This window comes from Prevotella sp. P3-122 (assembly GCF_002251365.1).
Classification (GTDB): domain Bacteria; phylum Bacteroidota; class Bacteroidia; order Bacteroidales; family Bacteroidaceae; genus Prevotella.
Genome location: NZ_NPJH01000038.1, coordinates 1 through 57,671 on the forward strand (window position 1 = coordinate 1; position 57,671 = coordinate 57,671).

Below are 57,671 nucleotides of genomic sequence, written 5' to 3' on the forward strand. Positions count from 1 at the left end.
AAATGTAACAGGCAGCATCCTGTTCAACGGAAAAGGCAATAAATACAGATGTATGCCGCTTGACGAGAACATAATGATCCAGATATCATTGTTTATCAAACGTATTCATGGCACAAATCCTAATCCTGATTCTTTTCTGTTCTTTTCTCCTTCGAAGGGAAAAACAAGCAAACTTTCATCTCGTGCGATACAAAAACGATTGAAACAGCATGCATGTTCTGCTCATGAATCTTGTGACGAGGTACCTTTGGACATGCATTCACATCTGTTCAGACATACAAGAGCCACCAACTGGGTAAAGGAACGCCATCGATTACCAGTTGTATCAAAGTTATTAGGACATGAACATATAGAAACCACAATGCAATACCTTGATATAACTTTGGAAATGATGGACGAGGCTGCTGCTTCTGTGAGAAATCCTGCGACCAACTCGATTCAACAAAACTGGAGCGAAGAAGATATTGATGAACTTTTTGTTTTCTGACAATCATATTTTTTATGCGAACTTCTCATTGCAGATGTCTGCCTTTAACAGATATATTCAACAAGAAGTTCGCATAAAATGGAAGTTCGCATAACACACCTTATGCGAATGTTCTCATAAGGTGTGGGAGGTCGGTAAATGTGAAAGTAGGAGGCAAATGCCTTTCTGTGATTAGCATTTACCTCCTACCCGATTCCATGCTTTTATGGATAGGGAGTATATATGTTTGAGTTGTTATCATGCAGTCATGAAATGCGCGCCATAAAAAAAGTGGGTTACCACATCTGCCAATCCGCTACTTAGGCCCTGAGAAGCCTTCCCTTGAACTGACAGAGTGATACCCACATCGTATGTGTAGTGTACCTATAAAGTGTGCGTGAGGACATGGTGAGTCCTCGCAGCACACCCCGGGATACAGTTATAGCATACCCGTAAGCATTCACTATAGACCTTATCCGTGGGAATATTGAGTTTCTCAGGTTCAAGCAGCCCGGAACAGATCGTTTGTGACGCGTTTCTCAAAATTCATTGTCCGCCACCGATTGTAAGCACATGTCATAGCCTCATGGCAAGCGGATTGTGCAAAGGTAATTGTTTTATCCGAATTGACGAAAGAAAGGTAAGAAAAAAAGTAGGTATTATTCTTTTATCTGATTTTTTGTACTATCTTTGCATAGACATTCTGCAAATGTAGTGACCCTAAACAGATAGTTATGCGAGAAGCTATATATTCCGGAGACATCCGTGCCGTGGTGTTCGATGCCGACGATACATTGTGGGACTGCCAGTCTCACTTCGAGAGTGTGCAGGACCGTTACGGCCGTCTGCTGTCTTCCTACGGTCTTGCTCCTGAGTGTGTAGGCGAAAGCCTGTTTACCACCGAATGCCGCAACATGCCGTTGTTGGGCTTTGGTGTGAAGGCGTTTACTATTTCCCTCATTGAGAATGCGTGTGCAATGACGCATGGCACCATAAGCGGTTCCGACATCAAGGAGATAATAGATATGGGGCGTAGTCTGTTGACATTCGAGGTGCGTCCGTTTGCTGGTATCTGCGACACGTTGTCGTGGTTGTCCCGGATAGATGGTGTCAGGGTTGCGCTGTTCACAAAAGGAGAATTGCTTGACCAGCAGTCGAAACTTGCGCGCTCGGGCTTGAGTGGTTATTTTGATGTTGTCGATATCGTTAGTGACAAGACACCGCAAGCCGTGCTCTCCTTGTGTCAGCGAATGAATGTGGAGCCATGCCGGACGCTCGTTGTCGGCAACTCCTTCAAGAGTGATGTGCTCCCCGCAATTGAGGCTGGAGCAAAGGCGGCATACGTGCCGTCGCAATATCTGTGGCAGTATGAGTCGGCAGAAGAGTTTGAGCATCCTGAAGTGAGGACTTACCGAAGCGTGGCTGAGATATTCGGGATGACTTATTAGCGGGCTATTGGGTGATAGAGAACTCGGGTGCTCGAACATTATCGGAATAATAATAACTAAACAATATATATTATGAGAAAACTAATTACTACATGCTGCCTGTTTCTGTCGGTTATGGCGGCATTGGCACAGGACGAGATGAGCACGTTCCGCACCTGGGCGCTCACGCCGCCTATGGGTTGGAACTCTTGGGACTGTTACTATTCGTCAGTAACCGAGAAGGAAGTGATGCAGAATGCCCGGTATCTTGTCGACAACGGCTTGGCAGAGCGTGGCTGGCAGTATGTGGTCATAGACATCCGCTGGTATTGCAACCATCCCTCGCTTGGTGGCGGACAGTATAACGAAACAGGCACTCAGGGATATGTCCTCGATGATTATGGCCGTTACCTGCCCTCGCCCAGCCGGTTCCCCTCTGCCATGCAGGATGGTGTGAACTGTGGCTTCAAGGCCATCGGCGACAGCCTCCATGCCATGGGACTGAAGTTCGGCATACACATCATGCGAGGCTTGCCTAAGGCCGTTGTCGGCTCTGCGTACAAGCTGAAGGGTGCTGAGCAGACGGAATGGAGCAGTGTATACACCAGTACTGTTCCGGCCTGCACTTGGCTAAAGGATAACCTTACAATCCGTGACAACGAGTATGGACAGCTGTACTACAACAGTATCATGGACCTCTACGCCTCGTGGGGTGTCGACTTCATCAAGGTCGACGACCTCTCGCGTCCGTTCCATGCCGACGAGCTGCGTATGATCAGAAAGGCTATAGACCAGACAGGCCGTCCGATAGTATTGTCGATAAGCCCTGGCAAGACCATGTACCAGTATGCCACCGACTGCCTTGAGAATGCCAATATGTGGCGTATGATGGATGACCTGTGGGACAACTGGAGCCATGTGGATGCCGTCTTCAACGAGGCCAAGGCGTGGGCACCTTACTACCGTCCCGGAAACTATGCTGACTGCGACATGTTGCCGCTGGGACAGATTGCCATGACCATAGGCGACCCGGGATATACCTCAGCGCAGAGTGGCCGTTGGACAAACCTGACTCAGGACGAGCAATACACGCTGATGACGCTCTGGGGAATATGCCACTCGCCACTGTTCTTTGGCGGCGAGATGACGAAGAATGATGACTTCACGCTGTCGCTCCTCACCAATGATGAGTACCTATACATGCACGCTTATGGAGAAAATGCACATGAGGTGATGTGCGATGAGGACCTTGGACAGGTGGCATGGACATCGGAAGACCCTGCTACCAACAACAGGTATCTGGCACTTTTCCAGCGTGACAACAACAGATGGGTGGTTGGAGCCAAGGCACTATATAAATCGGAAACCGTAGCGTATACCACCGACGGTCATGCCGTCGATGTTGATATAGAGTGGCCTGAGGGCAGCAAGACCCTTGTGCTGGTAGTCGATGATGCAGGCGATAACTACAATTACGATCATGCCGACTGGATTAATCCCACGCTGGTGCTCAGAGACGGTACCGAGGTGGACCTCACGGGCACCTATCGCAGCCGTGTGTATACCAACTCCTACTTCAACAGAGTATACGAGAACAAGAATGTTGAAAGTGGAGGAAAGATGAAGGTATTGGGAACGACATATGACCGCGGCTTCTCTACCGATGCCAATGCTGCCATCTTCTTTACCATCCCCGAGGATATGGATGTTGTAAGATTTAAGGCTATGGCAGCCGCTGACGACTCCGGCATCAATCAGACTGGCTCCACAACGAGCATCCGCTTCATGGTCTTCGACAGCAACCCTCTCACTGCCGAGCAGGATGACTATGCCGCCCGGACGGGACTTATCTCAAGGTCTGGGACGAAGAGTGCCACGGTAGATGCCGACATAACAGGTGCCGACCAGCTCCGCATCGTTGTGAGCAACTGGGGAGACGGCTTTGCATACGATAGGGCCGATATCGTCAATCCGGTACTTGTGGATGCCGAAGGCAACGAGACCAAACTGACAACGCTGAAGCCAACGTCGTACACCTCAGAGTGGGGAACGCTGCACACCAATGCCAATGTTGAGGGTGGGCCGCTGAAGATTGAGGGTAAGACCTATTCAAACGGTTTGGGTGCCAACGCGCAATGTACCATCATCTACGACTTGCCTCAAGGGCACAATTTCGTTAGGTTCAAGGCCCTTTGTGGCTACGACTCCAGTTGTGACACCGATAATACATCGTCATCGGGCACGACAATGGAATTCATAATATATGCTGACAGGAGCAACGATGACTTTGCGTTCGACCTTACGCTGTTGGGATATGGCGCAGGAGAGTCTGTGCCTGTATATGATGTATGGGGTGGCGAGTCGCTTGGCACGTTCACTGGTACCATCAATACTACGGTCCGCAGTCATGGTGCCCGTCTGCTGAGGATTGGCAATGAGAAGCCGACTGGTATCCGTCTTCCGCAGACTTCCGCTTCTACGGCAGGAAAGACCACTGCTGACGATGGATGGTATAACTTGCAGGGAGTGAAAACCGACAGCCCTAAAAGTGGTATATATATAAGGAATGGTAAGAAGATTATTAAATAACAATGACACAGGAAAACCCGTATATAATACAGTTCCCCGACCTGATGAGGGGAAAGAAGATAATGTATATCCACGGCTTTGGCTCGTCAGCCCAGTCTGGAACGGTGAAGCGCATCAAGGATGCGCTTCCCAATGCCGTGGTGATAGCCTACGACATGCCGCTGCATCCGGCCGATGCCATGGCTCTGCTGCATGATGTGTGCGAAAGGGAAAAGCCCGACCTCATCATAGGAACCTCTATGGGTGGCATGTATGCCGAGATGCTCTATGGCATCGACCGCATATGCGTGAACCCGGCTTTCCAGATGTTCGAGACGATGAAGGAGCATGGCATGACAGGAAAGCAGCTGTGGCAGAACCCGCGTGCCGATGGTGAGACGGAGTTTATCGTGACAAAGGCTCTTGAGAAGGAATATCGTGACGTGTGCATGAAGTGTTTCGAGCATGCCGCCGAGGACAACGACCATGTATACGGACTGTTTGGCGACAACGACCCTGTAGTGCATACTTTCGGCCTGTTCTGTGAGCATTATACCCAGGCCATGCATTTCCATGGCGAGCACCGCATGGATGACAGCGCCTTCCTGCATGGTGTGGTGCCGGTGATAAGATGGATTAGCGACAAGCAGGAGGGTAGGGAACGCCCGTGCCTGTACATTGCCGCCGACACCCTGAAAGACAGCTTTGGACGTCCTAAGTCGAGCATGGTGAAAACATACGAGCAGCTCATAGAGACCTTTGATGTCAGAATAGTGGCTCCATGTCCTACCAACCGCCATCAGGACATAGAAGCAATGATGACGTGGGCGGAAGAATATCTCTCCACCCCTGCCCATGACCGGGTGATATTCACCAATCAGCCCCAGAATCTCATTGGCGACTACCTCATAAGCGCAGCTCCGTGCGACAACTTCATGGGAACGGTGATAGAGTTTGGCAGTGACACGTTCAAGACATGGGAGGACATAAAGGTGTTCTTCAGCCGGATAGTCAATACTCCGTCTTGACGGTAGACTCACGCCACATCCTGAATGCTTCCTGAGCCTCCTCGGGCAGCAGCGCCTCCATCTGCTTGGAGCGTTCGGCCGGATTTAGTGCCAGCTCCTGGTAGATGAAATCGTCATCAAACCCTATTGCCGCAGCATCCTTGCGGTTGTTGCCATAGAATATTCTGTCGAGGCGTGCCCAATATATGGCGCCAAGGCACATGGGACAGGGCTCGCACGAGGTGTAGATGTCGTAGCCAGAGAGATTGAATGACCCGAGCTTGGCGGCTGCTTTCCTAATGCAGTTCACCTCAGCGTGTGCCGTAGGGTCGTGGTCGATGGTTACGGAATTGGATGCCTCGGCAATGATTTCTCCATCCTTGGATGCTATGACGGCTCCGAAGGGGCCGCCCCCGGAGCGCACGCTGTCCTCGCTCAAGGCGATGGCTCTGCGCATGAGTTGTTCTTTGTCCATGATTTCTGTGTGTTATGTATCCTTTGTTATGGGGACAAAAATAACGAAAATGTGGCAAACAACTCTGAGTCCTTTATAATCTTTAACGTGATTTTTACCACTTAACATCAATGTCTCATAAAACACGACGATATACCACTTCTGACGAGCTATATGGAAGAGTAGTGACGATACTCGACACAGCGTCTTCCGACAAGTCCGCTGCATACCGTATGATGCATGAGGCCCTGCTGCTGGTGTGTCAGGAGGGCACGGTTGGTTGTGGGCAGTCGTTCGGCAACCTGTTCTCGCAGGTAGACTATCTGTGCCGTAAACTGTCTATCCAGCGTGCCGACGCTGTAGCCATGCAGCGTATGCGCCGCAATACCAACCATCCGCCTGAGGCTGCAAATGTTGGCGATGATTGCAGAGCCCTTTCGGTGCTTGTCTCTGCAGTCTTTGGCGATGCCATACCATCATATCTTACTCCGCGCCTGCCGAGAGTATATAGTAACGTGAAGTCTGTCGCGGCTATTGACTATCGCAAGCTCCGTTGTGTTGTTGCCGGAACCGAAGGCTATACCATGACTGCCAAGGCTGATACCGATGGGGAAGGCCTTGTGCTGAAGGTGGATTTCGGCAACGACCAGCAGCAGTATCTTGCCAAGATACTTACCAGCGGCACTCAGGTGAACCTCATCGGTGTGAGGAAGGGTGAGGGAGAGATGTTCACGGCCGACTACATCATTGTTGAGCCCGACTATCTGCTTGACATCAGTACCATAGCCCGTTGTTTTACGGATTATGGGCACAGTCCGCTTGCATATCTTGTCGGACGTATGATGCCCGTTGCCAACAGCCAGGCCATATTGCTGGGAAATTATGCCGGGGCATTGCTTGACGATGCCGTGTGCGGTAATGTTGAGTGTGACTGGAAGACAACGCTCTGGAACAACGTCAGGGAAAAGGCACTTGAGTATGCCTCATGCCGCGACCTCAATGTGAAGGAACAATTCGCTGTAGCGGCAGCACGCCAGGCGAGCAATATAGTGCAGGTGGCCGACCAACTGTTTGGAGACGAGAGCCCGTTTGACCGTGGCAAGGCCATGTTGGAGCCGTCGTTTGTGTGCGAGGCGTTGGGCATACAGGGTAGGGTAGACCTGATGACGAGCGATTTCCGGCTGCTTGTGGAGCAGAAGTCGGGAGCCAACTGGAACATACAAAGACAGACACCGAACAGCTATGGCAGTTTTCAGAAAGAAGACCACTACGTGCAGGTGCTCCTTTACTATGGGGTGCTCAGGCATAACTTCAACCTCCCATCCGACAAGACCGACATACGCCTGCTCTATTCCAAGTATCCGCTACCGGGTGGACTCGTTGTTGTGAGCTTTTACAAGCGGCTGCTCGCTGAGGCACTGAAGTTCCGCAACAGGGCCGTAGCACTCGACTATATGGTGGCAAGACAGGGCTTCCAGACAGTGATGCCACTGCTGAAGACGGCCAATCTCAATGAGAAGGGCATCACTGACAAGCTCTGGACAAACTATGTGAGGCCGCAATTGGAGGGCATCATCTCTCCTGTTACCACCCTGGAGGGGGCCGACAGAGAGTATTTCTGCCGTATGATGACCTTCGTCTTCCGGGAGCAGCTATACAACAAGACTGGAACCTTAGGACAGGGAAACAGCATCGCCGACCTGTGGAACATGCCTCTGGAGGAGAAGGTGGAGACAGGCAACATATTCTGCGGACTGACGCTTGATGGCATGGAACGCTCGGACGAGAGCAGGGGGTATGACAAACTTACACTTGCTGTCCCTGACAGGTTGGACACCTTTATTCCCAATTTCCGGCAGGGCGACATGGTTTATCTCTATGCCTACCGTGGCAAGCCCGATGTGAGGAAGGCCATATTGTTCAAGGGCACACTGGCGGAGATGCGCACGGGCACCATCGTGGTGTGTCTGAACAACGGTCAGCATAACGCCGACAATTTCTGTGTCTGCCCTCCGTCGCCCGACAACACTGGTACAGATAGCGGCACTCCAATAAGATATGCCATAGAGCATTGTGGCAGCGACAGCTCGGCAACGGCAGCCATACGCAGCCTACATAAGTTCGCTGCGACGGCACAGGCAGACCGCGATCTGTTCATGGGACGTCGGGAACCTCGCCGCAACGCCGAAAGATGCCTAACACAATCCTATAATCCGTCTTACGATGATATAGTGCTGAAGGCAAAGCAGGCCAATGACTACTTCCTGCTGGTGGGGCCGCCTGGAACGGGCAAGACGTCAATGGCGCTGAGATTTCTCGTTGCAGAGGAACTCACCTCGTCATGCGCATCCATACTGCTCACGGCATACACCAACAGGGCAGTCGATGAGATATGTGGTATGCTTGCTGACAATGGATACGAATTCCTGCGCATAGGCAATGAGTATACCTGTGACGCGCGCTTCCGCAACCGCCTGCTGTCCAAGAGATTTGCAGGCGGGGAAAATCTGAGCGATATCCGTCACGCCATCTGCGAGGAACGCATTATCGTCGGTACGACCAGCACCCTCGCATCCCGTTCCTACCTGTTTGACATAAAGACGTTCTCGCTCGTCATTGTCGATGAGGCAAGCCAGATATTGGAGCCTGACATTATCGGACTGCTATGCTCTGCACGCAGGCCATGTGATGACGGCAGGCAGCGTGAAATGTCAAGGTTTATACTCATTGGTGACTACAAGCAGTTGCCGGCAGTGGTAAGACAGGATGCCTCGGAGTCGGCTGTGGAGAGTGGGCTGCTCGCTGGAACCGGACTTAGAGATTGCCGGGAGTCGCTTTTCGAGAGGCTGATACGAAACGAACGCCTCCATAAGCGTAGCCACTTCACGGGCACGCTAAGCAAATACGGACGCATGCACCCGGACATTGCACAGTTTCCCAATAACTGTTTCTACCGCAACGAGCACCTGACGCCAGTGCCGCTGCCCCACCAGACTGAACCGTCGCCATCGCCAAGGGTTGTTTTTATTTCATCGGCTGAGGAGTCACCGCAAGGACATCCTGATGCTATGTCGTCGGAGAAAGTGAACGTTGCCGAGGCACGCATCGTTGCCCGTCTGTTGGCTGAGACATGCAAGGAGTATGGCAGTAGCTTCTGTGCGGAGACAACTATTGGAGTTATCGTTCCCTACCGTAACCAGATAGCTATGATACGCCGCGAGGCCGAGACCTATGGCATTCCGCAACTTGCCGATGTGTGCATAGACACCGTAGAGCGATACCAAGGTTCGCAGCGTGATGTAATCATCTATTCCACTACAGTGCGGCATCTCAGCCAGCTTGACTTCCTTACAGCCAACAGCTTCGAGGAGGATGGCAGGATTATAGACCGCAAGCTGAATGTGGCCATCACGCGGGCACGCAAGAAACTGTACATCATCGGTGATGAGCAGATACTGCGGCACGATGCCCTGTACGCCGCGCTTATCGATATGGGCAGTAAGGCCTAAATAAAAATAATCTATTATAAAATAGACAAATTCTGTTTGCATGCTGTCTGAATATGTGATACCTTTGCAATATCAAAAACAATTCATTAACTAAAAACAATAGGAGGTTTAATTATGAGAAGTATCACAACATTCGATTTGCAGTATGCACACAGGTTCTACGGCTTCCAGGGTGAGGCTCAGTATCTTCATGGCCACACAGGTACTCTGACCATTGAGGTTGAGGATAGTGTCAACGAGGGAGTGAACATGGTTTACCCATGTAACGAGATACAGAAGATAGCATGGGATGTTCTGAAGAATTTCGACCACGCACTTGTGCTCAGGGAGGACGACCCACTGTTGCCCGCCGTGCTGGACGTTTACGAGAAGCAGGGCATCAAGGACGGACATCCGCGCAACACCATGAAGGGCGAGGCTTTCAAGACTGAGTTGGCAACAGCCTATCCCGACTGCCGTCTTGTCGTCACCAAGGAGACCATGACCGTAGAGGGAATGATAAAGATTGTCTACGACCTGCTCAAGGACAAGCTTAACATTGCCAAGCTCACATTCACAAGTGGTGTCAATGCCGCATCGGCGGAGTTTGCCGACAGAAAGCAGATTGACAGGTGCCCGCTATGCGGTATCTCCCTTGATGAGAACGGTGTGTGCCCGAAGTGCGGCTACCGCAAGTAAATGCCCTCAGGCACAGCGTCATGGTAAGCCGTAAAAAATGTTCCGCGGCTTAATTATGCCGAAAAATTTGGCCGTTCCGAAAATAATGCCTATCTTTGCAGCAGAGATTGATAGGAGAAACAGGAAACAGAATTCCGACATTGTGAAGAAAATGTCGGAATTCTCGTTTTTGTTATCTCATTATATTAACAAGAAAACCTAAAAACACTTTTCGATTATGGCTTACATGTCACAAGAAGGCTACGACAAACTCGTGGCAGATCTCAAACAACTCGAATCTGTGGAGCGCCCAAAGGCTTCAGCAGCTATAGCGGAAGCGAGAGACAAGGGTGACCTGAGTGAAAATGCGGAATATGATGCAGCACGTGAGGCACAGGCACATCTCGAGGATAAGATTAACAAACTCAAGCTTGCCATAGCAGAGGCAAAAATCGTTGATGTCACAAGGCTTAGTGCAGACGCAGTACAGATTATGTCCAAGGTGGAGATGACTAATCTCGCAACCAAGGCAAAGATGACATATACCATTGTCAGCGAGAGCGAGGCAAACCTCAGAGAGGGAAAAATATCAATTCAGACTCCTATCGCCCAGGGACTGCTCAACAAGAAGGTTGGCGACGAGGTGGAGATAAAAATCCCTCGCGGCACCATCAAGTTGCGCATAGACAACATAACCATAGCTTAGGCTTCTGCAGGCTTAAGACTCTGTGAGGACTTTAGGAATACAGCAATACAACAACACACATATTTTTCTTATTATGACAATTTTCTCAAAGATAGTAGCAGGTGAGATTCCGAGCTACAAATGTGCCGAGAGCGATAAGTTCTATGCGTTCCTCGACATCAGTCCCCTTGCTAAGGGACATACATTGGTAATACCAAAAAGGGAGGTTGACTATATCTTCGACATGGAGGACGACGAGATTGCCGAGTTCCAGGTCTTTGCCAAGCGTGTTGCCGTGGCTCTGAAGAAGGCTTTCCCGTGCCGTAAGGTGGCGCAGGTAGTGTTGGGGCTGGAGGTTCCTCATGCACACATACACCTCATACCCATGCAGAGCGAGGCTGATGTAGACTTCCGCAAAGAGCATCTGAAATTGGAACCAGAGGAGATGAAGGCTATTGCCGAACGCATTCTTGCCGAATTCTAATGTAGCGAACATGGGGGCAAGAAGTCAGCAATGGGAAGATAATTATAATAAGGTGTGGGAGTTTGTGACGGCGAACCATAGGGGACCGTCACGTCACCACATCGAGGAGCACAGGATGCTCAATTGGATGAAGTTCAACAGGCGAAAGCTGAATGCCAATGTCATGGACGATGCCCAAAAGGAGCGTTTCCTGCGCTTGCAGGAGCTCATCCATTCTTTCCACCGTGTCAATCAGTATGAGTGAGCGTCTGCTGTGGCACCATTATGCGCCGTGCGAACTCCCATACTATGATGCCTGCCGTCACTGAGACGTTGAGTGAGTGCTTGGTGCCGAATTGTGGTATCTCTATGCAGCCGTCGCAACTGTCGACGACATTCTGCTGCACTCCCTTCACCTCATTACCGAACACCACGGCATAGCCTGCTGCTGACGGCTCCAGCTCAAGGTTCTGTAATTTTGTAGAACCTTCGGCCTGCTCAATGGCATATACCATCCGACCCTGTGCTTTCAGCTCTCTTACTGCTTCTGACGTATCAGCGAAATACCGCCACGTCACTGAATCCTCACCGCCCAATGCAGTCTTGTGAATTTCTGCGTTGGGCGGTGTTGCTGTAATGCCGCACAGGTATACGGCCTCTATGCGGAAGGCATCGCCCGAGCGGAATACCGAGCCGACATTGTAGAGCGACCTCACGTTGTCGAGCACTACGATGACGGGCAGCTTGTCGGCCTGCCGGAACTCGTCAAGGCTTAGACGCTCCATCTCTATGGTCTTGAGCTTCCTCATGTTTCTGTTTTCTATTGCTGATGGTTGTTGTTGTCGCCCTTGAGCGAGTATGCCAGGGCATACGACTTTATCTGCTTCACCATGGCGAGCAGGCCGTTGGAACGGGTGGGGGAGAGATGGTCTTTCAGCCCTATGGCCTCTATGAAGTAGAGGTCGGCATGCAGAATCTCGTCTGGCGTGTGCCCGCTCAGCACCCTTATGAGCAGCGCAATGATGCCCTTTACTATAAGGGCGTCGCTCTCTGCCGTGAATACGAGCTTGCCGTCGGTGCAGTCGCATTGCAGCCATACGCGGCTCTGGCATCCGTCTATGAGGTTCTGCTCGGTTTTGTATTTCTCGTCGAGAGCACCAAGCTCGTTGCCCAGGTCTATAAGCATCTGGTATTTGTCCATCCAGTCGTCGAAGTCAGCAAACTCGCTGATTACTTCGTCTTGTATCTCGTTTATTGTCATAGTCGTTATCAGTTGTTTTCAACTTTTTCTATTCGGAACAGCTTGTCGTTGGGGCGTACCTTTTCCGGCACGGGTATAGACACCCGCTGCCTTTGCAGCGCGCGTTCTACAGGCTTCAGGTCGTAGCGTATCTCATCGGCTGTCAGCCATAGGGCTCCTGTGGCATTGCCCGTGATGAGGAGCTTGTCGCCCAGCCCGAACTCTGATGCCTCTACGGCCACCTCGGCCACGCCGAGCTTGGAGAAATACTTTATCACCTTGCCGACGAGAACCTTGCGCTCGGTGGCGTTCGAGCCGTAGTGGCGGTTCCACTCGCCAAGCGTCTGCCCCTGGTAGTAACCGTCCCAGAAGCCGCGGTTGAACACTGTTGCGAGCCTCTGGTCCCACTCGTCCTTGCGCTCCTCGGTGAAGGTGCCGTTGATGACGCTGCTCACGGCCTCCTTGTAGCAGCTCACCACAGTATGTACGTATTCCGGTCCGCGTGCCCTGCCTTCTATCTTGAACACCCTCACTCCTGCCTTCATCATCCGGTCCATGAAGCGTATGGTCTTCAGGTCTTTCGGGCTCATTATATATTTGTTGTCTATTTCCAGCTGGTTGCCAGTCTCGTTATCCGTGACGGTATACGAGCGACGGCATATCTGCACGCATTGTCCGCGGTTGGCACTCCGGTTGGCGTCGTGCAGGCTCATGTAGCACTTGCCGCTCACGGCCATGCACAATGCCCCATGGCAGAACATCTCTATGCGCACCAGCTGCCCGCTCGGTCCGCATACGTGCTGCTGTTCTATTTGGCGGTATATCTCTGCCACCTGCTCCATGTTCAGCTCGCGTGCCAGCACTACCACATCGGCAAACTGGGCATAGAACTTCAGTGCCTCTATGTTCGAGATGTTCAGCTGAGTCGACAGGTGTACCTCCACGCCCCGCTGACGGCAGTAGGTCATCACGGCCACGTCTGAGGCTATAACGGCACTGATGCCGGCCTCTGCAGCGGCGTCCACAATCTGGTGCATGGTGTCGATGTCCTCACCATATATTATTGTGTTGACGGTGAGGTAGGTCTTTATGCCGTGCTCCGAGCAGATGGAGGCTATCTCCCTGAGGTCATCGATGGTGAAATGGTTGGCCGAATGGGAGCGCATGTTGAGCTGCCCAATGCCGAAGTATACTGAGTCGGCACCGGCGTTGATGGCGGCAGCCAGCGACTCACGGGAGCCTACTGGAGCCATTATCTCGAAATCGGATGGTTGTGCGTTCATGGGTGCAAAGTTAGACATATTTTTCGTAATATCATCCCTCTTTCCAAAGTTTTTGGACATTGCTGCTCCTGCATGACCGTACTTCATGCCTTGTACTTGTTTCATAACGTTTTTTTTCGTAACTTTGCGCTGTATGAAGAAGATGGCTTTCTTGCTCATGGCGGCTGTGCTGCTGATGGGCGGCTGCGGTGCCGGCGGCGATGATCGGCACGATATTGAGGACGACGGTTACCGGATGGTGTGCAAGGTGAGGACAACGACCGTGCGCGACCAGGGTGACAGCGAGCTGTGCTGGGTCTACGCCATGCTCTCCACCATAGAGAGCGAGCGGCTTGCCATGGGCGACTCCGTGAGCCTGTCGGCCGACTATCTGGCCCGTATGCTCATTGCAGACAAGGGACGCCGGTGCCAGCTAAGCGGCAAGATGCCGGGCATGAGGGGCATGGCGCAGACGGCTGTTACGATGATGATGAGATATGGCATGATGCCCCATGGCTCATATCACGCCCGCGAGGGCATGAGCTACAGGGCACTGAAACGGAAGGTGGCGGTAATGGCACGCCAGAGAACTACATTCCGCAAGTTCGACACCATGCTTGGGGACTTGCTCGACCGTGAGATTGGGTATTTACCAAGGGCTGTCTATATGCTTGGTGCGGAATATACTCCTGTGGAGTTTGCACACAGTGTTTGCCTGCCTGATGACTGGATGGCGGTGACCAGCTTCACTCATCATCCCTACGGTGAGCGTTTCGTTCTGGAGACTCCCGACAACGTGCTGGCCGACAGCTTTCTGAATGTAAGGCTCGACACTATGATGGCCTGGATAGAGCGGAGCCTCATGCAGGGGCACCCTGTGTGTTGGGAGGGTGACATCAGCGAACCGGGATTCAGTATGGACAAGGGTACGGCTGTACTGGAGGGAATGACGCCACGCATAGATAGCAGGATGCGGCAGCTGGCATTCGAGAGAAGGGAGACTACCGACGACCACTGCATGGAGTTGATAGGCATAGCCACCGATGCCAGGGGTAGGAAATTCTTTGTTGCCCAAAACTCATGGGGCATCGCTGGCCGCTATGGTGGTTATATACTGATGAGCGACAGCTATATGCGCTTGAAAACCATTGCCGTGATGATTAAGGCTGGCACATAGGAACGCACCGCTGTTCCGAACCCTCACGCCCACTCCCTCGCCGTGACAACTGAAATAAAAAGGGAGGTTTTTCTTTGATATTTCCTTTGTTTGCACTACCTTTGCAAAAAATACCAATACATTACAGACAACAATGGGAAAGATTATACTCACAGGCGACAGGCCAACAGGCAAGCTCCATCTGGGACACTACGTTGGCAGCCTCCGCCGTCGCGTACAGTTGCAGAATGCCGGCGATTTCGACAAGATGTTCGTCTTTATGGCCGATGTGCAGGCTCTCACCGATAATGCCGACAATCCGGAGAAGATTAGGCAGAACATCATTGAGGTGGCTCTCGACTACCTCGCAGCAGGCCTCGACCCAGAGAAATGTACTCTGTTCATACAAAGTCAGATTCCTGAGCTCGCTGAGCTGACAACATACCTCATGAACCTCATCACGGTGAGTCGCGTGCAGCGCAACCCAACTGTTAAGACAGAGATAAAGATGCGCAACTTCGAGGCTAACATTCCGCTCGGCTTCTTTTGCTACCCTGTGTCGCAGGCTGCCGACATAACGCTCTTCAAGGCTACCACCGTGCCTGCCGGCGAGGACCAGGAGCCGATGCTGGAGGTGACAAGGGAGCTTGTGCGCCGCTTCAACCAGACTTACGCCCCTATACTCGTTGAGCCGGAGATTATGCTGCCCGAATGTGCTACGGCACGAAGGCTGCCGGGTACGGACGGAAAGGAGAAGATGAGCAAGAGCCTCGGCAACTGCATATACCTCAGTGACTCGGAGAAAGACGTATGGAAGAAAGTCAAGAAGATGTCCAACGGTGAGCCGAGAATGAGCATGGATGAGCCCGGACACCTGGAGGGCAACGCTGTGTTCACTTACATGGAGGCGTTCTGCTGTGATGAGGACTTCGCCAACTACTGGCCGGAGTTCAAGAACCTCGACGAGCTGAAGGCGCAGTATGTGCAGGGGGGTATCGGCGACGGAACATGCAAGAAGTTCCTCAATACGGTACTCAACAACATGCTTGAGCCTATGAGGCAAAGAAGGCACGAGCTGGAGAAGGATATTCCCGAAATATACAATATCCTGCGCAAGGGCACGGAGAAGGCCAGGGAGACAGCGGCACAGACCATGGACGAGGTGAGGAAGGCCATGCAAATAGACTATTTCAACGATGCCGAGCTGATAAGGCAGCAGGCTGAGAGGTTCAGAGGAGAGTGAGCTGCTGATGACCGACCGTGCAACGAAACTCGTGATACTCGACTTCGACGGTACCATCGCCGACACACAGTCGCTTATCACGACAACAATGATGCAGACCATAGAGGCTCTCGGACTGGAAAGCCGCACGAGGGAGGAATGTGCGCGCATGATAGGACTGCCACTGAAAGAAACCTTCACAAGGCTCATTCCCATGAGCGATGAGATGGGTGACATGTGCGAGGCCACATACCGCAGGCTGTTCGACTGCAACAACACCGAGGGTGCCGTAACCTTATATCCAAAGGTTAGGGAAACGATAGAACATCTGCATGACGAAGGCATAGCAGTGAGCATAGCAAGCAGCCGCGAGCGCAAGTCGCTCGACAGGTATGTGGACGTATTCGGTCTGAGACCATTCATTGACCTCGTGATTGGTGCAGACAATGTCTGTCACGCAAAGCCGCATCCGGAACCTGTCCTGCTCACTCTGCGCCACTTTGGTGTGGACGCATCGGAAACACTCGTCGTGGGCGACACGGCATACGACATCGAGATGGGAAAGCGTGCGGGATGCCGCACCTGTGGAGTGAGCTACGGCAATGGCAGCGTAGAGGAACTGCAAAACGCTGGTGCCGACTACATTATCGAACGGTTCGATATGTTGGAAGTATAAACAGAATAACCTAAGCGTGCCCGGCACCTTTCAGTCAGAAAGAGTCCGGGCACGTTCTGTTTGATACATTTCACCCCAAAACCAGTTTTTTGGAGTTAGCAGATATATCCTGAGAGGCTGCTGTGCCCCGTATGGTGAGTCGTTCCACCCTTTTCTCTTATCCAGAAAAGTCAGACGATTTCTGCAGCCAGTTTTGAACATCTCAGACGCAAAGCTTTGCATCCGCCCACGCAAAGCTTTGCTTGAAAACCACCTTGCTTCATTCTTTGCCTCGACCATGACGAGTGGCGCACTTTTTTGTTCGCCACACCACAGGAGCGAAAGAGAATGGCATTAACCAAACTAAACAAAACCTATCTGCTTGGAGCAACGAGAGAAATGGTATGGATTCCATACGAGGCTCAAAACATAATCAAAATCATCGGCGAGGCATGAAGACAGTTATTGTCAAATCATTTGCCGATGACTATGATTGCGACCATCTGCAATCCGATGAAGACATAAACCCACCTTAAAAGCAGAGCAAAATGAGGCAAAGGAAGTTTTAGGCCTCTCTGCAAATTCGTTATAAAAGCATAAAAAGAAAGCCTTTATCACGGTTCTTCCGAGAATTGTTAATATCTTTGCATTGAACTTAAATAAAATTACGATGGACGATTTGAATCGATTAAAGGTTGTGCTGGTTGAACAGAAGAAAACTGGCAAGTGGCTTGCAGAGCAACTTGGTGTTAGCACTACAACCACAAGCCGATGGTGTTCCAATGCATCACAGCCAGATCTTCAAACATTAAACAAAATTGCGAAAGTTCTTAATGTTAACATGAAGGACTTGCTGACAGATAACAAAATAGAATAAAGGCGAATCGCATAACGTCTAAGAAATGACGCAAGAAAATAAAGACATACAGCCACAGGCTGAACCACATATCGTGAAGTCGCATGACATTCACATTGACAATGACTATGCAGACTGGATAGCGGACATTAAGAGTCGCTATCGTTCCGCACAGGTGAAGGCAGCTGTCAAGGTAAATGCTGAGAAACTTTTGTTCAACTGGCAACTTGGTCGTGACTTGGTACAGAAAAAAGCCGAAGAACGCTGGGGAGCAGGAGTTGTAGAACAGGTAAGCTTAGATTTGAATCGTGAGTTTCCTAACAGTACAAACTTTTCTGTGCGCAATTTGTGGTATATGAAACAGTGGTATCTGTTCTATGCCGAGAATATGGAAAAACTGAAACAGCTTGTTTCAGTAATGTTGCCAGAAGATGACTACGATAACAAAATCAAACAAATAACAGATGAAGAAAAACTGAAACAGTCTGTTTCAGAATTTCCTTTGCCTTTTGCTTGCGTGCCATGGGGACACCATGTTCGTATAGTCCAACATTCGGAAACAATTGAAGAAGCCTTGTTCTATGTGGGGTACACTATTCGAGAAGGAATTAGTCGTGACATATTGACGCGAGTAATGAAAGATGATATTTACAAAAAGCAAGGTACTGTTCCCAACAATTTTTCGCAACACTTGACACCACAACTGGCACAACTGGCACGGTATGTGGTAAAGGAAAACTACGATTTTGGCTTTGCAACAGTAGATCACGAAACCTACAACGAAAGCGAATTGGAGAAGGCTCTTCACGATAACATTACAGCACTGCTGCTAGAAATGGGCAATGGTTTTGCTTTCATCGGCAAACAGAAAGAAATAATTGTTGGCGGAAGAACAAGAAGAATCGACTTGCTTTTCTACCATATTCGACTACGCTGCTACATTGTATGCGAACTGAAGGCAAGAGCGTTCGAACCAGAGTTTGCTGGCAAGTTAAACTACTATGTAAACGCTGTTGACGAAGTTTTGAAACAACCCGATGACAATCCGACTATAGGTCTTTTGGTATGCACGAATATGAACAGGGCTGATGTCCAATGGTCATTCAAAGGTATCAGCACTCCAATGGGGGTAGCAACGTACAACAACATCAGAATCAAAGATGCCCTCCCAAGCCAAGAACAATTGGCTGAGCGTGTGCGCCTCTTGCAAAAGGAGTTGCAGGAGACCAAACGTTTGATGAGCAAGGTAGGTAATGCTGAAAACTCACAAAGTTGAAAGAATGCTTTTTAACATTGAGAGAATCAAAATGAAGTTGAATCACATAACGTCTAAGAAATGACGCAAGAATATAAAGACATACAGCCACAGGCTGAACCACATATCGTGAAGTCGCATGACATTCACATCGATGCGGATTATGCTGATTGGATAGCGGACATTAAGAGTCGCTATTTGTTCTATGCTGAGAAGATAAAAAAACTGAAACAACTTGTTTCAGTAATCAATGCAGAGAAAATGCACCAAGCTGGTGCAGAATTGATAAATCCCAAACTCCAACAATCTGTTGGAGAATTACAGTTCACTGTTAATCATGGCATAGCGTTCCAAGTCAAGAGCAATTGGCATAGCGTGTACGCCTCCTACAAAAGGAGTTGCAGGAGACCAAACGTTTGATGAGCAAGGCCGGTAAAGCTGAAAACTCTCAAAGTGGAAAGATTGATTCTTAACATTGTGAGAATATAAATGAAGTTGAACCTAATAAAGAATAATATATAATATGCCGAAGAAGCAATACAAAATGATTGACCTATTTGCGGGTTGTGGTGGACTTAGCCTAGGCATGGAACAGGCAGGCTTTACGCCATGGTTTGTTAACGAAATAGTCGAGACATTTTGTAATACATATAAAGCAAATCATCAACTTAGCGATGAACATTATTATGTTGGTGATATTAATGAACTGAATGCACATTTAGATGAATACGAACAGTATTTTTCAGATATAACATTGGTTTGCGGTGGACCTCCATGTCAAGGCTTTTCTATGGCAAATCGTCAAAGGATTCTTGACGACCCAAGAAATCAACTATATAAGGCATACTTGACATTTCTTAGCAAAGTGCGTCCAAAGTTCTTTGTTATGGAGAATGTTAAGGGCATGTCAAATAAGATAGACGAGATAAAACAGAACTTCAAGGATTTCCTTGGAGAAGAATATCTGTTTGACTATCGTTTGTTGCGTGCCCAAGATTTTGGCGTACCTCAGAATAGAGAGCGATTTATTATGATTGGCAATCGTCTTGGAATTGAACCGTTGGATATTTTCGATACAATATTTGAAAATAAAAGAAAACCTTTTGTTTTAAGAGACGCATTAGAAGGTCTTCCCCACCTTGAAGCAAGAAAGCAAAAGGGTGCAAAAGATGTTGAAAATGCAGAATCGGGCTTTACTATATGTGATTTTACATATCCAGATACAGATTTTTATCATTTCATAAATGGAGATAAAAACATAACAAAACTTTATAACCATAAGAATCGTTACAATAACCCTCGTGATATAGAGATTTATCGAAGATTGCCACAGGGGGCAAATTCTCTTCATCCATCTATTGCAGATATTATGCCTTATAAAAGTCGAAATGACATATTCAAGGACAAATATTTCAAATTGGATGAAACACAGATATGTAAAACTATCACTTCACACATGAAGTTTGATTGTAACATGTATATACATCCTTGGGAATCAAGAGGCTTAAGTCCCCGAGAAGCGGCAAGAATACAGACATTTCCCGATGATTATATAATAACTGGGGCTCAAAATATGTGGTATGCACAAGTTGGCAATGCTGTTCCAGTAAAACTGGCCAAAGCCATTGGTGATGGTATAATGAAATTTATCAAGTAATATGACACACTTAGAATTATTCTCTGGTATAGGTGGATTCCGTCGTGCATTAGATCTTCTTACTCAAGACGGAATAATGCCTTTTGAGTGTGTCGGATATTCGGAAATAGACTCAAAAGCAAAACTTACATATCAATCAAACTACAATGTAGAAGGCGAAGTTGATATGGGCGATATTGTTGCGTTTACCGCCAATCCAAACAATATAGAAGGATTGCCAGACTTTGATTTGTTGACAGGAGGATTTCCTTGCCAAACTTTTAGTGTTATGGGAGACCAAGCTGGGTTCAATGAAGACCGTGGCCAAATGTTCTTTAGAATAATAGACATTTTACAAGTCAAACTTCCGCGATATGTCTTATTGGAAAATGTAAAGAACCTTTATAGACATGATAATGGGAACACTTATGCACGTATTCAACAGGAACTTGAAGGCTTAGGGTATCATGTTTTCCCGAACATTTTCAATACCGTTGATTTCCATCTTCCTCAGAAACGAAGCAGAGTTCTAATCTTTGCAACTACTGAAAATGTTCCTGCCGATTTCGTGGCTCAATATACGCCAGACAATGTAAAAGCTCTTTTTGATGAACATTATCAGCAACTTGGTGTACTGAGCTATAATACCACCTTGGATTTATTGGAGGAACATGTCGATGCAAGATACTTTTTGTCAGAGCGAATGAAACCTACGATTTTGGCTGATGGTTCTGCTAATTTTAAGTCGCATTCGGATATTAACCAATTGATAGCGAGGACACTTACTGCTTCTATGCATAAAATGCATAGGGCATGTCAAGACAATTATTATAGTCAAGACTTTATAGAATCGCATGGAGCCATAAATCATGTTGAGGACTATACAAAGGAACAATTGGCACAACTGGACATCCGAAAATTGACCCCACAAGAGGCATTCATGCTTCAAGGTTTCCCTCCCGAATTTGCGACTAATGGGCAAAATGTAGGTGTAGCGAATGGCTCGTTATATAAGCAAGCAGGTAATGCTGTAAGCGTAAATACAATATATGCAGTTCTTTATTATCTTATCGAAAACCATATAATACATGAATAGTATGGAAGAAATTGTAAAACATATCAATGACACTAATGCAAGCTATCGAACTCCGAATGCTGGTGATGCCAAGAATACCGACTTGTTTCTTGACAATGAACATTATGAGCTATTCCGCGATGCTGGAGAACAAATCACGGTAAGGTTCAACAAAGAAAACCTTCAAAAGGCCATTTTGTTCATAGCCTCGATTTTGCCTCGTAAGTATGACAATTCTTCTATTCATAGAACAGAACCGTTTTCTTCGACATTTGTTTTCGACCAATTGGCTTTGTTGGATGCATTCTTTTCTATAGATGGAATTAAAGTTGAAGCTCGTACCCAGACTTGGAATTCAAGAAAAGAAGTAATGAAAAAGAGTGGCGAAATAGATAATCGTTTCTATTTCAATGGTCTTTTGGAGGATGTTACCTACATAAATAATAAAGGAGAGCATAAGACTGCAAAATTTACAATTCGTAATTATCTTGCAGGAGGTTATTCTGACCTTCACATTAAGAAGGCAGATAATGGAATCTTTGATGTGTGGGTCACAAACACATTTGAGTACAAAGATGACGGGAAAGAAAGCCGATATGAAGAGGTTGATAAAACTTCTACGTCAGACTCTCGCCAGCAAATCTTCTATGGTGCCCCAGGTACTGGAAAGTCACATCGCATTAAGGAACAGTTGAAAGCATTGAATGTGCCCAAGGAAAACATTTTCCGCACAACATTCCATCCTGATAGCGATTTTTCGACTTTTGTTGGAGCTTATAAGCCAACAATGAAGAGACAATATCGTTATGATGGAAAGGTTAAAGCCAAATATTACGAGGATGATGACTTAGCTGGAGCAAAAAAAGATGAAGTCATCATTGATAAGGTTATTCAATATGACTTTGTTCCTCAAACCTTTATAAAGGCTTATGTACGTGCTTACCAAACGAACGAAAATGTCTATCTGATAATAGAAGAGATAAACCGAGGTAATTGTGCTCAAATATTTGGAGACCTTTTTCAATTGCTTGATCGAGACGAAAATGGAGTTTCGGAATATACGATAAAAGCTGATGCAGATATTCGAGCATACCTTGAAGATGTACTTGGTTGTGATTCTGAAGGAATCAAGGATGGGGAACTTTGCCTTCCTTCCAACTTGTATATCTATGCAACGATGAATACAAGCGACCAAAGCTTGTTCCCTATCGACTCTGCCTTCAAACGCAGATGGGACTGGGAGTATGAGCCAATTAAGTACAAGAATGCTGATTGGGTAATTAAGATAAACGGAAATCAGTTCTCATGGACTTCATTCCAAAAAGAAGTGAACAATAGAATCTTTGAGTCCACAAATTCCGAAGACAAGATGTTGGGCGATTTCTTTGTAAAGCCATATGATGGAATTATAACAAAGAAACTATTGCTAAACAAGGTTTTGTTCTATCTATGGAATGACGTTTGTAAAGATGGCGATGGCGATATCTTCAAGACAGAAGACAATAAGGATGTTAAATTCTCAGACCTCTATGGTGAGAATGGTACAGTTATGCTCCTTTCCATGATGAAACATCTTAATGTGGAACTATTGTCAGAGAGTGACGTTGATGTTGAGGATGATGAAAATGGCAAAGATAATACTAAATATTCTATAAATGGTAGTGGCTCATATGCAAAAAGGTCTCTATCTACGGAGCTGGTAAAAGCGTATATTAGTCAACATCCAGAAATGCCTGCTACAGAGGTGGTAAACAAGTGGAAAAGTCTTGGGAGATTTGTTTCTCATTTCATTGAAACACAAGATGAATATGACACACGGACAGATCGTAATCCAAGAGTCAATATCATTCAATGCAATGGGGAAAATATATATGTCTCCACTAATGGTTGGGGAGGACAAGGCGTTATGGTTAGACTAATAAATGCAATTCCAAAAGATTGGAATTTAAATGTTGAAAAGATATAATAAGTAGTTATGCTGCTATTTATAGAAGGATATCCATATAATCTGGATGCCATCGTAAAAGATGGGCTTTCGATTAGAGAAATACTCAAAGATGTAGTGTCTGTACCTGTAAAGGAAGATAACTACGCCTTTGGGTATGTGGGATATTGTTATAGCAAAACTGCTAAGGATGTCATTTTCTTTTTACCCAAGGTCGTGTTGACTGGTGAACACAATGACGAAAACGTAGCAGATACTATCTTCGGTGCAACTCCGCAAGATATCATTGACTTCAATTCAGACTCAATCAAGTTGAAGTTTACAGAAGAAGGCTGTAAGGAATATAAGGAATTCCTTTCTACGCTTTCAATCTGGATATATAGAACCATTAGTGTTTATAAGGAAACTCACGATGACAACATTCTAGAATCCAAAGAATACCAAGGCGAAAGTCGTGGCAAGAAAGTCAAGCACAACACCTTGCTCGATGTAATAATAGCACTTCGAGACTTCAACAAGAACAATCAAGACTACTTTACATTTATTGCCAAGAACATACACTCGGGATTCAATAAAATTCAGTGGCAAAAGACTATCACCTCTACAAATCCAATTTTTCTGAAAGGTCAACCCATATATTCAGACCCTGTCAACAGAAAGAAAATGGTGAACTTTGATGAGGAATTGCTCGTCATCTTTTTCTCCATATTAAACTATATTCGAGAGGAACATGGCTTTTCTTTTGACATCAATATTCACTATCAACTGATTAGCCCTGAAAAAATAAAACGCTCATATATTGACAAGAATTTTGGATGCCGTCGTCTGAAACAAATCAAATACAAGTATTTCTCAGATAAGGCTCTGCGAATTTGGGATTTATGTTATGCTTTCTTTGATAGAGAGTATAAAATTTCCATCAATAGACAAGCTGAAGACTTCTTATTGGCAAAGAACTTTAATCTTATCTTTGAAGCAATGATTGATACGCTGATAAGTGGAGAGGATAAGCAAAAATTGCCAAAGGAACTGACAGACCAACGTGATGGCAAGTTAGTTGACCACATGTTTATTGGGCAAGGACTGATAGAGCAATCAAATTTGCCAGCAGAACTGACATATTATATTGGTGACAGCAAATACTACAAGCGTTCAAAGGATGATGCAACAGTACTTGGAGATAAGTCTATCTACAAGCAATATACCTATGCAAAGAACGTTATCCAATGGAATATGAACTTATTCCTTGATGACAATGATGATGGTGAGCAGCCACAGCTTCGTGATTCATTGACCGAGGGTTATAATCCAATTCCAAACTTCTTTATCAGTGCCAGAATTCCAAATAAGAAAGAAGGAAAGAAGTTCCTATCGTTTGACGAGGCACAATTGGAAACACAAGCAAATGGAATACAATTCAATCGACAGTTTGAAAACAGACTGTTTGACCGTGACACATTGCTTCTTTGTCACTACGATGTAAACTTCCTCTATATCGTGTCACTCTATGGTCGGGCAAACAAGAGCAAACAAGCGGCATGGAGAGAATACGTGCGTAAGGAATTTAGGGAAAAGATACAAGACACATTCAATCAACTCTATACATTCCGCACAATTCAACCTCGTGATGGTATGGATTGCTATCGTTTCTTGAAAGAGAATTTTAGTCAATTAAATGGCAAGTTATATCGTTCAAAAGCAAATAAGAACTATTTAGTTCTTGCTTTGATGAAGTGCGATGACAATAGCAAGAGTATTTGGAATTCTCTCAATGTCAGACAAGCATCCATTGAGCAAGAGATGACAGATAATGAGGCTGTATTAAAAAACATCCGAAGCCATTTTTATGTAAGTGAACCTTTTGCACTTGACACCGAGTTACAAGTAGAAGATTTGCCGAACGTTGGAACATTGGAACCACTGCCATCTGGTTCTAACGAATTGGCATTGCTGGTTACCAAAGAAGGGACTCACTATGAACAAGCTATTGAGCAATTGCAGAATACCTCAAAGGTCGGAATAGCCCTCAAGATGGATGGAGCTGTTCTTCAATTGGTAGAAGGTTTTACAAAGGCTAAATACTTGATAATTCACAACAAGAGTTCCAAATTCGTAATTTATGGCTTTGACGGAGTCGGTCCAAAATTAATTCCAGCACAAGGTGCTGCACCAATGGTGGTGACGAAAAAAAATGAGGATCTTTACCTTGTATATCAAGTTGACCTTCGCTTGAAATATTATCTTGGAGATTTGGATTTCAGCTCTGTAACAAAAGGTGGTGATAGTTATTCGCCAAAACTATTACCATTATCAAGATTGTTCAAAAGAAATAATAAAACGCAAGAGGAATAAACAACATATGAGCTACGAACAGAAATATTCGATTCTTGGCTTGGATTAATACATACGCCATGGCGAACCACAGAAGCGTGAACGTAGCGAAGCTTGGAAGGTTGCTATTGGGCTTCAACAGGTTGATAGACTTCAGACTTCTGAATATCTGCTTGATACTGCCAAACGGCATATCGAGGGTTATATAAGCATCAATGAAGCAAAGCAACTTATCGACTCATACTACAAGTCTGCATCTGGCCGAAAGGTTGTTGAGAATGACAGAACGGAAGAGGCAGATAAGGTGAATGTAAACGTCACAGAAAAGGTGAATGCCACAGAAAACGTCACAGATGTGTCACAGAAAACGTCACAGAAACGGGGTGAAAGGTTGACAGAAAACCGCCATGGGTTGATAGATAAGCATCAAAAGTTGATAGAAAAGTTGATAGAAAAGGCTAAAATGAATGGCGATAAGTTGATCAGGAAAAATGACTACCTTTGCAAAGTCATGTTCAAAGACCCATTAGGAAATACCTATACATCGTATGAAGAGTACGTCAATTCGCCAAACCTTGATACGGGTTTAATCTGGCTCAAATTGTGGAGTGGTGAACGTACACCCCAGAACGATGAGGAAAGGCATATAAAGATGGAGTTAGACGAAATGGACAGGAAAGGGATTGTCCCAGAATTTAATTTCGATTGATTCAGCATCATGGAAGATGAGTTTACAGCAAAAATGCACAGCGAGTTTACCGTTGACGAAGAGACAGATCAGAAGCACCGAGCAGGAACTACATGGGGGCTTATTGGATTTGATGCCGATGAAGCATCAATAAGACATTGGGCAGAGTGTTACGGCACTACCTATGAAACGTGTATGAAATGGAAATCCTATTGGCGAACCCTATATAAGAACAGCAAATGAGGCTATATAAATAGCAAAACTATATTTTTTGGTTATGGTGTGGGTGTAGTGTTACGCTTGCACCATTTTTACATAAAAAAGGGTGTAGTGTTGCTTTTTGCTCGTTTTTTGCTCGCAGTAAAAATAAAAAGTGTTGCAAATACTTGATTTGCAACACCTTCTGAATAATTTAACGTACCCAGAGCCGGGGTCGAACCGGCACGGGTTGCCCCACTGGTGTTTGAGACCAGCGCGTCTACCGATTCCGCCATCTGGGCTTAGTACGGGTGCAAAGGTACGTGTTTTTTCCGAATTAGCAAAGATTTAAGGAAAAAAAATATAAAAAGCTTGGTGCTTTCGTTATTTATGTGTATTTTCGTTGCCGAAAACCGAATGCTTAATCTGTATCTGATATGATGACAAATAACAGAAACTACTATTGTGTGATATTGGCTGGCGGCAAGGGCAAGCGTCTGTGGCCGTGCAGCCGCGAGAATAAGCCGAAACAGTTTATTGACTTTTTCGGTAGTGGAAGGACGCAACTTCAACAGACATACGACCGTTTTGTCGGCATCGTGCCGAAGGAGAATATCTTCGTAAGCACCAATGTAGTCTATGCCGGGCTGGTGCGCGAGCAGTTGCCAGATATTGCTGACGACCATATATTGGCCGAGCCAATATACAGGAATACTGCGCCGAGTCTCTCATGGGCTAACCATAGGATAGAGAACATGAATCCACAGGCGTGCATCATAGCGACTCCTTCCGACCAGATTGTTGTCAATGAGGAGGCGTTCAGGGATAATGTCCTTGAGGGTTTGCAGTTTGTAGAGAACCATGACAGGCTGCTGACCATGGGGGTCAAGCCGTCGAGGCCTGAGCCGGGCTATGGTTATATACAGATGGGTGATCCTGTGGAGCACGACGTGTACAAGGTGCAGTCGTTCACAGAGAAGCCTGAAAGGGAGTTTGCGAAGATGTTTATGGAGAGCGGCGAGTTCTATTGGAATACAGGCTTGTTTCTGGCAAACTGCCGTTATCTGCGAGAGTGCTTCACCAAGTTCTTGCCTCCTGTGCTACGTTCTTTTGATGCCGCAGAGGGACTGAGCGGCGTTGAGGCAGAGACAAGGTATATGATGGAGAACTTCCCCTCGTACCCTAACCTCTCTGCTGACGAGGCTATTCTTGAACGTTCGGAGAATGTCTATATGATGAAGTGTGACTTTGGCTGGGCAGACCTTGGCACTTGGCACAGCATATATGAGGCTATGCAGAAGAATGACGGGGACAATGTCATAGTAGACTCTGAGGTTATGCTTGACGACGCGAGGAATAATGTCATTAAGCTGCCAAAGGGCAAAATTGCTGTCATCAACGGACTCGAGGGCTTCATAGTAGCCGAGGAGGACAACGTGCTGTTGATATGCAAGAAAGAAGACTCTTCTGCCCTTGTCAGGAAGTTCGTCAACGAAATCCAGATGAGGAAGGGCGAAAAATATGTATAAGTAATTTTCCAATAAAAAAAGAGGCATCTACCTTCACAGGTGGATGCCCCGGCAAACTTAAACAACCAATAAAAGAAATAGATTGTCTTTTTTCTTTATTTGACAAGTTGACAAGTAAACAAGTTAATGTTTTATTGCCTTAGTTCATTTGTTAACACGAAGACAATTCTTGTCTGCTCGTCAACTTGTCAGCTCAAAGGCCTATCTGATAAACAGCAGCTCGCGATACTTGGGTAGTGTCCACAGCTCGTCTGCTACAACCAGCTCGAGCTTGTCTATCTGATAGCGGATTTTCTCCATCTTTGGCTCAACGGTGTCGTGGTAGGCAATAGCCTTGTCATGCTCGTTCTCGATCTTGTTGGCCACCTTGCGTGCAGCAACAAGTTCCTCGACACCAGTCTTTATAATCTGAGTGCGCTCTGCTATCTCACGGATTATCTTTACGTTACGATCTGTCAGGGCCTTTCCTTCCTCTTCTCCGAATATTCTCATCATACCTTCGACATTCTTTGTGAGCTGGCTCTGGTAGTGGGTAGCAACAGGGATGATATGGTTCAGTGACAGATCACCCATTACACGGGCTTCTATCTGTATCTTCTTGGTATATGTCTCCCATTTAACCTCGTTGCGTGCCTCAAGCTCGTTCCGCTTCATGACGTTCATGTCCTCGAACATCTTGACACTGCTGTCATCGAGATAGCGCTCGAAAATTACAGGGCAGCTCTTCTCGCAGTCGAGTCCTCTGCGCATAGCTTCTTCTACCCATTCGTCGCTATATCCATTGCCGTCGAAGTGGATAGGCTTGCATGTGCTGATATCCTCACGAATGATATCGATGATGGCGCTGGTCTTGTCCTCGCCCTTGGCTATGAGAGCGTCCACACGTGTCTTGAAGTCTGTGAGGGCTTCTGCAACAGCGGTGTTGAGAACAATCATTGCGCTGGCGCAGTTTGCCTCGGAACCTACTGCGCGGAACTCGAAGCGATTGCCGGTGAAGGCGAATGGTGATGTGCGGTTACGGTCGGTGTTGTCAATCATCAACTCTGGGATTTCAGGAATGTCAAGTTTCATTCCCTGCTTTCCGGCCATGTTGAAGAGGTCTTTCTTGTCGGCCTTCTCAATGTGGTCGAGCAATTCGCTGAGCTGCTTGCCGAGGAACGAGGAGATGATTGCAGGAGGTGCCTCGTTGGCTCCTAGTCGATGTGCGTTTGTTGCGCTCATGATGGAAGCCTTGAGCAGTCCGTTGTGACGGTATACTCCCATGAGGGTCTCGACGATGAATACTACAAAGCGCAGTGTCTCCTCTGGTGTCTTGCCAGGTCCGTGGAGCAGTACGCCTGTATCAGTGGAGAGGCTCCAGTTGTTGTGCTTGCCTGAGCCGTTGATGCCGTCGAAAGGCTTCTCGTGAAGCAGGGCGCGGAAGCCGTGCCTGCGTGCAATCTTCTTCATGAGGCTCATGAGCAACATGTTGTGGTCTACAGCAAGGTTGGTCTCCTCAAATATTGGAGCAACCTCAAACTGGTTGGGGGCAACCTCGTTGTGGCGTGTCTTGCAGGGGATGCCCAGCTCCAGAGCCTGTATCTCAAGGTCTTTCATGAAAGCCTGTACGCGCTCTGGAATAGTTCCGAAGTAGTGGTCCTCCATCTGCTGGTTCTTTGCAGAGTCGTGTCCCATGAGGGTACGTCCGGTCAGTACCAGGTCTGGACGTGCCGAGTAGAGGCTTTCGTCAACGAGGAAGTACTCCTGCTCCCATCCAAGATTGCTATGCACCTTCTTTACGTCGGGATAGAAATAATGGCAAACCTCGGTGGCGGCAACACTTACGGCGTGCAATGCGCGCAACAGCGGTGCCTTGTAGTCGAGCGACTCTCCAGTGTAGGAGATGAAGATTGTCGGTATGCAGAGTGTGTCGTCGATGATGAATATCGGTGATGTCGGATCCCATGCTGAGTAACCGCGTGCCTCAAAAGTGTTGCGGATACCACCTGATGGGAAGCTTGATGCGTCAGGCTCCTGCTGTACGAGCAACTTTCCTGAAAACTCCTCAATCATTCCTCCCTTGCCGTCGTGCTCTATGAAGGCGTCGTGCTTTTCTGCAGTTCCCTCGGTGAGTGGCTGGAACCAGTGGGTGTAGTGTGTAACGCCATTCTCGTCAGCCCACTGCTTGATGCCTTTGGCAACAGCGTCAGCGATAGAGCGGTCGAGAGTAGCACCGTTGTCGATAACGTCAACGAGTTTCTCATAGACATCACGTGGAAGGTACTTGTACATTTTTGCACGGTTGAACACGTTCTTTCCGAAATACTCAGAAGGACGCTCTACTGGTGCCATTACGTCGAGGGGCCTTTTCTTGAAAGCCTCTGCCACAACCTCAAATCTTAAATTTGCCATAGTTGTTTAAATTTTTTAATAAGCCTCCCCCTATCCCCTTGCCTCGGAAGGCAAGGGGGATAGTTTGTATTTTAATCTGTTGGTTTGGCTTGGGTTTAATTTTTAATCCTGTTATTAATTGTTTTTTCTGTTTTACAGTGAGAAACCGAAGATGAAGAATGCCTTTTCTGTGCTTGGGTTTGCAGAGATGCCGGCAAATACAGGTACAGAGAATGTTTCGGTAATCTTCAGCTCCTTAGTTGCCTTCAGCGAGACATTGGTTACAGCGAAGCCGTTAGCGTCGGCATAGAAGCTTGATGCGAAGGGTACTGCACCTACTGTTGCTGTCCAGTCGCAACCACCAAGAGTAAATGGTGCGCTTACCTCAAAGTATGAGGAATATGCACGGTCACCGTCCTTGTTCACACCGTCGTTACCAGCAAAGTTTGTGTACCACTGTACGGAAGCAGGTCCGAAGTCGTAACCTATGTTGGCTTCAAATACATGGCTCGTCTTGTGCGAGTCGTAGAGGAAGTAGCGTGTTGATGGGCTGTTAAACCAATAGTCCGTAACGCCAAAGTTGAATCCTCCAACGCTGTAGGCGGCTGTGATGTCAAACTCCTTGGTATCGGAAGGCTCGCTGAGTCCGACACTTCCCCAGGCAGTAAGTGAAAATCCCTTGTAGGCTACGCCAAGTGTCGGCTGCAGCGATACGCTTCCCAATTCCTGACCACGCCAGATGTACTGATTTACAACATCTGCGCCAATGGTTGTCTCTACGTTGTCCTGAGCCTTTGCGGCTGTAGTGGAGGCGATTATCGCCAGTGCCACCATACTCAATCTTCTTAACTTTTTCATGTGCTTGTGTTGTTGTTGAAATTGTGATTTATGAGTTGTAGGGGTGTCGATGATGCTGCTTCAAAGTCTTGTTATCCTGTCCATGGCCTCGGCCACATCCTCATGGTTGCCGAAGGCTGTTAGTCGGAAATATCCCTCACCGCTGGGACCAAATCCCACGCCAGGCGTGCATACCACTCCAAGGGAGTAGAGCATTTTCTCGAAGAATTTCCAGCTGGGCTGGTTGTCGGGAGTCTTCACCCAAAGGTATGGCGCGTTCTCTCCACCGTATACCTTGTAGCCGAGTTTGGAGAGTGTACTGCGCATCAGGCGTGCATTCCTCATATAATAGTCAATGGTCTCCCTGATCTGCTGCTTTCCCTCCGGGGTGTATATGGCCTCTGCTGCCCTCTGGCTGATATAGCTTGTACCGTTGAACTTCGTGCTCTGGCGGCGGTCCCAGATATGGTTGAGCTCTACACGCTGGCTACCGTCTATGGTTATGGCTGTCAGTTCTTTCGGGATGACGGTATATCCGCATCGAACACCCGTGAAACCAGCAGTCTTTGAGTAGCTCCTGAACTCTATGGCCACCTTGCGCGCGCCTTTGATTTCGTATATTGAATGCGGTATGTCTGGGTCCTGGATGTATGCCTCATATGCTGCGTCGTAGAATATTATGGCGTCATTGCGGATGGCGTAGTTCACCCACTTTCGCAGCTCTTCCTTGCTGAGCACAGTGCCCGTGGGGTTGTTGGGGTAACACAGATAGATCATGTCCACGCGGTGATCGGGCAGTTGTGGTATAAAATTGTTCTCTGCCGTACATGGGAAATAGGTGACATTGCTCCATTTTCCAGTCTCGTCCATGACTCCTGCCCTGCCAATCATCACGTTTGAGTCTATGTATACAGGATATATGGGGTCTGTGACACCGATGGAGTTGTCCCAGCGTACAATCTCCTGAATGTTGCCGGTGTCGCTCTTCGCGCCGTCGTTGACGAATATCTCGCTTGGGTCGAGGTGAATACCTCTTGGCGCATAGTCGTTCTTGATGATGGCCTCGCGGAGGAAGTCGTATCCCCTCTCCGGACCATAGCCCCTGAAGCTCGCACTTGACGACATCTCGTCGACGGCCTTGTGCATGGCCTCAATTACCGCGGGGCATAGCGGGCGCGTTACGTCGCCTATGCCAAGGCTGATAACCTTCTTGTCGGGTTTTGAAACCTTGAAGGCGTTGACCTTTTTTGCTATGTCAGCAAACAGGTAATTGTTTGAGAGTTTTAGGAAATGTTCGTTTACTAATGCCATAGTTCTTTTTTTTCTTTTATTTGGTTGTATGTTCTGTCTTAGGCAGCTCTATGTCACCTTCAAAGGCGAAGGCGGCTGGCCCTGTCATATATACGTGGTTGTCGTTCTCGTTCCATTCTATCTCGAGCGTTCCTCCGTCCATGACGATGCTGCTACGCCTGCGTGTCCTCCCTGTCACTGCTGCTGCAACAGCCGTGGCGCAGGCACCAGTACCGCAGGCCATTGTTATGCCGCTTCCTCTCTCCCATACTCGGGTACGTATGGTGTCTGGGGCCGTTACCTGTGCAAACTCTATGTTGCATCGTTGCGGAAATGCCGCGGAGTGCTCCAGTATGCTGCCGTATTTGGCAATGTCTATGGTGTCGATGTCATCCACGAAGATAACGTAGTGAGGATTGCCCATAGAGACGAATGTGCCTCGGAAGCTGCGGAAGTCAGCTTTCAGACATTCTCCCACTGTCTCGTCAAACTGCTCTGTGTTTCTCAGGGCAGGCTCAAGCATGTCTACGGTTACTGACTCTACGGCTTTCTTGCCGTTGGTCTCCGTCAGATGCAATCGGAGTATTTTTACTCCTGACAGAGTCTCGAGTCGGATGCAGTCGGAGCTTGTGAGTCCTTTCTCGTATAGGTATTTGCCTATGCATCTGCTGGCGTTTCCGCACATCATGGCCTCGGAGCCGTCGGCATTGAATATCCTCATCGAGAAATCTGCCTTCATGTCGTCAGACGGCTTGCCAATGAGAACCAGTCCGTCACTTCCGATGCCTGTGTGGGGCGCGCTCCAGGCAATGGCTGCCTGCGAGGGGTCGGGTATATTATATAATAAGGTGTAGACGTATATGTAGTCGTTGCCTGCCCCGTGCATCTTTGTGAAGTGGACTGTATGTGTCATTTTGTCTGAATATCTTTATTGAATGTTGCTTTTTGTTATGATTTCGCTGCAAAGTTACATCATTTTGTTCGCACACAAAACATTTTCCCTAATAAAAAGAGAATAAAATTAAGCGTGGTTACGAAATGAAAGAAACGATAGTGGTATTGCTTACAAACAGAAAGATATTTTGGCCAAGTAGCCTGCAAAATGAAAGTTAAACTAAAATACATGTAACAAAAAGCGCATAAACTATTGCTTGAAATTACAAAATGTAGTAATTTTGCAGCCAAAACATAGCAAAGTGATAGATAACTTAGTAATAATAAAACAAAAAGAGAGGTAAACATGAAGAAGATTGAAGCAATCATCCGAAAGACCAAGTTTGAAGATGTCAAGGAGGCCTTGCTTGCGGCCGACATCGAATGGTTCTCTTATTATGATGTAAGAGGTGAGGGTAAGATGCGGCAAGCCAGGATTTACAGGGGTGTCATGTACGACACCAGTACTATTGAGCGTGTATTGCTCAACATCGTTGTACGCGACAAGAATGTAGAGAAGACCGTTTCGGCTGTGCAGAAGGCTGCACAAACAGGAGAGATTGGCGATGGCCGTATCTTTGTAATCCCTGTCGAGGACACAGTCAGGATAAGGACAGGTGAGCGTGGAGACATTGCATTGTATAATGCTGAGCAGGAAAGTTAAGAGACAGAAACACATTGGCCTTATGGCCTAAGAAACAACAACACAAACACAAATTTTCACCATTATGACAATCCAGGATTTAAGTATATCGTTAGACACCGTATGGATGCTGCTTGCAGCAATGTTGGTGTTTTTTATGCAGCCAGGTTTTGCCCTGTGCGAGGCAGGTTTTACACGTAGCAAGAACACGGCAAATATCTTGTTCAAGAACTTCGTCGACTTCATGTTCGGCTCTATTCTGTTCTGGTTGCTTGGCTTCGGTTTTATGTTTGGCAGTGACGGAGCAGGATTTATCGGCGCTCCACACTTTGGCGACATCTCGTTCTTTGAGCATCCGGCTGGCCTTCCCACCGAGGGTTTCCTGATTTTCCAGACTGTTTTCTGTGCAACTTCCGCAACAATCGTATCAGGAGCCATGGCTGAGCGTACCAAGTTCTCAATGTATTGCATTTACTCACTTTTCATCTCTTTGCTCATCTATCCTGTATCTGGACATTGGACATGGGGTGGCGGCTGGCTTTGCAACGGTGAGGAAGGCAGTTTCATGATGGATACCTTCGGCTATGCATTCCACGACTTCGCCGGTTCTGCCATTGTGCACTCTGTTGGTGGTGTACTCGCATTCGTTGGTGCCATTGCCCTTGGCCCGCGCCTTGGCAAATATGGCAAGGACGGCAAGAGCCGCGCCATACCTGGTCACAACCTTCTCACAGCAGCCCTTGGCGTATTCATCCTTTGGTTTGGATGGTTCGGCTTCAACCCGGGCTCACAGCTTGCTGCGTCTGGCGAAGTAAACCGTGTGGCAATTTCCCACGTATTCCTAACCACCAACCTTGCAGCCGCTGCCGGAGGTATCGGTACAATGTTTACGTCATGGATAAAGTATGGCAAGCCTTCGTTCTCGCTGACCCTTAATGGTGTACTTGCCGGACTTGTAGCCATAACGGCAGGGTGCGACCTTGTGTCTCCTCTGGGAGCATCCATTATTGGCCTGCTCGCAGGTATACTATTGGTGTTCTCTATTGAGTTTATCGACTCCAAACTCCATATCGACGACCCTGTAGGTGCCAGCTCCGTACATGGCGTGTGCGGTATCTTCGGTACCCTGATGACAGGTCTGCTCGCTGTAGACGGCGGCACATTCTATGGTGGTGGCTTCGGGTTCTTCGGCGCACAGTGTCTTGGAGTTCTTGCCATCGATGTATGGGCAGCAGTGACAGGTGTGGTATTGTTCTTCGGTATCAAGAAGATTGCCGGTCTGCGTGTCGACAAGCGTATTGAGGAGGAGGGCCTCGACATCTACGAGCATGGAGAGAGCTGCTTCAATTAAATAAAAGCCTCACCCCCGGCCCCTCTCCAAGAGAGAGGGGAGATAGTTACCTCTTAATGGTAAGGGGTCGGGGACTAGGCTTTTCTCTATTAGGGCTGACAGTCAGACTTTTCTCTATTAGGGCAGGGTACAAGGCTTTTGAAAAAATGCAGACATTAATAACCCATAAAATATACAATTGCAAAACATATCATCTCCCCTCTCTCTTGGAGAGGGGTCGGGGGTGAGGCTTTTCTCTATTAGGGCTAACAGTCAGGCTTTTCTCTATTAGGGCAGGGTACAAGGCTTTTGAAAAAAATGCAGACATTAATAACCCATAAAATATACAATTGCAAAACATATCATCTCCCCTCTCTCTTGGAGAGGGGTCGGGGGTGAGGCTTTAAAACTTAACAACCATGTGTGGAATAGTATCTATCTTCAACATCCCATCGCAGACACCAGAGCTGCGTCAGAAGGCATTACGTATGAGTCAGAAAATCCGTCACCGCGGTCCTGATTGGAGTGGTATCTATTGCGGAGGCTCCGCAATACTTGCCCATGAGAGATTGAGCATTGTTGACCCAGAGTCGGGAAAACAGCCTTTGTTTTCTCCCGACATGAAGCAGGTGCTTGCAGTCAACGGAGAAATCTACAACCATAAGGACATACGGGCCAGGTTTGCCGGTGACTATATGTTCCAGACGGGTAGCGACTGCGAGGTGATACTCGCCCTCTACCGTGAGATGATGGACAAGACTCCTGAGCCATCCGATGCAGACCTCACAGCGATGATAGAGCAGCTTAGCGGCATCTTCGCTTTTGCTCTCTACGACGCCGAGCGCGACACCTTTCTTATAGCCCGCGACCCTATAGGCGTAATACCTTTATATATAGGCTACGATGCTGATGGCAAGGTGTATGTGGCAAGCGAGCTGAAAGCCCTTGAGGGGCAATGCGACAGATACGAGCCGTTCTTGCCGGGACATTACTACTGGAGCCGTACTCCGGGACAGAAGAGGTACTACACACGTGACTGGTTTGAATACGACAGCGTAAAAGACAATAAGGCGGAGGTGGCCGATGTCCACGACGCACTTGAGGATGCCGTGAAGAGACAGCTTATGAGCGACGTGCCTTACGGTGTGCTGCTCTCCGGTGGGCTCGACTCATCTGTGATATCGGCCATAGCAGAGAAATTTTCCGAGCATAGAATTGAGGAGGACGGACAGACGAAGGCCTGGTGGCCACGCCTCCACTCCTTTGCCGTGGGACTTAAGGGTGCACCCGACCTGGCAAAGGCGAAGCTCGTTGCTGATCACATCGGTACCGTACACCACGAGATTAACTACACCATTCAGGAGGGGCTTGACGCTATCCGTGATGTCATTTACTTCATTGAGACATACGACGTGACAACCGTTAGGGCCAGCACCCCTATGTACCTGCTTGCCCGTGTCATCAAGAGCATGGGTATCAAGATGGTGCTGTCTGGTGAGGGGGCTGACGAGATTTTCGGAGGCTATCTCTACTTCCACAAGGCTCCAACACCACAAGCGTTCCATGAGGAAACGGTAAGAAAACTGTCCAAGCTGTATATGTACGACTGCCTCCGTGCCAACAAGAGCCTGTCAGCATGGGGTGTTGAGGGACGTGTGCCATTCCTCGACAAGGAGTTCCTTGACGTGGCGATGCGTCTGAATCCAGCTGCCAAGATGTGTCCGGGACAGACCATGGAGAAGAAGATTGTACGCGAGGCCTTCGCCAGTATGTTGCCAGCTGAGGTGGCATGGCGGCAGAAGGAACAGTTCAGCGACGGAGTTGGCTATTCGTGGATAGATACCCTGAAAGAGATTACCGCATCGGCAGTAAGTGATGAGCAGATGGCCCACGCCGCAGAACGGTTCCCAATCAATCCCCCTCGCAACAAGGAGGAGTACTACTACCGCTCTATCTTTGCCGAGCATTTCCCTTCGGACAGTGCCGCACGCAGTGTGCCGAGCGTGCCGAGCGTGGCCTGCTCGACAGCCGAGGCACTGGCCTGGGACAAGGCTTTCCAGAATATGAACGAGCCCAGCGGACGGGCTGTGGCTGGGGTTCATGAAGCCTCACCTCTCACCCCTCTCCAATAGAGAGGGGAAATAACCACCTTTCAAGGATAAGATTCATTGGTGATATATATATTACTCAACATTCGCAGGCAAAGGAAGGCTAGAAAGAAGTTATGATGGGGGAGTTATGATTGGGAGTTATGATAAGCCAAAACCCTTTCAGGGGTGAAACATTTGTCTCCTTTTCTTATTATGTCCGGTATGCTACACTTCCTCGCATGCCACCATTTCTACTCCACGGTAAACGACGTATACCTTGTGTAGGGTGGTGTGGGCAATGTGCTTCTCCACGTTCACCGTGTCGGCATATCTGCACACCTGCTGCCGTGCCTGTGTGACGGCCGCTGCCACCTCGTTGTCAGTGGCGTGCGGCTTGAGGTATTTTAGCTCTATGATGTACGAGTGCTCCATGTCGCGGTATATCTCGTGCAGCGGACAGAGGAAGATGTCTGCATACCCTCCCTGGTTGTCGAGCTCCGAAATGGGGCGGTAGTAGCCGCACTGGCTTGTCAGGGCAAGAGTGTATCCGTGTACGAACGCCTCTCCCTTCTGCCGGTCACGCTGAGAGGCGTAGGTGTATATGCTGTCGGCTATATACTGGAAGAAGGGCTTGAAGTCACTATCGTATGCCATGTTTTCCTCAAGACTGCCAAGGCGGTATCTGTCTGCATCAAGATGGTTGTCTCGATAGTTGTCAAGCAGATAGGTGTATACACCCACTTCTGTTAATAATATGCTTCAAGAATAATATATTATAATGCGTCACTCCATATTTCTGATGAACCTAAAAAAGCACTTGGCTGCAGTTATGTTCACGGGCTGGAGTGGGTGTGGGTAGAGGTGCCTGTCCCCACAAAATTTCTACTGCCCCATTATCGGTCCAATATTGCCAGCATTACTTTCCGTGAGCCTGAATTATCCCATAATCGTGGTAAATTCAGCGTGTTAATGAGATTTTCTTCTAATTATTTATCATGGTTTGCCAATAATTTACTAATTTTGCACCCGATTTGTCACATGCAAGATTTTTTTGTTTTTTTATTAACATATATCAATTAAAATTATCAAGTATGAGAGAAACTTATTACTCTAAGGAGAGTTTGCTTTCACGCACTCTTATGCTTCTGGCATTGCTCCTGACCTTCGGGTGGAGTGGAGCCAAGGCTGAGGGCAGCGGAACGCAAGACGACCCCTACGTAATCAAGGCTGGTGAGACACTCACCATGCCCCAGATGAAGGCTTTCTACGCTAAGTTCGTCGTACCGGAGGATGTCACTACCGATGATGCAGCGTTGGTGCTCGACGGTCTGAAGGACATGTTTTTGAAAGTCTATTCAGATGCTGCCTACTCTACTGACATCACTCAGGACAGCTGGTACAGCGGTAGTAGCCCTTGGACGCTCAAGGTGCCAATTTCTAACGGTACTAAAGCAGGAACAACTTATTATTTCTATGAGTCGTTCCCGATGAACACCACAAACATCGAAGTTACCTATGGTGCAGGTGCAGCCACTGTGGAGAAGCCTCTGACCCGTCTCAGCGTCACACCTGCAGAAGGACAGAACCTTACAGCGTCTTCAAGCCTTGTCTCGCTTCAGTATTCACGCAACGACATCAAGGTGACAAGCTGCGTAATGGAGGTTTACAGCCATGGCACAGATACTCCAGAGCTGAAGGCTACTAAGTCGCTTGCTGCTAATGTACAGGGTGCATTCGTCTCCATCGAGCCTAAGACACAGCTGATTGCGCTCTACAATGAGGGCAAGCTCGATGCGTGCGATACTATTAAGGTGAAGGTCGGTGTGAAGGCTGTAAGCGGTGACAATACCATCTGGCTCAACGGCGTGGAGAATAGCGTAGACGAGATTTCGTATATCGCTACCGAAAAGCCAGTCATGCTCACCAAGACAGTCAACACCCCGGGCAACGGCCTCGACACATTCCTCTCTTGGATGCCTGCCGACTATGCCAACGGCCTTGCACAGTTGCACTTCGACGGTGCTCTCGACACCCAGAACGCTCCTGTAGTGAAACTCATGTATGGTGATATCGAGTCCGACGGTGAATACTACGAGGAGGTATTGCCAGTTAAGTTCTTTGGCGATAACATCCTTGCTGTCGACCTGAGAGGAAAGCTGCGCACACCTGCTACCATGAACATTGCAAGCCTTAAGGTTTATGATACCATTACTCTGAGTGTCAAGGGCGTAAAGGCTGCCGATGGTACTTTCGTATACTCTGACGGAGTCGGATCGTTAGGTTCTTTCAGCTTTGACTATACATATAAGGCTGTTGAGTACGCTACGACAGTAGACTTCACTCCTGCCAGTGGAGCCTCCATCGACAACGTGAAGAGCATTGAGCTTTGGGCAAACGAGACCGGTGACGGCAAGGCTACATTCGCAGGCGTGCAGTTTGCATATACCGATGGTGGCGAGGCTAAGACGGTTGTCGTTCCCATGTCACAGATTACATCTGAGGCCGACCCTGATGAGGCAAACGCTACTATATATACTATACCTGTACCGGAGTTCAGCCGTGATGCCGACACACAAGTGGTGCTCACCCTTACAGGTCTGTCTACACCAGACGGCCTTGACCACTCTGCCGACTTTACTGCAACATACACAACAGCCGGACACACAGCTGCCGTTGCTGCCGTAACAAGCGCGTTGATGGTTTCTGGTGATAACACCATTGACCTCATCACAGCAGAGAGCATAGAGAAGCTCATCGCCGACTCTGATGTGAAGATAGCAACCAGCATGGACGACGCTATCGGCTGCATGCAGTGGCAGGTGGTAAACACTACTACTGGCGAGACCGTAAAGGCCGTATACGACACAACGGAGAAGAACGGTGAGGGCCACTGGACATTCTGGGTGCCAATCGACTACAAGTTCTTCGAGGGCAACCAGTATGGCATAATTCTCAAGGGATGGACCGACGCTACGGCAAAGAACAACGGTGAAGCGCCGATATTCGAGCAGACTATAACAGTTGCCGGCGCTACAAAAGAGTACAAATACAGCTCTGTGACTCTCGTAGAGCCTGCCGAGCTCTTGTACAGCCAGAACGAGGCAAACTTCAGCCTTGAGAGTGCTGAGGACAAGACTATCAGCTTTACATTCAGCGATGCCGTTACTGTAGACCAGGCATTTGTCGCACTTGGTTTTGGTGAAACAGACAACTGTGATGTTGCCATGAGTAATGACAACAAGACAGTTACCCTAACGATACCTGATTATGTTCTCTCTACTTACACCAACTTCACTGTAAGCATGCTCGTGAAGGATGCGGAAGGACTTGTAGTGAAGGGCAACAACGGCGAGGAAGACAACTCATTCATAAGCGTATACGTTGACGCCAAGTTCAACCTGCCTTATGCCAGCGTAGTAGAGCCTGCCAAGGACGCTACGGTAGAGAAGATTTCTTCCATCAAGTTTGGATATAGCAAGGGTATCGGTGAAGGCACGGGCAAGATTGTCATCATGGACAAGCTGCGCAACACCATTGCCACACAGAAGAGCATGACACCCGTTGTCCCTGCCGACCAGGAGGACAACTGGGACTATATTCCAACGGAGATTATCGTGAACTTCGACAAGGAGATTACAGCTCCCGGTACATACGTGGTTTATGTTCCTGAGGGAGTCTTCAACCTCGACCTCTCTGCTCAGGGCTTCGCCGTAAAGAGCAACCACGAGGAAACGTTCTCACTCACTGTTGACGGTGAGGTTATTCCTGAAGCTCCTGCCAACGTTACCGTTACTCCTGCAGCAGGCAATGTGGAAAGCCTGAATGAGATTGTACTCACATTCAACGACTATGAGACATGTGCCTGGACATTTGCAGTTGCTCCTACTATCACCCTGCCAAATGGTGAGACACACAACATCAAGAACTATGAATTTGGTGCAGCAGACAACGAGCTGAAGTGTACCATGCCGCAGACTCTTACCGACGAGGGTACATACGTGCTGACAATACCAGCAGGTGCTGTTACTTATAATGACAACCCGGATAATCTGAACGCTGCATTCAGTGTAACATATATTATCAAGGGCAAGACGGCAGATACTTATGCTACTGCATCACCAGCTCCTGGTGTCGTTGAGAGCCTGAAGGATATCTATGTAACATTCAATGAGTGTGGGGCATGCGCATGGTCATACGAGATTATGCCTACTATCACATTGCCTGATGGAAGCGTGAAGACTCTGACAAGTGAAGAAGCTACCTACGACTGGAATAATCCTGACATACGTGTGGTATGGCTCAAGCTTTCCGAGGCCCTTACTGCTCCTGGCGATTATGTCCTGAACTTCCCTGCAGGAACTATATTACTGGATGAAGATGTGCCATCTAAGGCAGTATCGTTCACCTATACCATAGAGGCAGGAAACACAATCGACGTTACCGTCAACCCAGCTCCGGGTGAGGTAAGCAGCCTTAGCAGCTTCGTTCTCTCGTTCGCTGACGACCCATCGTTAACAAATACCTACTGGAATAATGCTATTGATGAGAGTAATGCTCCTTATGTCATCGATGCCGATGGCAACAAGTACGCTTGCACCTACGACTATGACTGGAATGGTGACGAGGAACTGATGGTGACACTCAGCGAGAACATTACAACCGCAGGCAGCTACAAGCTCGTCATACCTGCTGGTGCCGTTATGCTCAATGGTGTGGCTACCGACTCCGATATCAAGTTCAACTATACCGTAACTGGTGAAGGCGGCAGCTCTGCATGGAATGTCACATCCGACCCGGCAAACGGTTCAAAGGTAACCTCTCTTGAAACTGTTGTCCTGACATTCAACGACTTCGACCCAAGCAACGGTATCGAATACGCATACGATGAGCCTATGGTTCTTACCGACCCCAATGGCGTTGAGCATAAGCTGTCGTGGACTAACGCCGAGTTCCATAACGGTGCGTATAATGCCGTTAGGATAGCATTGCTGGAGGCTAATGACGATGCATGGACACAGATCGACTGCACAACTCCAGGTACATATACTCTTACCATCCCTGCAAACTCTGTATGGGAATACAATAACCAGAGCAATATCATCAACGAGGACCTTGTCTTCACCTGGACAGTTGTAAAGCCATGGGCTGTTGAGGTAACTCCTGAGAACGGTTCTACAGTGAAGGTTCTCGAGGGTGTCACCGTCACCTTCCCAGACTTCAATACCTCAGATGGTGTAGCATACGATGGTGAGACTCCGTTGGTACTCACCGACCCGGATGGTGTTGCACACAAAATCACTCCATACGCTGTAAATCAGTATGAAGGGGCGTATAACGCTATCTCGGTAATACTCTTCGATGAGAACAACGAGGAAATAGATGGTAGCAAGCGTGGTACATACACGCTCACCATACCTGCCGGTTGTATCAATGACTATACCGATGAAACCAATACCAATACAGAATTCACATTCTCTTGGAATGTAGAGGGTATAGACGTGACTGTCAATCCGGCAAATGGTGCTGAGGTAGAGAGCCTGAAGCAGATTTCCGTAACATTCGGCGACTATCAGGTTGTTGACTGGAACTGGGCTGCTGTCAGGGAGACTCCGCTGATCTTCTTCGACAACACGGGAGATCCTGTACAGCTCACCATCGACAATCTCGACATAGACAACAAGAGCACTAACACCCTGCTCATCACGCTGCCTGAGGAGTACACTGCCGTTGGTACTTACAGCCTCACTATCCCATCTGGATATGTGGTTGTGAACACAACTACACAGGAGACCCTCGACATGGACCTCAGCTTCTCTTGGAAGATAAAGGGCGAGCCTCTGACCATCACTCCTACACCGGGTGTTGTTGATGAAATCGGTATGGTATTCATTACCTTCAACGATATCGACCCGAACATAGGTATTGTAATCAACCAGGATGCCTACAACGAGAATCCAGCTGTCTTCACCGACAAGGATGGTAAGGAGACCGTGATTGGTTTCCGCCGTATCAACCAGATGTACCCGACAAACAACACTATCGCCATCACTCTGCCTGTTGACGACAACATCACCGAGGTTGGCACCTATAAGCTCTTCATCCCTGCCAACACCGTTTACGGCTATCTTGACAAGAGCGTGGTATATGCTGAGGACATCAACATAGAGTGGACTATCACTACTGCCAGCGGCATCTACGGCATCTTCGCCGGCAAGAACGAGAAGGTAAATGTCTTCACCATCGACGGCAAGGCTGTTCTGAAGAACGCCGATGCAAGCGACCTCAAGCAGCTCGCTCCTGGTAAGCTTTACATTATCAATGGCAAGAAGTTTGTCGTTAAGTAAACGGAACAGATTTCTGTAATATTCTTATCAAGGGCACTCACTTCGTGTGGGTGCCCTTTTTGTGCGTGTTTTCTTATTCTCAGGAAATAGTTTGGTACATGAGAGTTTTTTGCCTATCTTTGCAAAACGAACCTAAACCGCATTGCAATGAGAGAATTACATCCAGCCAAAATAGACGTAGCCGTGCTGCTGCTCTTCTTCAACCGTCCTTCCACATTCCGCCTTGTCTTCGACGAGGTGCGCAAGGCACGACCCTCCCGGCTGTTCCTTTATCAGGATGGCCCCAGGTCGGACAAAGACCTGCAGGGAATAGCGGAATGCCGTGCCATTGCAGAGCAGATAGACTGGGAGTGTGACGTTCACCGTATGTACCAGGAAAAGAACGTGGGCTGCGACCCGTCTGAATACATATCTCAGAAATGGGCCTTCTCGATAGTCGACAAGTGCATCGTGCTTGAGGATGACGACCAGCCAAGCCAGGCGTTCTTCCCATTCTGCAAGGAGATGCTCGACCGCTATGAGCACGATGACAGGATATCCATGGTGGCCGGCTTCAATGTCGACGAGGTGACACCCGGCGTGCCCTACAGCTATTTCTTTACCTCTGTGTGCTCCATCTGGGGCTGGGCATCGTGGCGGAGGGTTATAGACAAATGGGATGGCAGCTATTCGTTCCTTGACGACGAGTTTGCCTGCCGCCAGCTCGAGAGCCTGATAGAGGCACGTGGCGTGAGGAGCAATTTCATGAAGATTTGCCGTGACCATAAGGCATCAGGAAAAGAATATTACGAGAGCATTTTCTGGGCATACATGCTTATGAACAACGGGCTTGCCGTGATGCCCACCCGTAACCTCATAAGCAATGTCGGCGCCACGGCTGACTCCACTCATTATGGTGCCCTGCAGACAATGCCCCGACGGTTGCGGAGGCTTTTCCAGATGAGGCATTTCGAGATAGAATTCCCTCTTGTCCATCCTACGCATGTCATGGAGTATGCCGAATACAAGGAGCATTTCTATAAAGTGAACTGCTGGGGACATCCATGGATAAAAATAGGCCGCTCCATGGAGGAGCTGGCCTATAACCTTGCTGAAGGCAACTTCAGCGTAATCGTGCGCTCGCTGAGCAAGAGAATTAATAAGTGGATGGGGAAGGAAAAATTCTCCTGAGCCCCATCCCTATGAATTCTGGATGCTCCGGACTTCAGGGCTGTCCGGAGCATCCAGGCTATTCAACAATTACCAGTCCTCCCATGCCCTGGATGGTAACCTTTGCCGTACCGTCCTTGGCAACCTTTATGGTTTTCATTGTTGGCGTGGGCAGCTCCTCGCCCTTCTTCTTCGGAGCGTCTACGTAGCAAGTCACCGTCTTCCCGGCAAACATCGGCAACGAGAGCCTAAGCGTCATGGCCTCCTGGGTTCCGTTGAGTCCTGCCACATACCATTTGTCGCCTGTGCGTCGTGCCAATACGACATGGCGTGTGGGATAGCCGTCTATATACCTGGTCTCGTCCCAAGTGGTGGGAAGGGTTTTGAGGAAGTCTATCTCGAACTGCGGAAGCTCATCTAGGTTGTTTGGGCACATGGCGACACAGTTGACGCTTGTCTGTATGACTATACCTGAAGCAATCTCGAAGATGTCTGATGTGTAGCGTGGATGTCCGCTCTTGTTGTCCTGGTTCATGCGCTTGTTCATGATGATGCCGCCCCAGTCGGCACTGCCAAGGGCATTGCGTGAGAAGGGGTGCATGGTGAGCTCGAAGCCCTCCTGACGGGCATGGTGGTCGGTGAAGCGTACGTTCTCAGATGCCAGCAGGGCCTCGGAGGAGACATAGTTGGGGTACATGCGCTCCCATCCGCGTGGAATGGTGCATCCGTGGAAGATTACCTGCAGCCCGTAGCGGTTGGCGTCGACGAGGATGTCCTCATACAGTTTCATCATCTCCTGCTTGTCGCTGCCAAAGAAGTCCACCTTTATTCCGGCAATGTTGTGGAGCTTCATCCATGCCATCTCCTCATCGCGTGCATACGATGTGTTCATCCTTCCGCGCGGTCCTTGTGGGGCATCGTTCCAGAAGCCGTTGGAGTTGTACCATAGCAGCAGGCGTACGCCCTTCGACTGTGCGTACCTCGACAGCTCCTCTATGCGGCTGCGGCCTATCTGCTTGTCCCACAGTCCGTCAACAAGACAATACTCATAGCCCATGGTTGCCGCAAGGTCGATGAACTTCACCTGGTCGTCGTAGTTCACCGAGCCGTCCTGCCACATCAGCCAGCTCCAAGTGTAGCGTCCGGGCTTATACTCCTGAGACGGCTTGTAAAGCGGCTCGACAAGGTCGTAGGGTATTGTTGTCTCTACGATGGGCTTGAGTGTGTTGCCTACGGTGATGGTTCTCCACGGCGTGCTTCCCGGTACGGTGATGCCCACAAACTCGCTGCCAAGTCCGTTCATTTCTGTCTTGTTCGGGAAAGCGATGGTATATCCCTTGCCTTTCTCGTAGTCGGAGAGGTGGCATCCCGCATAGTTGCTGCCATTGCCGGTCTCGCCAACGAGCACCCATCCGTCATCGCCGATATGGAAAAGACAGGGCAGGGTATATCCCTCGCCAAACTTCGACTTCACGTCCATTGGGGTATCGGCGGTGTATTCCTCCTCGTATGATGGCTTTGTACGCTCCCATCCCACCATGGTCTCGCTTTGCGGGCAGATGAAAGTGGTGGTGTGGTCGGGGAAGTTGAATGCGCTGGCCTCACCGTAGATGACGGCACATTTTGGGTTGTCACCATTGCCGCGGTGCAGAGTATACCTGTATGCGACATCGTTGTCGGAAACCATGAACGTCACGGTCATGTCCATCTTCTTCCCGTTAGTGAACACTATGTCGGTCTTGTTCGCAACGTAGTGGGACGAGGATGTCTTTGTCCTCGTCATGGTGTACGAGCGGTCCACCTTGCTCTCGTCTGCCGACTTGATGGTCAGTCCCTGTGTGTAGTCACCGATATTGGTGCGCAGGCCAAGGGCTGACGGGGTAAGCATGGGTTTCTCGTCGTAGGTTACGGAGTATGCAGCCTTGCCGCCATTGTCGGTTATCACTACGGCAAGCCTGCCGTCGGGGGATGTCACCTTGACATCCTTTGCCATAACGGTGGCTGCCGCCATAGCTGATAGGGATAATAGAATAGCTTTCTTCATGTTTTTTGTATTATAGGTTTTTCTTATTGGTTTTGTAGGGTATTATAACACTTGGAATTTCATTCCGATGGACAGTCCGAAGACATCCCAGAACTTGGCCTCTCCGTTGCGGTAGAATTTCATGAAGTATATGTCGCAAGTGCTCAGCTCGTAGAATGCCGTTATGCTCTTCACGGCCTTGCGTCTGCTGTTTGGGATAATCTTCGTCACGCGCTGTCCAACGAATATGTTCGGCCTGAACTTGGTTGAGAAAGGATAGTACCCGCCAGAGTATTTTGTTGGCTGCTTCGCCCAGAACTCGTGACCGTAGACGGTGTTGAAGTATAGTCCGCACTCCAATGGCTCCAAGGCCCATCCGCGCCGAAGGTATATCGACCATGGGATGTAGTTCTGCTTTAGCGTCATGGTGACCTTTGCGCGATGGGAGTCGTATTTGGGTATGTAACCGATGAGCAGGTGGGTCTCCCACTGCCGGCGTTTGCCGTAGTCCCATCCCACGCCTATCGATACCAGTCCCATGTTGCCGGCAAACTGCATGATGTGCTGCGTGGGTATGAGACTTGCCCAGTGTTGGCGCATGTAGTGTACCCTCTTGTCGTACTTGCTTGTTCTTGTGGCAGAGTCAAGAGGATGATTGATGTCGGCAAGAGAGTCTGCGCCAATGTACAACTGTGAGTCGCTGACACGTGTGCTGTCGGTATTGTTGTCTGCCAATGCATTGACAGGAGCCAATATGGCCATGATGGCAAGGCTAAAGACGAACCACTTCATTGCTGTAACCTTTAGGAGTGATGACAAATATGCGGTATTCACGCTTTGATGCCGACGCTACCTCGTAATAGATGACTCCGTTGCCGAAGAAGTCGTGCTCCTCGGTATGGTGACCGTGGCCATACATGCAGAACAGCAGGCCCGGGAACTGCGTGATGTAGTAGTTGAAAGGCTTCACGACATTGTTGTTGAACTGCTCGCTAAAGGGTGCGGCGTGCATGCAGACAATGGTGCGGTCGAAGACGGTGGTGTCGGCAATGGCCTCCCGCTCCATGAAGTCGAAGTCGGGAATAGGCTCGGAATAGTCGTATTCAATGGCATTGGTGTTCAGGCATACTATCTTTATCCTTCCGGCGACAAAGCTGAAATCGTTGTTGCCGTACATCTTTGCGTATGCCTCATTGCCTGTGCCCAGGCAGTCGTGGTTGCCCTGCATGACGACATACGGCTTGTTGAGCCTCTCCATCTTCTTGCGTGTCCAGAGATATTCCTGCGTGGAGCCAAAGTCGGTGATGTCGCCGAGATGCACCACGAAATCGATGCTGTCCCTGCGGTTGATGTCGTCAATAATCGCCCCAAGGTCGTTGTACCACTGATGGGAGTCGCTTATGAAGGCTATGCGCACGGTGTCACGTCCTGCGCACGTCTTCTCTATAGTGGCGATGTTGTTTTGGTTGATATTTGTCGCACCAGTTATACGGGTGTCGTAAGGGTGTATGTCAAATACGGTGTCGCACGACGGCAACAGCAGCACTGTCATTAGCAGTATTACTGCAAGCTTTATAATAGGTTTAGTTAGACGGGTTATGTTCATTTGGCTTCTTCGGTCATTATGTCTTGGACAGTGATGTCCAAACATCTGGGTACAAAGATACGGCTTTTTGTCTTTAAAACCATGACAAGACAAGTATTTTTCATTTTTTAAGTAGGGTATCCAGTTTGTTGTACCCAAAATGGAACTGTTCCTGATTTACTCTGACTACATGCTTGCAGAAAATACATTGACCAGCACGCGCTTACAGCGCGACTAAATGAAGGCTTTTACCAGGCAAAGCTTTGCGTTAGCGGTTGCAAAGCTTTGCATTGGCGATTGCAAAGCTTTGCGTGGGCAGTTGCAAAGCTTTGCGTTGGCGGTTGCAAAGCTTTGCGCCAGAGGTGGGCTAAACTGGCACTGAAATCGTCAGTACTATTCTGGATAATAGAAAAGGGAGGACAGACTCAACATACGGGGCATTGTAGCCCTCGGAAAATCTGCAGAACCGGCAAATGGCCCGTAATGAGTTTATGCAAGAACAAAAAACAGGGTAAGCCATGCCCTACGGTGTGGTTTACCCTGGTTGATGATAGGTGTTGTCAGACAGTGAAGATTATTTCACTTCCCAGATATCGTTGGTCTCAAGTAGCTCCTCAAAGTTGTGGTATTTCTTCTGCTTGCTCACCTCTGCAATCTGCTCGTTCACGGCCTCGTCGTATGTTGGAGCCTCTACGTCGCGTATCACTCCGAGTGCCACGGGGAAGCCGTGCTCGTTGTCCATCATGGCGAGCTTCAGCTGCAGGGTGTTGTCCTCGCAGTGGGCATCGTGAACGAGGATGTCGTCGACGGTGATGCCGTTCTCGCCAATCTTCACCACTTTCAGTCCGAAGCCCTCCTGCATGAGTCCGTACTCGTTGTTCTCGCCGAAGATGAGCGGCTGGCCATGACGAACGTAGATGGCGTTGCGTGCCCTTCCCTCCTTTTTATATATGGAGTCGTAGGCACCGTTGTTGAAGATTACGCAGTTCTGAAGTATCTCGCACACGGAGGCTCCGTGGTGCTCGTGGGCAGCCTTTAGTATGGCTATGGTCTCGGGGCCGTCAGTGGCTACGGAGCGTGCGAAGAAGCGGCCGCGGGCACCGAAGCACAGCTCGGCAGGGCGGAATGGGTCCTCGACAGTGCCGTATGGGCTGGACTTCGACACGAAGCCTCGCGGAGAGGTTGGACTGTATTGTCCTTTGGTTAGTCCGTATATGCGGTTGTTGAGCAGTATCATGTTGAGGTTAATGTTTCGCCTCATGGCATGTATGAAGTGGTTGCCGCCAATGGCAAGGCCGTCACCATCACCGCTGATTTGCCAGACGGTAAGGTTTGGGTTCACGACTTTCGCACCTGTGGCGATGGCCGCCGCGCGCCCGTGTATGGTCTGCATGGCATAGGTGTTGACATAGTATGGCAGTCGGCTTGAGCATCCGATACCCGATATCACTGCCGTCTGATAGGGCGGTACGCCAATCTCGGCCATGGCCTTCTGCAGGCTTGCCAGGAAGAAGTGGTCGCCACATCCCGGGCACCATCTTGGCTGCCCTTTCTTGAAATCGTTGGCTGTATAGTTCATGATGTATTGTGTCAATGGTTATTGTGTCGCCGTTGCGGCCGTTAGATATTAATGTTTGGGGCGTTCAGTACTTTGGTGTCGAAGGTTTGGGCACCGCTGGGCACCGCCTTTGTCTCAAGCAGACGCTCAAATTCCTCTACAAGGTCGTTGACCACGAAAGGCTGTCCTTTCACCTGGTTGTACTGGTATGGTGCGAAGCCGTTTACGCGTATGCGCAGCAGAGCGGCCAGCTGTCCGAGGTTCTGCTCGGCAACGACAACCTTCGGGTATCGCATGAGCACCTCTGCTATGTTGGCTGGCAACGGGTTGACGAACTTCACCTGTGCCATTGCTACCTTGTGGCCACGTGAGCGCAGAACGTTTGTGGCAGAGAGCAGATGGCCGTAGGTGCTGCCGAAGCCCACGATGAGCAGTTCGGCATCATCGGCGTCGCCTTCCACCACCATGTCGGGTACGGGTATGCGTGCCACCTTCTGGTATCTGATGTGCGACATTTTGTTGTGGTTCTCCGGTTCTGTAGATATGGCTCCAGTCTTGCCGTCCTTCTCCAGTCCGCCAAGGATGTGGGTATATCCCTCCTGCCCGGGTATTGCCCAATAGCGTACCTGGCTCTCCGGGTCGCGAACGTATGGTGTGTACTTGTATTTCTGCTCTTCAGTGACATAGTGCGGCCTTATGTCTGGCAACTCGTCCATCTTTGGCAGCTTCCATGCTGCCGAGCCGTTGGCAATGAATGCATCTGTAAGCAGGATGACAGGTGTCATATGCTCGAGGGCCATCTTTGCCGCACGGTAGGCTGCATCGAAGCAGTCGGTAGGACTGGTGGCGGCGATGATGGGCATAGGGCTTTCGCCGTTGCGGCCATACAGAGCCTGCAGCAGGTCTGTCTGCTCGCTCTTGGTGGGAAGGCCCGTTGAGGGGCCGCCCCGCTGCACATCGATAATCACCAATGGTAGCTCATCGATGACGGCAAGGTTTATTGCCTCACTCTTCAGGCAGATACCGGGACCTGACGTTGATGTGGCGGCAAGTGCTCCTGCAAATGCCGCACCCACGGCACTGGCGCAGCCCGATATCTCGTCCTCGCACTGTACGGTGATGACACCGCACGACTTGTGTTTCGACAGCTCGTGTAGTATGTCTGTTGCTGGAGTGATGGGGTATGAGCCAAGGAACAGCTTCAGCCCTGCCTTCTCGGCAGCGGCGATGAGTCCATAGGCGGTAGCCTTGTTGCCCGTGATGTCCATATATCTTCCTGGCACCTTGGTCTTCGACTCTATCCTGTATGTTGCTGGAACGGAGGCATGGACATTGTGTCCGTAGTCGTAGCCTGCGTTCACAACCTTGATGTTCAGCTCGGCCACTTGCGGCTTGCGTGCGAATTTCTCACGCAGGAAGTTCTCGACAAGCGATACCTCGCGGTTGAAGAGCCAGCATACCAGTCCAAGCGCAAACATGTTGCGGCATTTAAGGGCTGTCTTGCTGTCTGTGCTGTCAGCGGCAATGGCCTTCACCATCTGTGTGATGGGGCATGCCACAACCCTGTCTGGGTCTATGCCAAGCTCGGCAAGATAGTCGTCGGTCTTGAAATCGGCCTTCTTCAGGTCCATGGCTCCGAAGCTGTCAGTGTCGATGATGATGGTGGCCTGGGGCTTGGCGTACTTGTACTGCGTCTTCAGTGCGGCGGCGTTCATTGCCACAAGTACGTCACATTGGTCGCCAGGAGTATAGACGGGACCACTACCTATGTGTACCTGGAAACCGCTCACACCAGTGAGAGAACCTTGCGGGGCACGGATGTCAGCAGGATAGTCGGGGAATGTCGAAATGCCATTGCCCACGGTTGCCGAAATAGTTGAGAAGATGTTTCCAGCCAGCTGCATGCCATCGCCGGAGTCGCCGGAGAAGCGGACTACCACTTCACTCAGTTCCTTAATTTCAATTTCTTCAGTCATGGTTAGTATAAAAATCTAATTTTTATGTTAACTTGCGGCAAAGTTAACGTTTGCTCGGCAATTGGCCAAACAAAACTGGCATTTTTTAGTTAAATATTTGCGTAAACTTACTAATTGTAAGTGTATTGCGCTGTTAGCCTCGTGGATGGCTGGTCAGGTCATTAGTTTGTTCAAACTCAGATTTCTCTAACGAGACTTATGGCTTCTCAATGATTTCGCGCTGTAAGCGCAAAAGCATATATAACAGCAGAGACAGGTAACGCTTTTGCACTTACAGCGCGTGTCGGGAACTACAGAATTTCCCCCTTTTGGGTACAATATTACTTTAGTCCCTTAGACCTTCACCCTTAGTCCTTAGCCCTTCACCCTTCGTCCTTAGACCCCCTAATAAACAAACGAGCTGCCTCCGAGGAATTCCCTAAGCAGACTTGTGGGAGGGATGTCGTCGTAGGGCATGGGCTTGAAGTATTTCAGGAACTTCAGCAGCCTGTATGCCTCCGAGTGCTCGGGGCAGTTTTCCGGTACCTGCTCAAGCAGCGGCTCAGCCTGTTGCTTGATTACTCCAATCTCGAAGAGCATTGCAGAGTTGAACATTGCATCGGCATTTTCCTGGAATGGGAATATCCATTTGTTCTCGCCTGCCCTTACGCTTGGCCATCGTCTGATGGTCTCTCGTGCGTCTACACCTCTATATTTATAGTCGCGTATGATGCGGCGGAGCAGACGGTTGTCTGTAGTTGGTATGTAGTTGTGGTCGTCAAGGAGTATCGTTGTCAGTGCCGACACGTACACGCGGTATTTCAGTTCCTCTGGTATCTGTGCCGTCAGCTCAGGGTTCAGCGCATGTATGCCTTCGACGATGAGCACGTTGTCGGGGTTCATCCTCAGCCTCTTGCCGCTCTTCACACTCTTGCCCGTCGGGAAGTCATAGCGTGGCAGTTCCACCTCCTCGCCATTGAACAGTGCGTTGAACTGCTCGTTCATAAGAGGCAGGTTCAGTGCCCTGACGCTCTCGAAGTCGTAGTCGCCGGACTCGTCGCGCGGTGTCAGCTCCCGGTCAACGAAATAGTCGTCGAGTGATATCTGCAAGGGCTTGATGCCGTTGGTGAGCAGCTGTATGGACAGGCGCTTGCATGTGGTGGTCTTGCCGCTCGACGACGGTCCAGCAAGCAGTATGAGCTTCACTCCCTTTCGGCTGGCTATCTCGTCAGCGATGCGGGCTATCTTCTTCTCCTGCAATGCCTCGCTGACATTTATCAGGTCTATGGCATGTCCGGCATCCACGGCAGCATTGAAGTCACCGACCGTGCGCACGCCGAGAAGATCTTGCCAGCGGTGGTGCTCCTTGAATATCTCGAACAGCTTGTTCTGCTGAATCATGGGTGGGAGCTGCCCTGGATTGTCGACCGACGGAATACGCAGCAGTACGCCATCGTAATACAGATCGAGTCCGAAGAGGTATATCTGTGACGTGTTGGTGAGCAGTGAGCCGTAATAGTAGTCGTAGTAGCCGTCGATGTCGTAATATACAGTGTACATCCTTCCCGTGGTCTTCAGCAGTCGGGCCTTCGAGGTGTCTCCGAGCCTGCTGAACAGCTCTATAGCCTCGTCGGTGGTAGTCTCGTGCCTCTTTACCGGTAGTGCGGCGGCAATGATTTCCTGCATGCGGCTCTTCAGCCTTGCCACGTCGTCGGCCGTTACTGGTCTTCCGAGTTGCAGGTCGCAGTAGTAGCCGTTGCTCACGGGTATGTCTATCACCACCCTCACGTCACCCCACAGGTCTTTCACGGCCTTGCTCAGTATGAAGAACAGGGTGCGGGTATAGTTGCGTGAGCCAGAGCCGGATGTCATGTCGAGAAACTCAACGTCCTTGTTGTGGTAAAGCCTGTAATGGAGGCCTACCACCTTGTTGTTCACTTTGGCGCAGATGGGGCCATAGGGCATTTCCAGATTAATTTGGCTAAAAACCTCAGAAAGTGTGCTTCCGATTGCTACATTTATATTTTTTTTATTATTTTTGCAACGGATTTGTATTACTTGTTTCATTTCCGTGTAGGTTTTACTTGGTTAGTGGAATAGTATTAAAAGGCACGATGCCATTTCAGGCAAATATACACCTAATTAGCGACACAACAAAGCAATCACCACAAAATAAAAGTTAAATTATGTCGATTTGGATTTTTTTTAAGATTATCGGCTCGTTGGCTTTGCTCATCTATGGTATGAAAGTGATGAGCGAGGCGTTGCAGAAGATGGCAGGCTCACAGTTGCGCCATATTCTCGGGACGATGACAAAGAACCGGTTCACCGGTATGTTCACCGGTATGTTTGTAACCTGCTCCGTGCAATCGTCCTCGGCAACGACCGTAATGACGGTGTCTTTCGTAAACGCGGGGCTCCTTACGCTTGCTCAGGCAATATCCGTCATTATGGGTGCCAACATCGGTACAACACTGACGGCGTGGATTATGAGTCTCGGTTTCAGCGTTGACCTCACGAGCGTTGTCTATCCAGCCTTCTTCCTGGGTATCATGCTCATCTATTCGAAGAGCAAGCGCTACGTTGGCGATTTCCTCTTTGGTATTGCGTTCCTATTCTATTCTCTTGTGCTCCTCAGTACGGCCGGCAAGGAACTCGACCTTGAGCACAACTCTGCAGTAATCGACTTCTTTAGCTCTTTCGACACTGGCAGCCATCTCACCATTATCATATTCCTGCTCATTGGCACCGTCATCACCTGCATAGTGCAGTCATCGGCAGCTGTTATGGCCATTACCATCATGCTATGCTCATCTGGCGTGTTGCCCATTTATCTCGGTATAGCCCTTGTGATGGGCGAGAATATCGGTACCACCGCCACTGCCAACCTTGCGGCACTTGGAGCTAATTCACAGGCAAGGCGTGCGGCACTGGCGCATTTAGTGTTCAACGTCATCGGTGTTGTATGGGTGATGTGCCTGTTCTATCCCTTCGTTGACCTCGTGTGCTCGCTCGTAGGCTACGACCCGAAGAGCACAAGCTACACCGTTCAGCAACTCACCGTGAAGCTGCCCGTGGTGCTTGCCGCCTTCCACACATGTTTCAATATCACCAATACCGGTGTGCTGATATGGTTCATTCCGCAGATAGAGAAGCTCGTATGCAAGCTCATTAAGAATAAGAATAAGGAAGAGGACGAGGAGTTCCGCCTGAGATATATCGGTGGCACCACCATCATGAAGACTCCCGAGCTCTCAGTGCTTGAGGCACAGAAGGAAATCCACTCTTTCGGCGAGCGCATAGAGCGCATGTTCGGCATGGTGAGAGAACTGCTTGAGGAAAAGGACGAGAGCAAGTTCGTAAAGCTATTCTCGCGTATAGAGAAGTACGAGGGCATCTCCGACAGTATGGAGATAGAGATTGCCAAATACCTCGACCAGGTCAGCGACGCACACCTCAGTGATGACACCAAGGCCAAGATAAGGGCCATGCTCAGGGAGATTTCCGAGATAGAGAGTATCGGTGACAGCTGCTATAACATTGCGCGCACCATCAACCGGAAGATTAAGGGTAAGGAAGACTTTATCCCAAGCCAATACGAGCATGTTCATCAGATGTTCGAGCTTACGCACAACGCCCTTGTACAGATGAATATCACACTGGTAAGGCATAAGGATGAGCTTGACGCCAACCGCTCGTTCAACATCGAGAACGAGATAAACAACTTCCGCAATCAGCTCAAGAGCCAGAACATCAATGATATCAACAACCACAAGTACACTTACGCCATCGGCACTATGTACATGGACATTATCCAGGAGTGCGAGAAGCTTGGCGACTATGTCGTAAACGTTGTTGAGGCCCGTATGGGCTTGCGCCAGAGAGGCTATTAGCAACTCCGCCTTTTCAGGCATATAAAAGATAATAAAACACAGCAGGATCCCCCCCGAGGTCCTGCTGTGTTATTGTGTAATTTCTAACGTAAGCTCGATGTAAAGGCTAGGAGGAATTGTTTTCCACGGATTGCACGGATAACACAGATTTTGTCCACAAGGCGGACGAAGGATGTCAACATGAAAACAATAATCCACGCAAGATATACTAAATTGTCTGATCGTATGTTATTTTATCGGGTGAAATAACCTGTCCTTAGTTCCCAGCGCCTCAATCTCCTCCATTGTGAATGGCGGACGCCAGCGCATGGTGCCATTGTTTATCCCCACACCTTTTATATAATAGCGGTTACGGTAGCCTTCAGGCGTGAACTCCCCTGTTCCACCGATGTCTGCTATCCTCATGCCGTGGTTATGCAGGCATGTGGTAATCATCACCTCCGAGTGTGCCGAGTGTCCTTCTTTCATGTAGCTATCGAGCAGAGCCAAAGCCCTGTTCGAGTACCTGCATATAGGGTTAAACCCTTTCACACATTCCTCCAAGGCATATCTGCAGTTATTATCTCTATGCCACCACGGCCATTCCCTGTTCCCCTCTCCATATTTCTCAATATGGCTGCTCAGGAAGTCATAGTCATCAAGATTGCCATCGCAGTCATACATCAATGTTGACCATTCGCCCGTAAACACCACATCGTATTCTATAAACCAATAATGACGGTATTGAGGGTTGTCAAGGAAGAAACGGAGAGGGATGAAATGTGGACTGCCTGGTATCAGTGTATCGCCTATAGGGTTATATTCCAAACTATTTAAATCATCTGTTGTATAAATGTTGGCATTTACTCCTTCTGGCAGTAGTATCTCATCACGATTATTACGCGTTATAATCCATACTACATCATATAATTCCGTAGGTAGCAGCTCTCGTAGACACCAATACCTTTCTATATAAACATCACTTATGATGTGAGAAACATAAAGTACAACAATTCTATTGGCCATAATATAAACGGATGTTTCTACTATATTCATAACTATCCACCAATGTTGGCGCAAAGCACATTGGTGGATAGTTGGGTAAGATTAATTAAGTCTTACAGGATATGAGTTAGCCTTTGTCTCACTACTGTCCCGTTAAAATGAACGAATTGTTCTTTGAAATTGCTGAAATATAGTCATTTATGAGCAGGTTTGAATGCGCGACGATTTGAATTTGTAATTTTGCAGTCTATTAATTAAGATTGCAGATGAACAAAGACATACTGACAAGACACCTCTCAGATAACTGTTCAACAAGACTATTTCCAATGATGTCAAAGAGCAATTAAGTCCCCTTATTCCAAGTGTGTTTGATTAATATTTAGCTCGTCCCAATTTTAACGGG

Annotated in this window: 43 protein-coding genes and 1 tRNA gene; 27 read left to right on the forward strand and 17 right to left on the reverse strand. The window is 48.6% G+C overall.

Translation table 11 applies throughout. The features are described 5' to 3' along the window. From CIL02_RS07100 to CIL02_RS07115, 4 genes are all read left to right on the forward strand, one after another. Positions 1-487 (forward strand): tyrosine-type recombinase/integrase (locus CIL02_RS07100; protein ID WP_170935039.1); only part of this gene is annotated, 487 nt, incomplete at its 5' end. A 713-nt stretch (positions 488-1,200) separates the two neighbouring features. Next, a complete protein-coding gene (locus tag CIL02_RS07105; protein ID WP_094400346.1) occupies positions 1,201-1,914 on the forward strand; it encodes an HAD family hydrolase in 714 nt (237 codons plus the stop codon). Positions 1,915-1,986: 72 nt separating this feature from the next. Next, complete coding sequence (locus CIL02_RS07110; protein WP_094400348.1) at positions 1,987-4,482, forward strand: NPCBM/NEW2 domain-containing protein; 2,496 nt, start codon at positions 1,987-1,989, stop codon at positions 4,480-4,482. Between the two features lie 2 nt (positions 4,483-4,484). Next, positions 4,485-5,489, forward strand: a complete 1,005-nt coding sequence (locus tag CIL02_RS07115; protein WP_094400350.1) for a YqiA/YcfP family alpha/beta fold hydrolase — start codon at positions 4,485-4,487, stop codon at positions 5,487-5,489. Here CIL02_RS07115 and CIL02_RS07120 read toward each other — a convergent pair. Next, on the reverse strand, positions 5,473-5,943 hold the full coding sequence (locus tag CIL02_RS07120) for a nucleoside deaminase (protein WP_094400352.1): 471 nt from the start codon (positions 5,941-5,943) through the stop codon (positions 5,473-5,475). The two genes, CIL02_RS07115 and CIL02_RS07120, sit on opposite strands and share 17 nt — an antisense overlap. 110 nt (positions 5,944-6,053) lie before the next feature. Between CIL02_RS07120 and CIL02_RS07125 the strand changes: the two genes are divergently transcribed. From CIL02_RS07125 to CIL02_RS07145, 5 genes are all read left to right on the forward strand, one after another. Then, the gene (locus CIL02_RS07125) at positions 6,054-9,431 is read left to right on the forward strand and encodes an ATP-binding protein (RefSeq protein ID WP_094400353.1); all 3,378 of its coding nucleotides are present in this window, start codon (positions 6,054-6,056) and stop codon (positions 9,429-9,431) included. 114 nt (positions 9,432-9,545) lie between these two features. Then, positions 9,546-10,109 carry a 6-carboxytetrahydropterin synthase gene (locus tag CIL02_RS07130; protein WP_094400354.1) on the forward strand — a complete coding sequence of 188 codons (564 nt, stop codon included), beginning with the start codon at positions 9,546-9,548 and terminating at the stop codon, positions 10,107-10,109. A gap of 217 nt (positions 10,110-10,326) precedes the next feature. Beyond that, on the forward strand, positions 10,327-10,794 hold the full coding sequence (gene greA / locus CIL02_RS07135) for a transcription elongation factor GreA (protein ID WP_094400356.1): 468 nt from the start codon (positions 10,327-10,329) through the stop codon (positions 10,792-10,794). Between the two features lie 73 nt (positions 10,795-10,867). Continuing rightward, positions 10,868-11,257 (forward strand): HIT family protein, encoded by a 390-nt coding sequence (locus CIL02_RS07140; RefSeq protein WP_094400358.1) that lies wholly within the window; start codon positions 10,868-10,870, stop codon positions 11,255-11,257. A 10-nt stretch (positions 11,258-11,267) separates the two neighbouring features. Further along, positions 11,268-11,501, forward strand: coding sequence for a hypothetical protein (locus CIL02_RS07145; RefSeq protein WP_094400360.1), 234 nt, complete (start codon positions 11,268-11,270; stop codon positions 11,499-11,501). Here the strand turns inward: CIL02_RS07145 and CIL02_RS07150 are convergent. From CIL02_RS07150 to CIL02_RS07160, 3 genes are read right to left on the reverse strand one after another with little or no spacing between them, the layout of a single operon-like run. Further along, positions 11,485-12,045, reverse strand: a complete 561-nt coding sequence (locus CIL02_RS07150; RefSeq protein WP_094400362.1) for an RNA methyltransferase — start codon at positions 12,043-12,045, stop codon at positions 11,485-11,487. The two genes, CIL02_RS07145 and CIL02_RS07150, sit on opposite strands and share 17 nt — an antisense overlap. Before the next feature lie 11 nt (positions 12,046-12,056). After that, positions 12,057-12,497, reverse strand: a complete 441-nt coding sequence (locus CIL02_RS07155) for a SufE family protein (RefSeq protein WP_094400364.1) — start codon at positions 12,495-12,497, stop codon at positions 12,057-12,059. An 8-nt stretch (positions 12,498-12,505) separates the two neighbouring features. Next, entirely contained in the window at positions 12,506-13,759 is a 1,254-nt protein-coding gene (locus CIL02_RS07160) for a peptidase U32 family protein (RefSeq protein ID WP_094400486.1), read from the reverse strand. A 133-nt stretch (positions 13,760-13,892) separates the two neighbouring features. Between CIL02_RS07160 and CIL02_RS07165 the strand changes: the two genes are divergently transcribed. The 11 genes from CIL02_RS07165 to CIL02_RS07220 all read left to right on the forward strand — a co-directional run bounded on the left by CIL02_RS07165 (position 13,893) and on the right by CIL02_RS07220 (position 26,578). Next, the gene (locus CIL02_RS07165) at positions 13,893-14,915 is read left to right on the forward strand and encodes a C1 family peptidase (protein WP_094400366.1); all 1,023 of its coding nucleotides are present in this window, start codon (positions 13,893-13,895) and stop codon (positions 14,913-14,915) included. Between the two features lie 133 nt (positions 14,916-15,048). Then, positions 15,049-16,137 carry a tryptophan--tRNA ligase gene (trpS, locus tag CIL02_RS07170; protein WP_094400368.1) on the forward strand — a complete coding sequence of 363 codons (1,089 nt, stop codon included), beginning with the start codon at positions 15,049-15,051 and terminating at the stop codon, positions 16,135-16,137. A 7-nt stretch (positions 16,138-16,144) separates the two neighbouring features. Beyond that, entirely contained in the window at positions 16,145-16,792 is a 648-nt protein-coding gene (locus CIL02_RS07175) for an HAD family hydrolase (RefSeq protein WP_094400370.1), read from the forward strand. 649 nt (positions 16,793-17,441) lie between these two features. Then, positions 17,442-17,648, forward strand: coding sequence for a helix-turn-helix transcriptional regulator (locus tag CIL02_RS07185; protein ID WP_094400374.1), 207 nt, complete (start codon positions 17,442-17,444; stop codon positions 17,646-17,648). A 25-nt stretch (positions 17,649-17,673) separates the two neighbouring features. Next, the gene (locus tag CIL02_RS07190; RefSeq protein ID WP_094400376.1) at positions 17,674-18,903 is read left to right on the forward strand and encodes a YhcG family protein; all 1,230 of its coding nucleotides are present in this window, start codon (positions 17,674-17,676) and stop codon (positions 18,901-18,903) included. 60 nt (positions 18,904-18,963) lie between these two features. Further along, entirely contained in the window at positions 18,964-19,302 is a 339-nt protein-coding gene (locus tag CIL02_RS07195) for a hypothetical protein (RefSeq protein WP_094400378.1), read from the forward strand. Between the two features lie 124 nt (positions 19,303-19,426). After that, positions 19,427-20,539 carry a DNA cytosine methyltransferase gene (locus CIL02_RS07200; protein WP_240513566.1) on the forward strand — a complete coding sequence of 371 codons (1,113 nt, stop codon included), beginning with the start codon at positions 19,427-19,429 and terminating at the stop codon, positions 20,537-20,539. Position 20,540: 1 nt separating this feature from the next. Continuing rightward, positions 20,541-21,614 carry a DNA cytosine methyltransferase gene (locus CIL02_RS07205; RefSeq protein ID WP_094400382.1) on the forward strand — a complete coding sequence of 358 codons (1,074 nt, stop codon included), beginning with the start codon at positions 20,541-20,543 and terminating at the stop codon, positions 21,612-21,614. 1 nt (position 21,615) lies between these two features. Then, positions 21,616-23,559 (forward strand): AAA family ATPase, encoded by a 1,944-nt coding sequence (locus CIL02_RS07210; protein ID WP_240513568.1) that lies wholly within the window; start codon positions 21,616-21,618, stop codon positions 23,557-23,559. Between the two features lie 9 nt (positions 23,560-23,568). After that, positions 23,569-25,890: an LlaJI family restriction endonuclease gene (locus CIL02_RS07215; RefSeq protein WP_094400386.1), complete on the forward strand. Its 2,322-nt coding sequence runs from the start codon at positions 23,569-23,571 to the stop codon at positions 25,888-25,890. Between the two features lie 334 nt (positions 25,891-26,224). Further along, a complete protein-coding gene (locus tag CIL02_RS07220) occupies positions 26,225-26,578 on the forward strand; it encodes a hypothetical protein (protein WP_206073474.1) in 354 nt (117 codons plus the stop codon). 397 nt (positions 26,579-26,975) lie between these two features. Here CIL02_RS07220 and CIL02_RS07230 read toward each other — a convergent pair. After that, positions 26,976-27,057, reverse strand: a tRNA-Leu gene (locus CIL02_RS07230). A 138-nt stretch (positions 27,058-27,195) separates the two neighbouring features. Here CIL02_RS07230 and CIL02_RS07235 point away from each other — a divergent pair. After that, a complete protein-coding gene (locus tag CIL02_RS07235) occupies positions 27,196-28,284 on the forward strand; it encodes a mannose-1-phosphate guanylyltransferase (protein ID WP_094400488.1) in 1,089 nt (362 codons plus the stop codon). Between the two features lie 201 nt (positions 28,285-28,485). On the opposite strand, the gene CIL02_RS07240 is transcribed toward CIL02_RS07235, so the two are convergent. The 4 genes from CIL02_RS07240 to dapF all read right to left on the reverse strand — a co-directional run bounded on the left by CIL02_RS07240 (position 28,486) and on the right by dapF (position 33,694). Then, positions 28,486-30,675: a glutamine synthetase III gene (locus CIL02_RS07240; protein ID WP_094400392.1), complete on the reverse strand. Its 2,190-nt coding sequence runs from the start codon at positions 30,673-30,675 to the stop codon at positions 28,486-28,488. Between the two features lie 132 nt (positions 30,676-30,807). Further along, on the reverse strand, positions 30,808-31,512 hold the full coding sequence (locus CIL02_RS07245; protein ID WP_094400394.1) for a hypothetical protein: 705 nt from the start codon (positions 31,510-31,512) through the stop codon (positions 30,808-30,810). A gap of 60 nt (positions 31,513-31,572) precedes the next feature. Further along, positions 31,573-32,802 (reverse strand): LL-diaminopimelate aminotransferase, encoded by a 1,230-nt coding sequence (locus CIL02_RS07250; RefSeq protein ID WP_094400396.1) that lies wholly within the window; start codon positions 32,800-32,802, stop codon positions 31,573-31,575. A 16-nt stretch (positions 32,803-32,818) separates the two neighbouring features. Continuing rightward, positions 32,819-33,694, reverse strand: a complete 876-nt coding sequence (dapF, locus tag CIL02_RS07255; RefSeq protein ID WP_094400398.1) for a diaminopimelate epimerase — start codon at positions 33,692-33,694, stop codon at positions 32,819-32,821. A gap of 327 nt (positions 33,695-34,021) precedes the next feature. On the opposite strand from dapF, the gene CIL02_RS07260 reads away from it, so the two are divergent. From CIL02_RS07260 to asnB, 3 genes are all read left to right on the forward strand, one after another. Further along, positions 34,022-34,378 carry a P-II family nitrogen regulator gene (locus CIL02_RS07260; RefSeq protein ID WP_094400400.1) on the forward strand — a complete coding sequence of 119 codons (357 nt, stop codon included), beginning with the start codon at positions 34,022-34,024 and terminating at the stop codon, positions 34,376-34,378. A gap of 64 nt (positions 34,379-34,442) precedes the next feature. Next, positions 34,443-35,708 carry an ammonium transporter gene (locus CIL02_RS07265; RefSeq protein ID WP_094400402.1) on the forward strand — a complete coding sequence of 422 codons (1,266 nt, stop codon included), beginning with the start codon at positions 34,443-34,445 and terminating at the stop codon, positions 35,706-35,708. A 398-nt stretch (positions 35,709-36,106) separates the two neighbouring features. Further along, positions 36,107-37,819 carry an asparagine synthase B gene (asnB, locus tag CIL02_RS07270; RefSeq protein WP_094400404.1) on the forward strand — a complete coding sequence of 571 codons (1,713 nt, stop codon included), beginning with the start codon at positions 36,107-36,109 and terminating at the stop codon, positions 37,817-37,819. 183 nt (positions 37,820-38,002) lie between these two features. Here asnB and CIL02_RS07275 read toward each other — a convergent pair whose 3' ends face one another. Next, on the reverse strand, positions 38,003-38,518 hold the full coding sequence (locus CIL02_RS07275) for a PD-(D/E)XK nuclease domain-containing protein (RefSeq protein ID WP_240513570.1): 516 nt from the start codon (positions 38,516-38,518) through the stop codon (positions 38,003-38,005). 350 nt (positions 38,519-38,868) lie between these two features. Between CIL02_RS07275 and CIL02_RS07280 the strand changes: the two genes are divergently transcribed. Beyond that, a complete protein-coding gene (locus tag CIL02_RS07280) occupies positions 38,869-44,121 on the forward strand; it encodes a hypothetical protein (RefSeq protein WP_141210155.1) in 5,253 nt (1,750 codons plus the stop codon). Between the two features lie 147 nt (positions 44,122-44,268). After that, a complete protein-coding gene (locus CIL02_RS07285) occupies positions 44,269-45,291 on the forward strand; it encodes a hemolysin activation protein (protein WP_094400408.1) in 1,023 nt (340 codons plus the stop codon). Positions 45,292-45,349: 58 nt separating this feature from the next. Here the strand turns inward: CIL02_RS07285 and CIL02_RS07290 are convergent, their stop codons facing one another. From CIL02_RS07290 to CIL02_RS07315, 6 genes are all read right to left on the reverse strand, one after another. After that, positions 45,350-47,314: a glycoside hydrolase family 97 protein gene (locus tag CIL02_RS07290; RefSeq protein WP_094400410.1), complete on the reverse strand. Its 1,965-nt coding sequence runs from the start codon at positions 47,312-47,314 to the stop codon at positions 45,350-45,352. Between the two features lie 42 nt (positions 47,315-47,356). Beyond that, positions 47,357-48,085, reverse strand: a complete 729-nt coding sequence (locus tag CIL02_RS07295; protein ID WP_094400412.1) for a hypothetical protein — start codon at positions 48,083-48,085, stop codon at positions 47,357-47,359. Beyond that, positions 48,066-48,899, reverse strand: coding sequence for a metallophosphoesterase (locus CIL02_RS07300; protein ID WP_094400414.1), 834 nt, complete (start codon positions 48,897-48,899; stop codon positions 48,066-48,068). Before CIL02_RS07300 ends, CIL02_RS07295 begins: the two co-directional genes overlap by 20 nt. A gap of 553 nt (positions 48,900-49,452) precedes the next feature. Beyond that, complete coding sequence (locus CIL02_RS07305; RefSeq protein WP_094400416.1) at positions 49,453-50,457, reverse strand: 2-oxoacid:ferredoxin oxidoreductase subunit beta; 1,005 nt, start codon at positions 50,455-50,457, stop codon at positions 49,453-49,455. 41 nt (positions 50,458-50,498) lie between these two features. Further along, complete coding sequence (locus tag CIL02_RS07310; protein WP_094400418.1) at positions 50,499-52,412, reverse strand: 2-oxoacid:acceptor oxidoreductase subunit alpha; 1,914 nt, start codon at positions 52,410-52,412, stop codon at positions 50,499-50,501. Between the two features lie 384 nt (positions 52,413-52,796). Further along, complete coding sequence (locus tag CIL02_RS07315) at positions 52,797-54,458, reverse strand: nucleoside kinase (RefSeq protein WP_094400420.1); 1,662 nt, start codon at positions 54,456-54,458, stop codon at positions 52,797-52,799. A 119-nt stretch (positions 54,459-54,577) separates the two neighbouring features. On the opposite strand from CIL02_RS07315, the gene CIL02_RS07320 reads away from it, so the two are divergent. After that, a complete protein-coding gene (locus CIL02_RS07320; protein WP_094400422.1) occupies positions 54,578-56,284 on the forward strand; it encodes a Na/Pi cotransporter family protein in 1,707 nt (568 codons plus the stop codon). Between the two features lie 228 nt (positions 56,285-56,512). On the opposite strand, the gene CIL02_RS07325 is transcribed toward CIL02_RS07320, so the two are convergent. After that, positions 56,513-57,319 (reverse strand): hypothetical protein, encoded by an 807-nt coding sequence (locus tag CIL02_RS07325; RefSeq protein ID WP_141210156.1) that lies wholly within the window; start codon positions 57,317-57,319, stop codon positions 56,513-56,515. Positions 57,320-57,671 lie beyond the last annotated feature (352 nt).

What these genes read in the sequence shown, in the direction of transcription:
- CIL02_RS07215 (WP_094400386.1), top strand. Translation starts at nt 23,569, where the DNA reads ATGCTGCTATTTATAGAAGGATATCCATATAATCTGGATGCCATCGTA.
- CIL02_RS07125 (WP_094400353.1), top strand. Translation starts at nt 6,054, where the DNA reads ATGTCTCATAAAACACGACGATATACCACTTCTGACGAGCTATATGGA.
- greA (WP_094400356.1), top strand. Translation starts at nt 10,327, where the DNA reads ATGGCTTACATGTCACAAGAAGGCTACGACAAACTCGTGGCAGATCTC.
- trpS (WP_094400368.1), top strand. Translation starts at nt 15,049, where the DNA reads ATGGGAAAGATTATACTCACAGGCGACAGGCCAACAGGCAAGCTCCAT.
- CIL02_RS07175 (WP_094400370.1), top strand. Translation starts at nt 16,145, where the DNA reads ATGACCGACCGTGCAACGAAACTCGTGATACTCGACTTCGACGGTACC.
- CIL02_RS07195 (WP_094400378.1), top strand. Translation starts at nt 18,964, where the DNA reads ATGACGCAAGAATATAAAGACATACAGCCACAGGCTGAACCACATATC.
- CIL02_RS07190 (WP_094400376.1), top strand. Translation starts at nt 17,674, where the DNA reads ATGACGCAAGAAAATAAAGACATACAGCCACAGGCTGAACCACATATC.
- CIL02_RS07150 (WP_094400362.1), bottom strand. Translation starts at nt 12,045, where the DNA reads ATGAGGAAGCTCAAGACCATAGAGATGGAGCGTCTAAGCCTTGACGAG.
- CIL02_RS07240 (WP_094400392.1), bottom strand. Translation starts at nt 30,675, where the DNA reads ATGGCAAATTTAAGATTTGAGGTTGTGGCAGAGGCTTTCAAGAAAAGG.
- dapF (WP_094400398.1), bottom strand. Translation starts at nt 33,694, where the DNA reads ATGACACATACAGTCCACTTCACAAAGATGCACGGGGCAGGCAACGAC.
- CIL02_RS07260 (WP_094400400.1), top strand. Translation starts at nt 34,022, where the DNA reads ATGAAGAAGATTGAAGCAATCATCCGAAAGACCAAGTTTGAAGATGTC.
- CIL02_RS07130 (WP_094400354.1), top strand. Translation starts at nt 9,546, where the DNA reads ATGAGAAGTATCACAACATTCGATTTGCAGTATGCACACAGGTTCTAC.
- CIL02_RS07200 (WP_240513566.1), top strand. Translation starts at nt 19,427, where the DNA reads ATGATTGACCTATTTGCGGGTTGTGGTGGACTTAGCCTAGGCATGGAA.
- CIL02_RS07105 (WP_094400346.1), top strand. Translation starts at nt 1,201, where the DNA reads ATGCGAGAAGCTATATATTCCGGAGACATCCGTGCCGTGGTGTTCGAT.
- CIL02_RS07295 (WP_094400412.1), bottom strand. Translation starts at nt 48,085, where the DNA reads ATGAAGTGGTTCGTCTTTAGCCTTGCCATCATGGCCATATTGGCTCCT.
- CIL02_RS07325 (WP_141210156.1), bottom strand. Translation starts at nt 57,319, where the DNA reads ATGAATATAGTAGAAACATCCGTTTATATTATGGCCAATAGAATTGTT.
- CIL02_RS07120 (WP_094400352.1), bottom strand. Translation starts at nt 5,943, where the DNA reads ATGGACAAAGAACAACTCATGCGCAGAGCCATCGCCTTGAGCGAGGAC.
- CIL02_RS07210 (WP_240513568.1), top strand. Translation starts at nt 21,616, where the DNA reads ATGGAAGAAATTGTAAAACATATCAATGACACTAATGCAAGCTATCGA.
- CIL02_RS07305 (WP_094400416.1), bottom strand. Translation starts at nt 50,457, where the DNA reads ATGAACTATACAGCCAACGATTTCAAGAAAGGGCAGCCAAGATGGTGC.
- CIL02_RS07155 (WP_094400364.1), bottom strand. Translation starts at nt 12,497, where the DNA reads ATGACAATAAACGAGATACAAGACGAAGTAATCAGCGAGTTTGCTGAC.
- CIL02_RS07320 (WP_094400422.1), top strand. Translation starts at nt 54,578, where the DNA reads ATGTCGATTTGGATTTTTTTTAAGATTATCGGCTCGTTGGCTTTGCTC.
- CIL02_RS07290 (WP_094400410.1), bottom strand. Translation starts at nt 47,314, where the DNA reads ATGAAGAAAGCTATTCTATTATCCCTATCAGCTATGGCGGCAGCCACC.
- CIL02_RS07140 (WP_094400358.1), top strand. Translation starts at nt 10,868, where the DNA reads ATGACAATTTTCTCAAAGATAGTAGCAGGTGAGATTCCGAGCTACAAA.
- CIL02_RS07315 (WP_094400420.1), bottom strand. Translation starts at nt 54,458, where the DNA reads ATGAAACAAGTAATACAAATCCGTTGCAAAAATAATAAAAAAAATATA.
- CIL02_RS07285 (WP_094400408.1), top strand. Translation starts at nt 44,269, where the DNA reads ATGAGAGAATTACATCCAGCCAAAATAGACGTAGCCGTGCTGCTGCTC.
- CIL02_RS07110 (WP_094400348.1), top strand. Translation starts at nt 1,987, where the DNA reads ATGAGAAAACTAATTACTACATGCTGCCTGTTTCTGTCGGTTATGGCG.
- CIL02_RS07300 (WP_094400414.1), bottom strand. Translation starts at nt 48,899, where the DNA reads ATGAACATAACCCGTCTAACTAAACCTATTATAAAGCTTGCAGTAATA.
- CIL02_RS07280 (WP_141210155.1), top strand. Translation starts at nt 38,869, where the DNA reads ATGAGAGAAACTTATTACTCTAAGGAGAGTTTGCTTTCACGCACTCTT.
- CIL02_RS07235 (WP_094400488.1), top strand. Translation starts at nt 27,196, where the DNA reads ATGACAAATAACAGAAACTACTATTGTGTGATATTGGCTGGCGGCAAG.
- CIL02_RS07245 (WP_094400394.1), bottom strand. Translation starts at nt 31,512, where the DNA reads ATGAAAAAGTTAAGAAGATTGAGTATGGTGGCACTGGCGATAATCGCC.
- CIL02_RS07205 (WP_094400382.1), top strand. Translation starts at nt 20,541, where the DNA reads ATGACACACTTAGAATTATTCTCTGGTATAGGTGGATTCCGTCGTGCA.
- CIL02_RS07115 (WP_094400350.1), top strand. Translation starts at nt 4,485, where the DNA reads ATGACACAGGAAAACCCGTATATAATACAGTTCCCCGACCTGATGAGG.
- CIL02_RS07310 (WP_094400418.1), bottom strand. Translation starts at nt 52,412, where the DNA reads ATGACTGAAGAAATTGAAATTAAGGAACTGAGTGAAGTGGTAGTCCGC.
- CIL02_RS07160 (WP_094400486.1), bottom strand. Translation starts at nt 13,759, where the DNA reads ATGAACGCACAACCATCCGATTTCGAGATAATGGCTCCAGTAGGCTCC.
- CIL02_RS07145 (WP_094400360.1), top strand. Translation starts at nt 11,268, where the DNA reads ATGGGGGCAAGAAGTCAGCAATGGGAAGATAATTATAATAAGGTGTGG.
- CIL02_RS07265 (WP_094400402.1), top strand. Translation starts at nt 34,443, where the DNA reads ATGACAATCCAGGATTTAAGTATATCGTTAGACACCGTATGGATGCTG.
- CIL02_RS07250 (WP_094400396.1), bottom strand. Translation starts at nt 32,802, where the DNA reads ATGGCATTAGTAAACGAACATTTCCTAAAACTCTCAAACAATTACCTG.
- CIL02_RS07185 (WP_094400374.1), top strand. Translation starts at nt 17,442, where the DNA reads ATGGACGATTTGAATCGATTAAAGGTTGTGCTGGTTGAACAGAAGAAA.
- CIL02_RS07165 (WP_094400366.1), top strand. Translation starts at nt 13,893, where the DNA reads ATGAAGAAGATGGCTTTCTTGCTCATGGCGGCTGTGCTGCTGATGGGC.
- asnB (WP_094400404.1), top strand. Translation starts at nt 36,107, where the DNA reads ATGTGTGGAATAGTATCTATCTTCAACATCCCATCGCAGACACCAGAG.